Here is a 53,741-nt window from a genome sequence, read left to right as displayed (position 1 = left end):
ACGATCCGGTCGCGGCCAACCTTGTTCGCCAAAAATTCGAGGGCCGGCTGATCGTAGAGAATCGTGTCGAAATAGAACGCCCTGACGATTTCCGCCGGATCGCGCGCAAAAAGACTGTCCAAGGGCGCGCCGATGCCGCGCGCGTGCTTCAGTCGCGGCAATATCCACGGCAATGCGCCGCCGCCATGGCTCAGCATGATGCGGAGGTCCGGGAAGCGCTCCATCACGCCGTGCGTCATCAGAGACACGGCCGCGAGCGCCGTCTCGAGCGGGAAAGCCGCGACGGCCGCGAGTTCCGGGCGGCCTCCCATGCGATCGAGCCCGGCCGGATGCAGCGGATGAACCAGGATCGCAAGGTTCGCCTGCTCCGCCGCGGCGTAGACCTCGTGCAGCCGCTCGTCACCGAGCGCAACGCCGTTGATGTGCGTACCGATCTCGAAACCGCGCAAGCCCAGCGATTTCAACTCGTCCAGCCGCTTCACCGCCAGCCTGGCATCTTGCATCGGCACCATGCCGATGCCGATGAAGCGTCCGGGCTGGGCCGTGCCGAGCGCTGCGATCCCCTCATTGATGTGACGACCGAGGTCGTCGGCATCATCGGCAGGAAACCAGTGTGACAACAGCTCGGGCATCGGTGAGACGACGTGCACATCGACGTCGTCAGCGGCCATGTCGTCGATGCGACGGTTCGCATCCCAGCTCCGGGAATCGATGACCCGAAATACTTTTCCGCCGACCATCACCGCTGCTGCGCCGTCGCCGCCCCGCAACTCGACGGAAGGCCAAAGCGGATTGCGGCCGGTTGCCGCAGGAAAGCTGCGCGGGACGAAATGCGTGTGCGTATCGATCGCCTCGACCAAGGCTCGCTTCCTCTGACCTGTTATGCACTGCAGCGTGACTTGTCCGCGCGAAACGGGACGGCACCTGCAATTCACTTTACAAGCAAGTTGGACTGTTTTTAATATGGAAGCAATCGAAGAATAATTGCGGACAGCCTTTGCGTTCTCGCAAGGCCCGCATCCAGGGAGTGAAGATCGCGTTGCTGGACGCATCCGCACATATCGTGATTGCAGGCGCCGGACAGGCCGGCGGACGCGCGGCCGAAGCACTGCGGGCACGCGGCTTCCAGGGCGCGATCACCATTCTGGGCGAAGAGTCTCATCCGCCTTATGAACGGCCTCAGCTCTCGAAGGACATGCTGGCGGCCGCCGACACGCCGATCACTTACATCAAGCGCGCGCAGGACTGGAGCGATGTGCTCAACGTCCGCCTCGAAACGAACTCACCGGTCACCGATTGCGACGCGGACCGCCGCACCGTGACGACGGGCGACGGCCGCGTCTTTACGTTCGACCGTCTGCTGATCGCGACCGGGACGCGCCCTCGCCGCCTCGAGCGGCTCGAAGGCCGCGGACCCCAGGTGCAATATCTCCGGAACGTCGAAGATGCGCTCCGCTTCCGCAAATCCATCCGCGCCAGATCCCGCATCGTCATCGTCGGCGGTGGCGTGATCGGGCTGGAAGCCGCCTGCGCCGCCGCCAAGCACGGGTGCAGGACCACCGTGATCGAGAGCGAGCCGCGCCTCCTCGCCCGCGCGCTGCCCTCCTTGGTCAGCGACATCGTCGCCGCCAGGCATCGCAGCCACGGCGTCGAATTCATCTTCGGCACGACCGTGACCGACGCCACGCCAGGCGGCGTGCGGCTCGGCAACGGCGCGGAAATCCCCGCAGACCTCCTCCTGATCGGCATCGGGGTCGAACCTGTCGCAACCGTTGCGGAGCGGCTCGGCCTGCCTGTCACGGCAGGCATTGCCGTCGATACCTGCGGGCGCACCGCGGCGCCGGACGTGTTCTGTGCCGGCGATGCCGCCCTGCAATGGAGCCGGTGCCACGGCCGCGACATCCGCGTCGAGACCTGGGCCAACGCGCAGAACCAGGCCATCGCGGTCGCCGGCAACATGCTCGGCGAGCAAAAGGACTATGTCGATCCGCCGTGGTTCTGGACTGACCAGTACGATCTGAACATCCAGGTTGCGGGCGACATGCTCGACAGCGACCACATCGTCCGGGGCGAGCCGTCATCCGGCCGCTTTTCCGTCATCGCGATGCGCGGCGCCGATCTGGTCGGGGCTCTGTCGGTGAATGCCGCCAAGGACATGGCGATGCTGCGCCGGCTGCTCGCGGCGAACAGGCATCCGGCCCGCGCCGATCTGGAATCGCCCGCATTCGATCTGCGGGCCGCACTGAAATGAAGAACAGAACCTTCCGAGGGAGACACCGCCAATGAACGCGTTCGAGCGGATGAATACGGCGCTCATGGTCGACGAGGCCAAGCAGATCTTCAAGGTTTCCCGTCAGGCCTTCGTCGATCCCGACATCCTCGAGGCCGAGCGGAGCCGGATCTTCGACAAATGCTGGCTCTACCTCGGTCACAGCTCCGAGGTCCCCAAGCCCGGCGACTTCGTCACGCGCCAGGTCGGCGGCCGCAACATCCTCTTCGCACGCGATGCCAAGGGCGTACTCCGCGCCATGCTGAACACCTGCCCGCACCGCGGCGCGCAGGTGTGCCGCGAGAAGCACGGCAGCGCAAAATCTTTCCAGTGCTTCTACCATGGCTGGGTGTTCGGCCTGGACGGGGCCCTGCGCAGCCAACCGGGCGAGGCCTCCTACGCGCCCGACTTCAAGGAGCGCAGCACGTCGAACATGCAGCAGGTGGCGCGCTTCGAGGGCTATCGCGACTTCAATTTCGTCTGTTTCGACAGGAATGCCGAGAGCCTCGACAGTTATCTCGGGGCGGTGAAGGAATATCTCGACGTCATTGCCGATCAGGCCGAAGCCGGCATGACCATCGTCGGCGGCACGCAGGAATACTCCATGCGCGCCAACTGGAAGCTGCTGACCGAGAATTCGATCGACGGCTATCACGCGCTCACGACGCATGCGACCTATTTCGACTATCTGAAGGCCACCAATGGCGGCCTCGCTCCCGTTCCGCTTGAAGGCGCGGCGCGCGACCTCGGCAACGGCCACGCCGTGCTGGAATACAAGGCTCCGTGGGGACGTCCGGTCGCGCAATGGATCCCGATGTGGGGCGAAGACGGCAAGAAGGAAGTCGACCGTCTCTATCAGGATCTGGTCAAGCGGCACGGCGAAGAGCGCGCCAAGCGCATCGCGCTCTTCAACCGGAACCTGTTCGTGTTTCCCAATCTCGTCGTGAACGACATCATGGCGGTCACCATCCGGACCTATTACCCGATCGCGCCCGACTTCATGAACATCAGCGCCTGGGCGCTGGCGCCGAAAGAAGAGACCGATTGGGCCCGCAAATACCGCCTCTACAATTTCCTCGAATTCCTGGGGCCCGGCGGCTTCGCCACGCCTGATGACGTCGAGGCGCTGGAGCAGTGCCAGCGCGGCTTCCGCAACTCGGCGGAGGCGCAGTGGAACGATATCTCCAAGGGCATGGGCAAGCCGGTTCCGGCCTACGACGACGAACTGCAGATGCGCGCGTTCTGGTCGAACTGGAACAAGCACGTGTTCCAGGCGTCGATCTGAGGGGCAGAGCTATGCAGAACGTCTCCCGCGCCGACATTGAAGACTTCCTGTTCACCGAGGCCGATCTGCTCGATGAATGGCGCCTACCCGAGTGGCTCGAACTCTTCACCGAGGATGCGATCTACTACGTCCCGTCGACCGACGTTGCCGCGGACTCTTCGCCCGACAAGACCCTCTTCTATGTCGCCGATGACCGTTTCCGCCTGTCGGAGCGCGTCAAGCGGCTGATGAAGCGAACGGCGCACGCCGAGTTTCCGCACTCCCGCACGCGGCACCTCGTCAGCAATGTTCGCATTCGCAATCGCAGCGAGGCCGAGCTCGAGGTCGGCTCCTCCTTCATCACCTATCGCACCAAGGACGGCGTCACCGACACCTATTTCGGTAGCATTCGCTACCGGATCGTCATGGACAATGGCCGTCTGCGGATCAAGGAAAAGCGCTGTCTCCTCGACAGCGAAGGCCTGCGGACGCAAGGGCGCGTCAGCATCATTCTCTAGAGAAACCGGATCAATGAACAAGAAACTTCATGACAACGTCGCCGTCGTGACGGGTGCCGCCAAGGGCATCGGCCTGGCGATCGCAGAGCGGCTGGCGCGCGATGGAGCCAAGCTCGTCATCGCCGACCTCGACGCGGGGGGATTGAAGGAGGCAGCGAGCCGCCTGAAGACGGAATACGGTGCCGAGGTCGCGAGCTGCGCGGGTGATCTGGCGGAGCAGAGCATCGCCGAGAAGACGATCAACCTCGCCGGCGAGGCCTTCGGACGGCTCGACATCCTCGTCAACAATGCGGGCGGCGGCATCATCAAGCCCTTTTCCGAGCATTCCCCCGAGACGCTCAGGACCACGATCGACCGCAATCTATGGACCGTGCTGTGGTGCTCCTGGTACGCCGTGCCGAAAATGCGGGCCCAGCGCTACGGCCGCATCGTCAATCTCGGAGCCGATTCCGTGCGCAACGGCCTCTGGGATCACGCCGCCTACAACGCAGCCAAGGGCGGCGTGCACGGGTTGACCACCGGCATGGCCCGCGAGTTTGCCGCGGACGGCATCACCATCAATACGGTCGCGCCTTGCGCCGTGAACACGCCGCAGATGGTCGCGATCACCAAGAGCGATCCGGCGCTCGCCGCCAAGTTCGTGAGCGTCATTCCCATGGGCCGCCCCGCGGAGATGGAGGAAGTGGCGTCCATGGTTTCATATCTTGCCTCCGCCGAGGCTTCGTTCGTGACCGGGCAGGTCATCAGCGTCAACGGCGGCAGCACGATGCTTTAGGTTCTCGCCATGAGTCAAACAGTCATCCTTTGCGCCGCGGACGACGTCGCCGAAGGCGAAATCAAGCAAGCTCCCCTGCCCGACGGCTCGAACGTCGCCCTCTACCGTGTCGAGGGAGCGATCTACGCAACGGCCGACATGTGCACGCACGGCGAAGCTTCGCTATCGCTCGAAGGTCTCCTGAACGGGAAAACCGTGGAATGCACGTTCCATTTCGGGACCTTCGACGTGACCACCGGCGAGCCGACCGGTATGCCTTGTGAGATTCCGCTGAAGACCTACCCAGTGACGATCGTCGACGGCAAGGTCCAGATCGAGGTTTAAGATGGCACAGCGCCCCGCCCCCCTGACCACACCGCGAAAGACAGCCCGCCGCCCTCTCGGCGCCACGCGGCGGCGGACTCAGGCCGAGCGGACAGAAGCCACGCGCACGCAACTCCTCAAGGCGGCCGCCAATCTCATCCGCCGGCGGGGCTACGCCCGGTTCCGAACCGCGGATGTTGCCGCGGAAGCAGGCATGTCGCGCGGCGCGCAATTGCATCACTTCCCGACCAAGGACTCGCTCGTCGTCGCCACGCTGGAATACGTGTTCGAACAGGCTCAGATCATGAGCCGCCGCCGCGCCGCCGCCGTCAACCGCCCGCGCGACCTGATCGAAGCCGTCATCGAGGACGCCCGCGAATTCTTCTTCAGCGAGCACTTCATGGTCGCCATCGACATCGTGCTGTCGACATCCACGGATGACGCCGTTCGCAAGCAGATCCTGGAGATTTCCCGGAAAGCCCGCCGCCCCGCCGAAACCGCCTGGACCGAGGCCCTCGCGGCCAGCGGCGTGCCGTCGTCGCTGGCGGCCGACATCGTTGCGCTGACGCTCAGCCTCGTCCGCGGCATGGCGCTCCGTACGCTCTGGGACAACGACCCGAAATGGTTCGACGAGCTGTTTTCGGTATGGCGGCGCATGATCAAGATTTTCCTCGAAGCGCAATCCACGAAGGCGCGGACGCGATGAAGAACGGTCACGCCACCCCTCTCGTCACCGCCGTCTGCTACGTCCGTCTCGCGGTCAGCGAGTTACAGGCGAGCGCCCGCTTCGTCTCGGACATCTTCGGCCTGCAGCGCGTCGCGGAGCAGGATGGCGAGATCGCCTTCCGCTCGGACGACCGCTATCGCACCGTCAGCCTCGCCAGCCATTCGAACGAAGCCGCCAGTGTCGGGATCGAGGTCTGGGACGACAAGGCGCTGGACACCATCGCCGAACGTCTCACCGCGCTCGGATTTACGGCGAGGCGCGCCGAGCCGGTCGAATGTCAGCGCCGCCATGTCCAATCCGCGCTGCTGACCGAGGATGCATCGAAGAACCGGATCGATCTCGTCGTGCGCCCCACCCGCAGCGGCCGGCGCTATTTCCCCACACGCGATGCCGGCATCGTCCAGTTCCACGGCATCGGGCTTCGCACCACGGACCACGTCCGCGATCTCGCGTTCTGGAAAGCGGTCGGCGCTGAAGTCAGCGACTGGGTCGGCGACATCGCCTATCTGCGGATCGACGGGATGCATCACCGCATCGCGCTCTATCCTTCGAAGCGCAACGGGCTGCTCTACTCCGCGTTCGAGGTCGAGGCGCTCGATCAGGTCATGCAGAACAGCTATTTCATGCAGGAAAGCCAGATCAAGATCGTGCAGGGGCCAGGCCGGGAGCCCGCCTCGCGCCAGACCTTCCTCCACGTTGCGGGACCGGATGGCCTGATCTTTTCCTACGTCAACGGCATGGCGGAGTGCGGCGACACACCACGGCTGGCGCGGCAGTTTCCCCTGACCGCGACATCGCTGTGTGATTGGGGCAGCGAGAGCAAGGACGTGCCGGAACTGAGCGCGCACGTCTGAACAAGAGAGAGAAGCAGCATGATCCAGCTCAAGGATGTCAGCTATGTCCGTCTCGGCTCCCCCGACCTGGAGTCAGCCGAGTCCTTTGCGACCACCTGTCTCGGCCTGCAGATCGCGGAGCGCGGCAAGAAGGAGCTTTATCTGCGCTCAGACGACCGGGCGCACACCTTGTGCTATTCGGAGGGCGATGCACGCAGCCAGACCGTAGGCTTCGAGGTCGAGGACGAAGCGAGCCTGCAGGACGCTGCGTCCACGCTCGAATCGCTCGGTCACGCCGTCCACGCCGGAACCGCTGAGGAAGCCGAGCAACGCAAGGTAAAGGCGTTCATCGGCTTTCGTGACCCGACGGGCAATCACATCGAACTCGTCGTTCGCCCGGAACGCAGCGGACGGCGCTATTTCGCCAGCCGCGATGCCGGCATCACCGGCTTCAGCCACATCGGCCTGAACTCCACCGACCCGGCCCGCGACGAGCGGTTCTGGACCCAGGTCTGCAATGCTCGCGTCAGCGACCGGATCGGCGATATCCCGCTGATGCGCGTCAACGCCATCCATCACACCATCGCGCTGGTCCGGGCGCCGACCGCCGGAATCCAGCACATCAACCACCAAGTCGAGAGCAGCGACGACGTATTGCGCTCCTATTATTTCCTCAACGACAAGCGGGTGCCGATCGTGTTCGGCCCCGGGCGGCATCCGACCTCGGGCGCGCGCTTCCTCTACTTCAAGGGCCCGGACGGCATGATCTTCGAATACTCCGTCGGCGTCGACGAAATCGAGGATGAAGCAACGCACAGGCCACGGCAGTTCGGCTTCGAGCCGACCAGCTTCTGCATGTGGGGCGCGAAGCCTGCCGGCATGGCACTCCCCAACAAGTAAAAAACAACCGGCGCTGGGATCACGGCGCCAAGCATATCGGCGAGGAAACATGGATCTGGGGTTGAAGGGCCGGAAGGCAATCGTATGCGCGGCAAGCCAGGGACTTGGCCGGGCGAGTGCCGTCGCACTGGCTCGCGAGGGCGTCGCGCTTTTCATCGCGGCGAGGCGCCGCGAGGTGCTGGAGGCGACCGCGGACGACATCGGCAAGCTCACGGGAAACCGGCCGACCCCGGTCGTCGCCGACGTCACCACCAAGGACGGTCGCGACGCGCTGCTGTCGGCATGTCCCGCGCCGGACATTCTGGTCAACAATGCGGGTGGCCCTCCGCCAGGTGATTTCCGCAAATTCGAGCGCGACGACTGGATCAAGGCGCTCGACGGCAACATGCTGGCGCCGATCGCGCTGATCAAGGCGACCCTGGACGGCATGATCGACCGCAAATTCGGTCGCATCGTCAACGTGACGTCGCATGCGGTGAAGGCACCTGTCGCCATGCTCGCACTGTCCAACGGCGCGCGGACCGGGTTGACCGGCTTCATCGCCGGACTGTCCCGTTCGGTTGCCGAGCACAATGTGACCATCAACAATTTGTTGCCCGGCACGTTCGATACCGACCGGCTGAAGTCGAACCTCGCCGCGCTTGCGAAGAACTCCTCGCGCGACGTGGCGGACGTCACGGAGGATGTCAGGTCCGCCAACCCGACGAAGAGGTTCGGCCACCCCGACGAATTCGGGGCGACCTGCGCTTTTCTGTGCTCGGCTCAGGCCGGTTACATCACGGGACAAAACATCCTCATCGACGGCGGCGCCTACCCCGGCACGTTCTGAGCTCTGGGGGAATGCGCGCGGCGTCGACGAGGAATGGGGATGGCATGACGGACGTATTGATCGTAGGCGGCGGCCCGGTGGGCTTGATGACGGCGCTCGGGCTTGCCCAGCGGGGCGTGACGGTGAAGCTGCTGGAGGCCGAGGACGGCATAGTGTATTCGCCCCGCGCGATCTCCTACGCGTGGACGATCTTGCCCGGGCTCGAGTTGCTCGGCGTGCTCGACGACCTGATCGCGGCGGGCCATCCCATCGACGATCGCTGCTGGCGCATCTTCAGGACCGGCGAAACCATCGTCTACAACCACGACGCCGTTCGCGGCATCACCGATCGCCCCTATAATCTGACCTTGGGTCAGGACGTGCTCGCGCAGGTCGTGCTGCAGCATCTCGAACGGTATCCGAACGTCACGATCGACTGGGGCACGAAGTTCACCGGCTTGACCGACACATCGGGAAAGGTCGTCGTCCGGGCCGATAAAGCCGGGACGCCCGTGGAATACGAAGCTCGCTGGGTCGTCGGAGCGGATGGCGGTCGCAGCGCCGTGCGCAAGGCCGTCGGATTGACCATGGACGGCTTCACATGGCCACAGCGCTTCGTGGTGACGAATATCTATTACGACTTCGAAAAATACGGCTGGAATTCGGGCTATCTGGTCGACCCCGTCTACGGCGCGGTCGTCTACAAGATCAATCTCGACGGCCTCTGGCGCTTCACCTTCGCCGAGCAGACCACGCAGCCGCTGGAAACGGTGAGCGGCCGGATCCGGGATTTCATCCAGCACGTCCTTCCCGGCGACAAGAAATACGATCTCGTCCTGCATACCGCCTACAACATGCACCAGCGCACGGCCGCCACCTACCGCGTCGGCCACGTCGTGCTCGCGGGCGATGCCGCTCACATCACCAACCCGACCAGCGGGTTCGGCCTCATGGGCGGATTGTACGATTCCTTCGCATTGAGCGAGGCGCTCGCGGCCGTGGTCCACGGCAGCGCCGGCGACGAGGTGCTCGATCGCTATTCTGAACAACGCTTGAAAATCTATCACGAGGTGACCTCGCCGATCTCAAGCGAAAGCCTCCGGCTGGTCTTCAATTCCGCCGACGAGGAGCGCCTGGAGCGCGACCTCTCGGTCCTGCGAGAACGCAAACGCGATCCCGCGGCAATGCGGAAATTCCTGTCGGCACCGGCGGCACTCGAAACACCATCGCTGATCTCGGGGCGGACGCTGACGCAGCGGGTCGCGGACAGCCGGCCTTAATCGCCGCTCAGCGCCGGTTCGCACGATCCGGCGCCGCTTGCTTGAACACATCGACAAGAGGACGATCATGACCAGTTTCTCGCGCCGTTCCGTTCTTCGCCTTGGTGCGGCCACGGCGGCACTCGCCGGCATCTCCAGACGTGCAGTGGCCGCGACCAGCGCCGGCCCCGGCGTGACGGATTCCGAGGTCAAGCTCGGAACGACCGCCTATTACAGTGGACCGGCCTCAACCGCGGCCGCCTACGGCCAAGCGCAGGTCGCCTATTTCCAGATGGTCAACGATCGCGGCGGGATCAACGGCCGCAAGGTCAATCTGATCTCGCTCGACAATGCGTTCAGCCCTCCCAAGGCGCTGGAGCAGACGCGCAAGCTCGTCGAGTCCGAAGAGGTCTTCGCCATCGCCGGATCGCTGGGAACGCCGACCAATGTTGCGATTCAGAAGTATCTGAACGGCAAAGGCGTGCCCAATCTCTTCCTGACGTCCGGAGCCGAGCGTTTCAACGACCCGAAGAATTTTCCCTGGATCGTTCCGTTCTATCCCATCTACGCCGCCCAGGGCGCCCTGTTTGCCAAGCACATCCTGAAGGAGCGCCCCTCGGCGAAAATTGCCGTCCAGTTCGAGAATGACGACCTCGGCCGGGACTATGTGAAGGGCCTCAAGCAGGGCCTCGGCGAGAAGGCATCGAGCATGATCGTGAAGGAGCTGAGCCACGAGCTCTCGGACCCGACCATCGACGCGCAGATCGTCGACTTCAAGGCGTCCGGGGCTGACGTCCTGATCCAGTTCACGCAGTCCAAGTTCGCAGCACAGGGCATTCGCGCGGCTGCCGGCATGGACTGGCACCCCATGCACATCGTCGCCTCCAATGCGGGCTCGATCAGCACCACGTTCATCCCGGCCGGCGCCGAAGCTTCAAAGGGCGTGATCACCGCGATATGGGAACGCAATCCCGCTGATCCGACCCAGGCCGAGCATCCCGCGGTGAAGGAGTTCAAGGCTTTCGCCGCCAAGTACATGCCGAACCTCGACCTCAACAACGCGGCGGCGCTGCCGGGCTACAACAATGCCTACATGATCGAACAGGCGCTCAGGCGTTGCGGACATGAGCTCAGCCGCGAGAACTTGCTGAAGCAGTCGACGACCCTCAGCGGTGTCACGCCGCCGATGTTCATCGACGGCATCGGCGTTTGGAACTCACCGACGGACTATCGGGCGATCCACCATCTTCAGCTCAGTCGATTTGACGGCACGACACTGGCCTCGATCGGCCAACCCGAGTCGATCGACAATCTCGGTTAGCCGCCTCGCTTGTCCCTGCCCGAGGGGCTGCCGGCTTCGGCTGTCGGGCGGGGCGTCTCTCAATCCGCGAAGGCCCGGTGAGTGCCCAGGCCGGTGACGGAACAACCGTCACGGCCGCTCGCGCGCCTCTCGCCTTGAGACCCATTGCCACGCCCGCGGCTGTGGCAATTTCGCTTCCTCCCCACTATCATCGTCCACGGCAATACCGTGGTCCCCGGCATGAAGCGGCGTGACGTCATCGTTTTGTTGGCTTTGTCCGCAGCCCCGCGGCTGGCGCTGGCGCAACCGAAGACAGCGACGATCGGTGTGCTCGTGACCGGCAATCGCGATCCCGCCCTGTTCCTGAACGCGCTTGCGAGCGAGATGGGCAAGCTCGGCTACAGCGAGGGCAAGAACCTCCGCACCATCGTGCCCTCCAGGCTTCACGACGCGTCCGCACTGCCGGCGCTCGCCGCCGGACTGGTGAATGAGCGCGTCGACGTCATCGTCACCTGGCTCACGCCCGCCGTGCGCGCGGCGAAGCAGGCGACGTCCACCATCCCGATCGTCATGGCCGGCGCCGGCGATCCCGTTGCCACGGGGATCGTGAGCAGCCTTGCCCAGCCGGGCGGCAACATTACGGGCGTCGGCAGCGCCACATCCGAACTCGTCGCCAAGAACATCGAGCTCCTGCGCGAGCTGTTGCCCAAAGCCCGCAAGCTTGCCGCGCTCGCCAACGAGGGCGATCTGTTCACTGCGACCTTCGTCGATCAGTCGAAGCTCGCCGCGTCGCGGCAAGGTTTCGAATTGGCCGTCAAGACGATCCGCGCGTCGGGCGATCTGCCGTCCGCTTTCACCGAATTGAAGGACGGCGGCATCGAGGCGGTGATCGTGCAGCCGAGCCTTCCCGTCAAACGCTGCGCCGAGCTCGCGGCTGCGGCGGGGATGCCATCGACATCGCCGATCGAGAGCTACGTCACCGATGGTGGCCTGCTGGCCTATGCCAATCGCACCGCGGACCATTACCGGCTGGCGGCGACCTATGTCGACAGGATCCTGCGCGGCACCGCGCCCCGGGATCTGCCGATCCAGCTGCCGACCAATTTCGAGCTTCGCTTCAACCTCCGGACGGCCCGCGCGATCGGCCTGACCGTGCAGCCGGCGCTGCTCGCGCGGGCTGACGACGTCATCGAGTGACCGGCCCCACGTCAACACCCTCGCCGTCACAGCGTGTTGATCTGCCCGGACCGCCCGTTCACCGCGGCGCGCCCCGAAGGAGTCTCCCGCCATAATTTCTCCGTCGCGCTCGCGTTGTGTTGGACTGCGGCGAGGACTATCCTCACGACGATATCGGACTGCCGCACTCATTCCGTTGACGCAGGACTGGATGGAGAGCGCATCAGTGCCTCAGACGAACGACCCGAAGCCGGACACACCACGCGCCGATGGCGATCTGACGCGGGCGTATGAACAGATCAAGAGCGCCGAAGAAGACCTTGCGCGGCTCGATCGGCTGGTTTCCGGAATGGAACGCGGCAACGACGGCCCGTCGGCCTCGCCGGCAAGCGCAAGTGCGGAGCCAGCGTCCGCCCCGGCTCCCGCGCAAACCTCATCATCGCCGCAAAGCGAGATTCCCCATCAAGCGCCGAAGGCGAAGCGGACCATGCTGCGGGCCGTGGTCGGATTGTTGCTGGCGGCAGGCCTTCTCGGCGCCGCGTTCGCTTCGCAATACCGCGACCAGGCGAGAGCGATCATGGCGCGATGGGCTCCGCCGGCATCGAACACATCCCGGGACGTGGCCGAGGCTCACGGCGCCGTGACCTCCCCGAAGGTCCAGTTGGCTGCGGCCGATGATCAGGTGCCCGTTCCGGCGCCGCCGGTGCACAAGGACGCGGAAAGCAATTCGCCCGCGGCCGTCACGCCCCCCGATCCGAAATCCGCCGAGCTGGCGCAGTCGCTCAAGGCCGTCACGGACCAGCTCGCGAGCATGAACGACAAGCTCGAGCAACTGAAGAGCCGCCAAGAGCAGACAGTTCGCGAGCAGGCCGAGACCATCCAGCAACTCAGGACCGCACAGGAGAAGGACGCAGCCGACAGCGCGCGCCTCGCCGCGCAGGTGCAAGCGCTGCAGACGCAGCTTACCGCGCTATCGGCGTCCTCCTCATCCTCCAAATCCGCAGCCGTCGCTCCGCCAGCGTCGGCTCCGCCATCCGCGTCCTCGGTACCCCCGCCCCCTGCGCCTGCCAAACCCGTGGCGCGGAGCGTTGTCAGGGAGAGCGAAGCGAATGCGCGCCAGCAGCATGTCCAGGCGGCTCCACCCCGGCGGCTCAGACCGCCGCGAGAACCCTGGATGCCCCCACCCTATGTGATCGACCCTTACGGCGATCCGTATTGGTGAGCGCGGCGACGGGCCTTCTGCGGCGTCAGTTGCCGGCGTGGGCGGATGGCGTCCGCGCGACGCAGCGTCATTCGGCGTCCTCGTTCAGCAGCGCCAGCGCCCGCGGCACTTGCTCGCTTGCCTCGACCAGCACGTACTCCTGACGTTTCAGGCTGGCGCCGCTCGCGACCACGACAGATCGCTTCGGGCACAGGCCGAAGCATCCCGTCATCACGAGTTTCGCCGGCTTCGTGCCCTCGCGCCTCGTCGCCTTCAACTCGGACTTCAGCGCGCGGCGGACGTCGCCGCCGTCGGCACTGCGCTTGAGGCATTTGCGGCAGACCAGAACCGGCGCCAGGCGGCGTGGGCGCACGACCATCGGCGCGGCGGATTTCGAAACCTTCCCGGACATAACGATCCTTCCATGAGCTCGAGCTCATATAGGAATGGAACCACGGCGGATGTAGTCGGTTGCCCTCGCGCGACGCACCTGCACCAGCGTCCGCCGATACAGGCCGATACAGGCTTTGGTGCTATGCTCTCCGGCGATGCGGCAGACAGGCCCACGGCCCGGTCTGTGCGAAACCGGAACGGACATCGGTATGAAGGAGCGAGTGCATGACCAGGCACCTTCCCCGCCTCATGTCAGTCAGTGCGGCCCCCGTGATACTCCTGCTTGCGATCTGCACGGCGAGTGCCGCCGATGATTGCGGTCCCGGCTGTCACAGCACAGCCACCGGCGCGTGCGTCGCCGATGGCTGGAGCACGGGCGCGCGAGTCTGGAACGAATGCCCGGCCACGTCCCGTGCCCGCCCGCCTTGCGGCGGTTCGGATTACGTCTGGAGCCGCAACAAGCGGGCATGCTTCCCGAAAGTGAAGGATTGGACTTGAGGCAACCTGCCTCGTCCCGTCATTTTCGTGGCGACGGTCAGCGGCGGCGTAGCGATCCCTTGTATGCGGCCTGAAGGACGCGCGGGCGCGTTCTGACGGGCGTGCCGTGATGACGAACGAAATTTGGAAGCGTCGGAACGGCCCTACTCCTCCCCGCGCTCCACCAGTGCATCCCTGAAACTCTGCATCTGCTTGTTCAGCGCGATCATCTCCGGCGCCTTGAGGCCGGAATGGGCGAGCAGCGCGTCCGTCAGGCAGGACACATTGCCGCGCAGCTTGCGACCCTTGTCGGTGAGATGGACATGCACCTGCCGCTCGTCGTCGGGATTGCGCTGGCGTGTCACGAAGCGTGCGGCCTCGAGGCGCTTCATCAACGGCGTGATGGTCGATGGCTCCAGCGCGAGCCGCTCGGCGATCTCCGAGATGGTCTGACCGTCCCGCTCCCACAGCGCCGAGAGCACGAGATACTGCGGATACGTCACTCCGAGCTCGTCGAGCATCGGCTTGTACAGGCGGTTGATCGCAATCATCGTCGAATAAACCGAAAAGCAGAGATGCGCGTCGAGCGGCAGCGGGTCACGGGTCTGGGCGGGCATGGCAAAATCTCCTGAAGTCCCAGCTAATTACCACAAAAAACAATATCGTGATAATTATTTTCTCGACAAGGGGCGCGGAACCGCGCTATCAGATGTTTATCGCGACAATCAATATCGCGCAAAACACAAAGGAAACGGACATGACCCGCAAGATTCTCGCCGCTGCCGCCACCTCCCTGGCCCTGGCCGCCGCTCCCGCTCACGCCGCCGCCCCCACCCCCGTGAAGTCCATCGTGCTGGTCCATGGCGGTTTCGTCGATGGCTCGGGCTGGGCCGATGTCTACAAGATCCTGAGCAAGGACGGTTACAAGGTGACGATCGTCCAGAACCCGACCAATTCCCTGGCCGACGACGTGGCCGTGACCAGGCGCGCGATCGCAGCTGCCGACGGCAAGGTGATCCTGGTTGGCCATTCCTATGGCGGGGTCGTGGTGTCGGAAGCCGGCACCGACCCGAAGGTCGCCGGTCTCGTCTATGTCACGGCATTCGCTCCGGACAAGGGTGAGTCCGTCAACTCGCTGATCGCGAACCCGCCCCCGGGCGCACCGGTGCCGCCGATCCTGCCTCCGAAGGACGGCTATCTCTTCCTCGACAGCGCCAAGTTCGCGGCCTCCTTCGCCGCCGACGTGAAGCCGGAAGTGGCCCGGTTCATGGCGGCCTCTCAGGTGCCGTGGGGTGTCGCCGCGCTGCAGGGCGCCGTCACCGAACCCGCCTGGAAGGTGAAGCCCACCTGGTATCTCGTCGCCAAGGACGACAAGATGATCCCGCCGCCCGCCCAGCGCCAGATGGCGGAACGCGCCCACGCCAAGGTCGAGGAAGTGGCCGGCAGCCACGCTGTCTACGTCTCGAAGCCGGCCGCGGTCGCCGCGATCATCGAGAAGGCCGCACGCGGCGCCGCCGAATGATTGCGGCTCGTCCGCCAAAGCCCTCGAAAAAGAAAGGCCCGGCAAACAGCCGGGCCTTTCTTCATGGTCTACTTCTGCTGCTGGCTTTTCGAGTGGGCCTGCTCGCTGTGTTGATGAGCCGACTGTGAATGCTGCTTCGCAGCCTGGGCATGCTCCTTGCCCTTGGCGTGATCGCCGCGGTCGTGGTGCTCGGCCGCCGACCGGTGCGCCTTTGCAGCATTCTCGTGATGTTCAGCGGCCTTGTTGTGCTCGTCGCGTGCCATCTTGATCTCCGTGGTTCGCTCCCAGCAGCGATCAAGCCGCCCCCAAGCCGATCGTTCCTAACAGCCGCCGCACCTTCCGAAAATATTCCGTGTGGCCCTGGCGAAATCGGGTCTAAGCTGCGGGTCAACGGGAAGAGGATACCGACGACCGGACAGTGAGGATTTCGTCAATGTCGAAAGAGCCGTCAGTCGAGCACGAATATCATCCCAAGAAAGATCGCTTCGAGATCACCATCAAGCATTACGCGCTGAAGAAGAAGTCCGACCGGGAAGCGCTGCTGAAGCACATCCTGCACAGGCTCGAACGAAATCCGGTCATCACGAAGGCGACCGAGAAGAAGGCCAGAAAAGGCAAGCTTCCGAAGTCCTCGATCAAGGCAAGCAGGCTCATCGAGGTCGGAGACTGACGTCGACGGATTTGCCGATGGCGCCACACCGAAGGGCGCAAGGACCTGCTGGCAACGATCGCCGACCTGCCCGCGATCCCGTCTCAGAAAAATCCGGGGCTCAAATCCAGCCCGTAAGTCAAGCTCAACACGAACACGAAGAGCACGGCCGCAGCGAACAACGCGACCTGCTTGACGATGAACGCGCGCGGCGAGCTGCTGGCAATGACGGCTTTCTGCGCAACGGGCATGACGGCCTCCGATAACAGATCAAAAATCTGCCGCGACGAGGCGGCGGCCGCATCAAGCATGCGACCTCCGAAGCAAACATTAAAAACAGCGCGCCGTTTTGAACGGCCGTACATGATCGTCTTCGTCGCGGCATCTTTTTGCCGGCAACCTCTCAATCCGCGCATCCGCGGGCGATCTCCGCCGTTGGATCTCGCGGGAAGTACGCGCAAGCTTCACCGCTTTCGTGCGCGCAACGATCGACGGCACCAGCATTGCGCCATCGATCGTCGCAGGCCGGATTGGCTTAGCGGGCGGCGCCCGTCGTCACCGTCGCGGTCTTCAGTTTCCGCGGCGTGAGCACGCTCGCTTGATGCGGGGAGACGGCGGCCGGTGCGGCCGACTGCTGCTCGACATGTGCGGCGCCGAGTACGCGAACCTGCACGGGCGACGCCGGGAAACCATGTGCTTCATAGGTCGGCAACTCGGCCGCCATGCCTGCCGTGCCACTTGCGACAGCAAGGACGGCGGCTGCGATCGAGACTTTCAACGCTTTCATGGGGGTATGCTCCTGAGAAACGGTCCGGAGCACATCTAATCGTGTTTTGCTGCATCGCGATATGTATTGTTGCATTGCAACATTCCACGTCGCGCATGGCAGCACAACTTGCGGTCGTGAGCCCTATTTCAACGCCGTGGCGAGCGATTGGAGTTTGGCGACCAGATTTGTGCCGAGTGCGTAGATGACTTCGATGATGGCGAGTGCAATGCCCGCCGCGATCAGCCCGTATTCGATGGCAGTGGCGCCGGACTCATCGGCGGCAAATTCGGTCAGTATGTTCTTCAATCTCAATGTCACTGTCACTTTCCTTCCCAGGTCTGCCGACATCGCCGGCACGCGAGAAATGCATTGACACAATCCAAGATTGAGTAAATTCGCTTCGTTCAATTTGACGACAATCGGCGGCGGATTCGCCGGATTTTCGGCCGCAAAAGCGCCGGGAACCGCGATGGAACCCGCGTTGCGCTTGCGCAACACTCGTTTGAAAAGCCTTTTCTCGTCGAAATGTGCCATTGCACCGCCACACCATCCTCCGAACAATTGATGCGCCGCGTGCTTGGCTGTGCAAGATCGGTTCGACAGAACCTATTGGAGGCAGGGATCATGAACGATCGGCGGTCTCTTCTGGTGGCAGTGTCGTGTCCCTCGGCCGTGATGGTCGGCTGGCTGGCGCTCTCGCTGTCTGCCTACGCCCCGGCTCTGGTTCAGAACAGTGGTGCTGACCTGGGTGCCGTATCCCGCGCGAAAGATCTCAGCCGCATCGAACTCGCCGACATCCCCCACGCCGCGACCATCGATGATGGCATCGCCCTGACTGCCGATATCGCGGCCGCCGTGGCAGCGACGCCGGGGCCTGCGGCGACTGAGGCGACCAATCCCGATACACCTGTTCCCGCCGTCAAGCTCGCCTCGGCCGACCCGGCAGAACTGCTGCCGGCCGAAGCGCCGACGATCGACGCGCCGCAAGCGGCGATCACGCCCGAGGCGGCGCCCGCCAGCGCCGACGCGACGCCGGCTGAAGAGCCCTCGGTCAAGCTCGCATCCGCCGATCCCGGCGATGTCGTGCCATCGGAGATGCTGCCGTCACCCGCGGCCATCGCGAGCGGGCCGGTCGCCGGCGAGAGCAAGGCCTCGCCGCCCGCGGACACCGTCGCCGTGCTCGACGAATGCTTTTCCATGGACGCCTGCATCGACCGTTACCTCTGGACGCTCTATCAGCGCACCCCGAAGGAAGACTCGATCAGGGTCGAGGAACGCCGCGCCGTCACAGTCAAGCGAAGGGGCAAGACGGTCACCGTGATGCGCAGCTTCACGAAGCTCGTCGACGAGGATTTCGGCTGGAAGGATCCGAAGGCCGCCGAGCACGCCCGCATGCCTCTGATGGACTACGTCATCGGCGGCATGGACCGCACCTTCAAGCAGAAGCTGTTTCGGACACTGCTCGCGGCCGAAGCCGCCGGCCTGTCTCCGGGCATCACCAGTGCGTTCCGAGACGACTATCGCCAGACGATCGCGAGCGGCCTCAAGGCCGCGTCCGATCGCTCATATCACGGCGGCAGCTTCCGCGGCGGCTACGGTCACGGCCTCGCCGCAGACATCGTGAGCACCAAGGGCGACAACCGCGCGCAGCGCTGGGTCTCGACCGAAGCGCTGTGGAAGTGGGTCGACGCCAACGGCAAGTCGCTCGGCATCGGGCGGCCCTATCTCGGCCGCGATCCGCCGCATGTCGGGCCGGTCGACGGGCAGGAATACATTTCGCGCCGCGGCGTCGCGAGCGATCGCAAGGAAGCCGCCAACGTCAAGCCGAAGAAGGCGCAGACGGCCTCGAAGAAGTCGCAGAAGGTGCACGCCGCGCGCGCGCCGGCGAAACCGCAGAAATCGGCACGGACCACCACGATGCGGACGACCTGAGCCGCTACGCGCTGTGATCCGGCGCGGGCAGCGGCACGAGACGCATCTCGTCCGATCCCGCCTGCTGCGTGCGGACCAGCACGGCGAAAATGGTCTCGACGGCAAGTCGCACCGCCGCCTCGATCGCCGAACCCTTGGCAAGATGCGCCGCGATCAGGCCCGTCAGGAGATCGCCGGTGCCATAGGGGCGGATCGGAAGGCGCTGCGTCGCAAATCGCGACAGCGCGCCGTCCGCGCACAGGATCGTCTCCACCTGCCCGGCCGGTGTGTCGGCGAGCGTGCAGCCGGTGGCGACGATATCGGTCCGGCCTTGCCCCGCGAGCGCCGCGCACGCCGCGCGCAAGCCGTCAGCATCCGCAATGCAGCTGCCGGACAGCAGCACGAGTTCGAACTGGTTCGGCGTGATCAGGCGGGCGGCCGGCAGCAACCGGTGCCGAACCACGTCCAGGATACCGTCCGCGACATAGACGCGACCGTCGTCCCCGATCACGGGATCGCAGAGATAGACCAGCTTCGCATTCCGCCGCAGCGCGCGTTCGACGAAATCGGCGATCGCCACCGCGTTGCCGGGCGAGCCGAGATAACCGGTCACGATCACGGCGGCCTCGTCGACAAGGCCCCGCTCCTCGACGCCTCGCAGCAGGTCCGCCACGAGTTCGGTCTCCAGCACGCGCCCGCGCAGCGTCGGATAGCGCGGATGGTTCGACAGCAGCGTCGTCGGCACCTGGGCGACGTTCACGCCCTCCGCCTGCATGGCATAGGCGGCCGCGCTGTTGCCGACATGGCCGTGGACGACCTGGCTTTGAATGGAGATGACGAGCATGGCGTGGTCCGTAGGATCAATCGTGGCGCAAGGCAAGCGCAGCCGGGATGGCGCGAAGCGAAATCGGAGGTCCCGGCCCGCGGCATCTATCCGGACCACGTGACATCAGAGCTACGGGATCTCGTATCCCAGCCCCGGCCTCAGCGCCCGCATGGCCCGCGCCAGCCGCTGATGTCCGCTCTCGTCCGACCGCGCCAGTCGGTCGGCCACCGCGACATGGTCCGCATCGCTCTTGTGCTGGTTGAGCTTGGCCTGTCCTTCGATGGTATCGACGACGAGATCGACGACGCGGATCGCGGCCAGCATGGTCTCGCGTTTCCCGGGCTCCATCTGCCGGAGATCCCAGGGCTGCTTCGGCAACCGCGCCTCGGCGACCGCGAGCAGCGCGTCGCCATGCGGACGGCTCTCGTCCTGGCCGCGCAGATGCGCCACGCCGGACAGATGCACGGCCTCGTAGAGCCAGGTCGAGACGTTGTCGCGCGAAGCGTACCAGTCGTTCGAGACGTAGGCATCGTCGCCCGGGACGATCAGCAGGAAGCGTCTGCTCCCGTCGGCGAGCTCGACCAGCGGATTCCTGGCCGTGAAGTGGACCTGCACGATGGCGCGGCCGTCGTGCCGTTCCAGCACGAACGGCACATGCGAGGCGCGCGGGCCGCGACCATCCGCCGCCACGATCATGCCGAAACCGCGTTGGCTCGCGAAATCCAGCGCACGCTGCTCCTCGATACGAAACTGGGGACGGAGGACATGCATGGCGCGGCGCTCGACGGCTGGACGAAGGGCTGAGCGAGGCTATCCCATGATCCGGCGAAATCCGAACCGATATTGAGCTGCAAATCCAGATTTCAGGGACGATTTCGGCATATCGATTTCCCAGACAGGTGCGGAACGTGGCGGCCGGCCCGTCCATATCGCGCATGATTTCGCCCTCGGCCCGCCATGTCGCCGAGACCCGCTTGCCGACTTCGCACAACGCCATCGTGGCTCGGCGGAGAGTGTGCCGTCGCATCCGATGCCATCGCCAACGCCTCCGGCATGAACAGCAACGACGCCCTCGCCGCCTGCCCGCGTCGCCTGCGCTTCGGGCACGGAACGAGCTGCCTCGTCTGCTCACATCGGGGCCGACAACCTGTCGCAGGCTCGTCACTCACACGTGATACTGCCTGCTGGCAAAGGCCGTGCTTCGCGTGCTAAACATACCTACCGCGCGGTATCTTTCTCGCGTGACTTTTCCGGGTTGATCATGACGTCCGCCTTCAATGCCTACGCGGCGCTTGCCCTCGCCATCGTTCTCGAGGTCACGGCGTCTGCCTTCCTGCAGCAATCCGCGCAATTCACCCGCCCGTGGCCGACGCTGGCGATGGTGCTGTTCTATGTCGCCTCGTTCTACGCGCTCTCGGTGGCGATCCGTGTCATTCCGCTGAGCATCGCCTATGCGATCTGGGGCGGCGTGGGCATCATCCTGACCGCCACGGTCTCCTTCGTGCTGTTCCGCCAGGTGCTGGATGCCGCGGCCTTCGTCGGCATTGGGCTGATCGTGTCCGGCGTCGTGATCATCAACCTGTTCTCGGAGACGACGGTGCACTGATGCCGGGCAGCGCCTACACCCGTGCCAAGCGGCCCGAACAGGTGCGGCGCGCCCTGCTCGACTGCACGGCCGCGATCGCAATGGACCATGGCGTATCCGGCGTCACGGTGCAGGCCGTCGCGGCGGCGGCCGGCGTCACCAAGGGCGGGCTGTTCCACCATTTTGCGAGCAAGCAGGCGCTGATCGAAGGCCTGTTCGTCGACCTGCTCGCCCGCGTCGACGCCGAGATCGACGCCGCCATGGAGGCGGACCCGAAGCCGCGTGGCAGCTTCACGCGCGCCTACGTCAACGCCGTCTTCACCGGCAGGGCCTTCGGCTTCGCCACGCCCTGGGCCGCGCTGAGCATGGTCGTCGTCACCGATCCGCCGCTACGCCGGCTCTGGAACGGCTGGATGAAGGCTCGCCTGAAGCGCCATCACGCAACCGATGGCACGCCCGATCTCCATGTCGTGCGGCTCGCCGCCGACGGCGCCTGGCTGTCCTACGTCACGACCGGACAGACCCGCATGAATGCCGATCTCCGCGCCGTGCACGATCGGCTGATTGCGCAGACCCGCCGGCGCGGCTAGCGAACCTTGTTCGTCATTGGTAGCTCGGAAGACCGCGAAACCCGCTCGATAGGCCGGCATCGCTGGGCTATCTAGTTGCCCTGCTCCGGCTTGGGCGGACGCGGCGCGGACCTGGACGATTTCGCCCCGGGCTTTGCGGCCGCGCGCGGGGCCGGTCCATCGACCGACTCCAGATACGCGGCCAACGCCTTGGCCGAGTCGGAACTGGTGGCGTAATGGTCTTTCAGGAACCAGGCGAGCGTCACGCTGAAACGCCCCTTGGCCAGGCCCCGCGGGCTGCGGTGGCAGGTCGCGCAGCCGTCCGCGAAGAGTTTCGCAGGCGGCTTGCCGGCGTCGAGATTTTGCGCGGACGCGACAGTCGCCGTCAGCATGGCGGCGCCTGCGAGAGTCATCAAGGGCGCGATCACGTCGCGCCCCGGTCGAAACAGCGGTCTCAAATGTCGTCCCCTGAACCCGTCGCGCGGTCAGGCCGCCAGCAACTGATCGAATTCGGGCGGGGTATAGGCCTTGCCGTCCTGGTCGGTGATGACGACGCGCCACCCCTCGCTCGCCCACACCTTTGCTTTCGCCACGATGAGCAGCCGGCTTTCGCGGGCGAAACTGCACTTCTCATTATCGCGTTCTGCGATCATCTTGTAGGCCAATGCGCATCCCCTTGCGTTGTCCTGCACCCGCTTCCCTCGTGGCAGCGGGCTTTGGCGGCAATTCGCCAGGACCGTGGCAATTTGGTGCCATCCACGGCAGCATCGCGCCCGGGTTCCATGCGCGCGACGGAGTACGCTGATGTCGGCTAGCTTGAAGGAACTTTTGCTTGCCGCGGGCTTGTTCGGGGCCATGCCCGCGGCCGCGCAGACCTACGATCCGCGCTATCCCGTCTGCATCGAGGTCTACACCATCGACGGGAGTTCCATCGATTGCAGTTTCACCTCGATCGCGCAATGCGCGGCGACAGCCTCCGGGCAGTCCGCCCAGTGCTACGCCAATCCCTATGCTGTGCAGATCCGCCGGCCGAACGGTGACCCGTCGCCGCCGCGACGGAACCGATAGCGCTGAAATCCGCTAGTGGACGCGGATGGCGTGCGGGCGGCCGAGATCGATCAGCCCCTGTACCGCCGACAGGCGGTCGTCCAATGCTGCAATGGTGAGCAGCAGGTTGTTGCGGCGCTCGTCGAGCAGGCCCATCTCGGCGCCGGACAGTTTCTTGTTCGATCGCTCCTTGTGGATGCCGTCGAGCGATTTTCGTAATCCGGCGATCAGGCCGGTCAGTTGCTTGGCCTCCTTGGTCATCGAACGCTTCGCGACGTTTTGGCGGCGCGTCTCCGCCTGACTCTGTCTCATCACATCCTCCCGTGCCCCGCTGCCCCGAGTGGATACGCGCACCTTTGAGTAGACATGTTACGATCGATGAAATCTGCCCGCGCAGAACTGCCTTAAATTGTACGCGGAGGGAACTCGGTCCACTCGAACGAAAAGCCCGGCGCGAAGGCCGGGCTTTTGCAGCAACGTTAGTGTCTCGGATGACCGGCACCACCGGCCGGTGCGCCGCCACCATGCGGCGGAGTAGCGTTGATGCGCGGAGCACCGCCACCACCGGGATGCGGCATCACGGGCGCTGCGGCGCGCGGCGCCGGCATTTGCGCATGCGCGTTCATCGGCGCGCCACGACTCACATTCGGCTGCGCCACATGCGGCATCGCAGGACGCGCCGCAGGCGCTGCCGACATGCGCGGCGCCTCATGCATCCGCGCCATCGGTTGCGCACGAACAGCGGCGCGACCGGCAGCCTGCTCGTGCATCATGCGCGCCTGCGCATCGCGCGCATTGCGGCTCTGTGTATTGGCTCGCTCGTGCGCGAATCGATCGTTGCGTCCGGCAGCGGCACGTTGACCGGCAAGAGCGGCGTCGCGTTTCGCGATCGCGGCGTCGCGTCCCGAGATTGCGGCATTGCCTCTGGCGCCTGTGTCCTTGTGCCCGAGCGCGATCGCGGCATCGCGCGTCGCGGCACGACCGATGCGGGCGGCGCGCGGATCGATCGTCATCCGGTTCGCGAAGTGCTGATGCGAGGTCCAGTGATTGTTCCAGTAGGCGTGGCGGCGATACCAGGGCCGCCCCTCGTAATAGTTAGACCAGTACGAGGTAAGCACGAAGGGAACGACCGGCACGTCGATCTCGTCGACATAATCGGGAAGATAGACGTAGTGATTGCGGTAGAGATATTCGAGATATTGCGACGACACCCAGCCGCGATCGTCCGAGAAGCTGACATCGCACCACGCGTTGCCCTGCAGGCAACCATGGATGTTGACCCGGGTGCCCTCCGGGACGCGATCGACCAGGGGAAAGCCCGAACCCGGTCCGGCACGCAAGCCGGTGGAGACGGTGACGATGCCCGGCGCGGCCAATGCGGCCGTTGGTGCGAGCAGCAACGCGGCAACCAGAACGCTTCTGAGTCTCATGACGTGTTCCTCCTTTGCCAATCGGAACGCGCCAGCGGAACGAGCGTTCCGCGCGCAGTGGTCGCTTCAGTCGAAAGATCGAGACAGACGCCGCGCGCGGTTCGATATTCATTCGCCGTTCATCGGCGCGGCGCGCGGCCGCGCAATGACCGTCAATTCATCTGCAGCATGAATTCCGCGAAATACGCGGCAAGCCCGGCAAAATCATCGAGTGGAAGCACCTGCGCGACATACTGATCCGGCCGCACCACGACCATGCAGCCGGCCGTCCGGTCGATGCCTCGCATCGCGAAAACGTCGTGGCCGCCCTTGAGGTCCGGACAGAACACCTTCTCGTAGTCGCGCAGACCGTAGCGGCCCTTGCGCGGAAGCAGCAGTGACGGCATCGCCTCGAGGGCGAGCTCGCGGTGATCCTGTTGAAACACCGCGCGCAGATCGATCACGGCGTCGATCTCGGCGCCAGCGGGCGTATACCGCCGGACCGGCGATTCTCTTGCCTCGGTCAGGAAGTTGCAGAGCGCGCGGATCCTGGACCCGGCCGCCGCCGGATCTTCCGCGGGGGCAAACGCGTAGATGCGGAAACGGCCGTCGGCCTGCCCGGCATGGCCCAGATGCACCGGCTTGGCATCCGCCAGGCGGATCACCGGCGCGGAATGGAAGCGCTTGCCGATGACGAGGCCTTCCGCGAGATGCTGGTGCGACGTCGCGCCGGTCAGGATCGACGGCCGGTAATGCGTCGCCGTCCCCGCGGTGTAGCGGCCGTGCCTGACGAAATAGTCCTGCGTCCTCGTCGCGTCTGCACCGCCCGCCTTGGCGGCGGACGCGAGGATCGACGCCCATTCGCGATCGAAGTCGATCAATTCCTTCGCCACCGCCTGGCGCTCCGCCGAATAGGAATGCAGCAGGCCGGGCGCGCACTGCTTTCGCAGCACGGCAGCGAGCTTCCAGCCGAGATTGAAAGCGTCCTGCATCGAGACGTTCATGCCCTGCCCCGCCTTCGGGCTGTGAGTGTGACAGGCATCGCCGGCTATGAAGATGCGCGGCAGGCGCGCCGCGATCTCGGTCTCGGGCACGTCGTCGAACTTGTCCGTCAGGCGCTGGCCGATCTCGTAGACCGACCACCACGCGATCTCCTTCACATCGAGGATGTGTGGCTTCAGGATCCGCTGCGCCTTGGCGATGACGTCCTCGGCGGTGATGTTGCGGTTGGCGACGCGCTCGCCGACATCGAGCTTGGCGAGCTCGACATAGAGGCGGATCATGTAGCCGCCCTCGCGCGGGATGATGAGCAGACTGCCGTCCTTCGCGGACTGGATCAGGACCTTGAAACGGACGTCCGGAAAATCGGTCACCGCCAGGATGTCCATCACGCCCCAGGCGTGGTTGGCGGAATCGCCATGCAATTCGCGGCCGATCGACTTGCGCACCGTGCTGCGGGCGCCGTCGCAGCCGACGACGTAGCGCGCCTTGATGGTCTCGACCTTGCCTTCGTTTCCTGCGTCGACCCGTTCGAGCCGCACGGTCACCGCGTGATCGTCGGGTGCTGCGGCGGAATCCACCTCCACATCGAGCAGACGTCGGCCGTAGTGAGGCTCGAGCTTGGCGGGAGCTTTGCGCATGACGTCGAGAAAGCCGTCGTGAATGCGGGCCTGGTTGAGGATGACGTGCGGGAATTCGGACAGTCCGTCCTCGACGTCCTGCACGCGGCCGCTGCGCACGATCCTGTCCGGCGCCTGCTCGTTCGGCTTCCAGAACGTCGTCTCGTTGACCCAATAGGCCTCCTTCAGCACGCGCTCGCTGAAGCCGTAGGCGTGAAACATCTCCATGGTGCGGCAGGCCACACCGTCGGCCTGGCCGACCAGCAGGCGGCCCGGCTTCTGTTCGACGATGCAGGTCTTGATGTCGGCGAATTGCGCGAGCTGGGCGGCGAGCGTCAGGCCGGCCGGGCCGCAACCGACGATGAGCACGTCCACCTCTTCAGGCACCGCACCGGCGGCCCCCGAAGGCTGAATGCGCTCGGCGGGATCGGAGATCTCGGGGTCGCCCGGCTGGAATCCATTGAGATGGAATTGCATGAGCACCTCTCCCGGCAACGTTCTGTTTGGATATTGCTCAGTATGCTGACTATCAGTATACTTGTCAATGATCCCCGCCCCTCCCGGCATCGAGGAGAATTCGGTGAAAGACAACAACGACATGCCCGGGCATCTCGCCCGCCGGTTCCAGCAGATCGCCGTGGCGGTGTTCCTCGCCGAGGTGGGCGACGCCGGCTTCGATCTCACGCCCGTGCAGTACGCCGCGCTTGCGACGATCAAGGCCAATCCCGGGCTCGACCAGGTCACGCTCGCCGGACTGATCGCCTACGACCGCACCACCATCACCGGCGTGGTCGATCGTCTCGTGCAGAAGGGTCTTGCGATCCGCAGCGCCTCGAGCCGCGACCGCCGCGCCCGCGAGCTCGACATCACCGACGAGGGTCGCCGCACCTTGCGCAAGATCACGCCGGCCGTCGAATCCGCTCAGCGCCTGATGTTGCGCGGCCTGAGCCAGAAGGAAGGCGATGACCTGATGCGGCTGTTGCGCAAGGCCATCGCCGCGGGCAACGAGCTCAGCCGCGCGCCGCTGCGCGATGTGCAGGCGTAGCCTGGTGCCCGTGTACGTAATTGTCGCAGTTCTGCGAAACCCGGAGCTAACTTTCGGCTGCTAGCGTCACGCCCGTTCGGCGTTTAATGCGCGATTAACTTTGCCGCTCGGGAGTTTCGGATGTTCAGGGTCGTCATCACAGCCGCGGTCATCGCGCTTTCGACCGGCCACGCGCTCGCGAACGGGCATGGCGGCGGCGATGCGCCACCGCCGCCGAAGCCCGAGGCCACGACCGCGCCGGCAAAGGTGGTCCTGACCAAGCAGGGCCCGAAGCTCGTCGATCTCAAGGGCATGACGCTCTATTATTACGAACGCGACACCAGCGGCAAAACGTCGAACTGCAACGACAAATGCGCCGAGAGCTGGGTCCCGCTGGCCGCGACGACCGATGCGAAGGCCATCGGCGATTTCACCGTGATCAACCGCAACGACGGCAGCAAGATGTGGGCCTACCGCTATCGCCCGCTCTACACGTCGCCCGCCGACAAGGCGCCCGGAGAAGTCAACGGCCTTGCCACCACGATGCAATGGCGTGTGGCGCGGCCCGAAGACTAGTGTGAAACCGGCGTGCGTGCATGCACGGCCGGCGGGCTGACCATCTTCGCGTGAGCCGTGGGCTCCACCGAGGCATAATCGACCTCCTGCCCCCAGTGCAGCGCTGCGTAGAGCAGCGTTCCCGCCAGGATCGATCCATAGAAACACAGGGCCCCAAGCCGCCACATCCGAACAATGCGGCGGTCGCGTTCGTTCAATGGATAAGAGATCTTTTGCATGATGCCTCCGACGGCAACGAGCCATCGAGGCATAGCGCAATCGCGATAAAACGCCTGTGAAGCAGTTCACCTTTTGCTGCTTCGGGATCGGTCGACCGCCCTGACCTATTCCCCGCGTCCGTCCGGCAGCGAAGGCCTGAACGTCGGCACACCCGCGCCCGCCTGGAGCGCCTTATATCCTGCTTCACCACGACGGGACCGGTCGCGAAATGGAGCGCGGCGACCGGCGCGATCAGTAGCCCGCGCCGAGCGCCGCGAACTCTTTCATCGTCCCGTTCCCGGCGTCAGTTGCCGAGGATGACGCCGTGCTGATGGCGCGACGCATGATCGGCCCCGACCAGTGCATTGGGATCGCTGGCGATCACCATCTCCGGCAACGGGACCGGCTCGATGCCGGCGAAGCGACGGTAAAGCGCGCCCATCATGGCGCCACAGAATGTCGCCGGAACCAGCAGGAGAGAGAGCAGCGGCACGACCAATCCGAGCAGCATGACGCAGCCGAAGGCCGCGACGCCTGCGATCAGCGCATATTCCAGCGCGCTCCGCCTGCCCATGGCCCGTGCGATGTGGTGGATACAGAGCATGAAGATGCTCGAGGGCACGACCGAAATCGCCAGCATGGTCAGGAACGTCTGCACCGGGATGAGCGTCGCGAAAATATGCGCCGTGCTCTTGTCCTCAAAACCGTGCATCAACACCGGCAACAACGTGTAAGGCAGCAACGTCGCCAGCACCGCCGGCATGACGGCCGCGATTGCGATGCCCGCAAGCGACGTGCGAACCCGGACCGGTCCGTCGAACACGAGCGGCGGCGCCGACTTGTCAGCCGCATTTGCCGGGGCCGTTCCGCCAGCCACAGCCGCAACCGGGCTCAGGCCGGCGAACTGGCCGTAGAGAAATCCGCTGATCATCCCCGCGATCGTCGGCAGCAGGCCGATCGTCACCACTGTGCCGTCGCCGGGCGACACCAGCTGAATATGGTTGCGGATCGCGATGCCGTAACTCACTGCGGCCATGACGCCGCCCATGAAACCATAGGCAAGACGGCTGGAGACCGCCCATTGCCGCAAGACGAGATGGCCGGCAAACAGCAGGGCCGCATTCATCGCCATGCGGCCGGCATACAACACGAGGATCTGATCCGGGGCCGGCACGCCAACGGGATCGGTCACCTGCCCGCCCGCGACAGCGAGCGCCATCAATACCGCTTCCACCACGGCCAGCGGAATCAGCGCGGCGAGCAGCGCGCGCGGCGAGTTCTTGACGAGATACATGCGTGCAACCCCTTGCTGGCCGCACGCTAGGCGCGAAGCATTACGGAGCGCGCAAGACAATGGATAAAATTGTCCGCAAGCGGCGCTTCCCGGGGCTCAGGCCCGCAACGCTCGCTTCATCCGCGCCAGCTGGCGCGCGTCTCGGCATTCGCGCTCTGACCGGGCGGCAGCACCACGACCGTCGCATTGAGCTTCACCCGGTCGAACAGATCGATCACGTCCTCGTTGCGCATGCGGATGCAGCCCGACGAGATCGCCTGCCCGATATATTCGGGCTGGTTGGTGCCGTGGATGCGGTAGAGCGTGTCCTTGTTGCCGGCGTAGAGATAGATGCCCCGCGCGCCGAGCGGATTGGCGGGACCACCCGCCACGCGTGCGGGATACGGCCCGAGCCGGGCCTGGATTTCCGGCGTCGGAACCCAGTCCGGCCACTCCGCCAGACGCCCGACCCGCGCCACGCCGGAGAAAGCCATCGCTTCTTCGCCGACTGCGACGCCGTAGCGGATCGCCTTGCCCTCGGGCAGCACGTAATAGAGATAGCGCGCATCGGTATCGACCAGGATCGTACCCGGCTGCTCCTTGCGCGAATAATCGACGATGTGACGGAGATATTGCTCGGGCACGTTCGCTTGCGCGTAAGGGGCGTGCGCCAGCAATTGCCGATCGCGCGGCGTCATGCTCGCGTCGGTCGACGGCGAAAGCGTTGTCTGCATGCAACCGCCGAGCGGCAGCAACGCAGCAACGAGAACAGCGAAATGAGATCTTGGCACCGCCGGCCCCCGATAGCGGATGAGGAACACCCCCAGCGGAGCCACATGCTGCCCAAATCGTGCTGAAAACAAGGCAGCATCGAACACGGGAGCGTGTTCATGGAACGGTTCCATCGCCACAGACGGCAGAAGACGGTCGCACAGTCTCCACCCCCTCGCCTTGCTTTGGTCAAACCCGACTGGACTCGTGCGGCATCGGGTTCGGGATGGGCCCATTCAATCGATCGGCTCGCGCCAATGCGGACGACCAAGGCTTCAAAACCAAGGCTTCAAAGGAGCTGCGATGCTCGCGACGCTGAACAGCAAGCAAATCGTCGATGAGATCGTGAAGGACACGGTCAAGGACAACGATCCGCACGACGCGGTCCAGATCTCGCCTGAGATCGTGCTGGCCTCGCGCGCCGGCGCCGATACGCCGACGCTGGCGCCGGAGATCGCAAGCCGCCCCGAGCCGCGCATCAGCGTCATCGAGGCGCCCGTGACGGCTTCTTCGGTCGATACCGCCGTGCGTGCGGCCGCCAGCGATGTTCATGGGCGCCGGCAGCGATCACCGCTCGGCAAGCTGCTGCGCGGCGCGTTCGTCACGATGCTGTTCGCCGGCGGCGGCGTCGCGGCGACCTTCGCCTGGGAGAAGCATGGCGACACGGCCAAGCAGACGCTTGCCGAGTTGATGCCGGCGGTGACGTCGCTCCTGCCCTCGACGTCGCAGACGACGCCCGTGGCGGCCGCGCAAGCAGCCCCGCAGGCTGCGGCAGACGCAACCACCGCACAGCCGGCAACGGCAGCGGCGCCGGCGGCACCGCCGCCTCAGGATGTTGCCACCGCGTCACCCGCAACGGCCCCCGACGCAACGCAATCGCTGCAATCCATGACGCAGGATCTCGCGGCGATGGCGCAGCAGATCGAACAGCTCAAGGCCAACATCGCCGAACTCAAGGCCGGCCAGGAGCAGATGGCGCGCGAGATGGCAAAGCCGCCCGCGCCGAGGGCGGAAGCGCGGCCGGTCGATCCGCGTGCGCGAGTCTCCGCGCTGCCGCCGCGGCCACCGGTTCGCAAACCGAAGCCGACCGCGTCGCAAGCCTATGTGCCGAGCTATCCACCAGCGCAAACTTATGCTCCGCCGCCGATTGCCGCGGCTCCGCAGACCTCGCAGACTGTCGCCGTCCCGCCGCCCGCCGCGGTGACGTCGCAAGCCGTCGCCGATGACGACGGACCTGTCGTGCGTCCGCCGATGCCGGTGCGCTGACCGTCATCGCAGGACGGCACGAACCTGCGATCGCCGACGCCGCGACGCGCAAGCTGACCGAGTCGATGTGATGGCGTTGAGACCGGACGATTACGGTGGCCGCGACGTCGACCGCCTCGTATCGGGAAACTCGCGACAAGAGAAAAGGCCGTCGGGATCTATGCCGCCGGCCTTCTCTTGCAACTGCCGGTTCCCGGAGCCCGGTTCTGTTGCAATTCGATGCCTGAGGATCGCGCCGACATATTTAATAGAATCCTAACGCGCTCGCTGGCTGCACATGATTTTTGCGCCATAAGCTCAGAGATTGCGCGGCCCGTTCATTCGAGAAAGATCGACTCAGTGATACCATCAGGCACACGTTGAGACTTCCTTTGAAGACTTTGTCCGTTGAAGACTTGGTCGTCACACCGGGGAATTCTGATGCCTTACTACTACTTCGATCTCGTGGTCGGTGAAGAGTTCAAGAACCAGGGCGGCATCATCCTCGAGGATCTCGAGGTCGCCTCCGATCGCGCCGATCAACTGGCGAACGAACTGTCGCAGGTCAAGCCGGAGCTGCAGAGCAAAGGTTGCGCGGTGCGCGTCACCGACCGCGATCACAACGAGCTCTATCGCACGCCGCTCGATCCCGTGCCGGCCTGGCAACGCTAGCCGCCGGCCGTATCCGAGCCGCGATGCGTCATGGCGGATTGCGAAACATCCGCAACGTCCGACCGGCAATCATCTGCCGATACGCGCATCGTGCGCCTTGTGGATGAACGGCCATCACCCCGCCTACCATTGCGGAGCCGCCCACCGGGCGCTAGCCTCCTGAAAAATCCGGGAGGTGCCAAGGATGCGCTACGGTTTGCTGACGGCCGGCCTGTTGCTGCTTGCCGCTCCCACCCCCGCGGCAGAGCCGCGATCGACCTACGTGACGTTGGTTCTGCAAGCCTTCGCCGCCAAGGTCGAATGCCCCAACACGGATGTCGTCTATCAGGATCTCCTGGAGAAGGCGCAGCAGATGCATCTGCCGGACGGCACCACCGAGAAGGTGCGCAAGGCGATCGCCTATATGCACACTGGCGGGAAGATGGGTAAGAAACAGGACGATGACCTCATGATGGAGGTTGCGGTTGCGACGCAGTCGACCGATCTCGACCAGCGTCGCCTCGGCATGCCCGCCTGGTGCGAAAGCCAGAAGACCAATCTCGCCGGCCTGATCCGCAGCACGGGCGGCTAGATCGCGGTGTTAAGCACACCGTGATGGAACCGCTGCATCGGCCAATAATCGTCACATTCCTCGCGAGCATACGGGCGTTTTCGAACTAGGAGACCCCGATGCGGATCACGCACTTCATCCTCGCCGCAACGCTCGCAGCCGGCCCGTTTCTGGCCGCCCCTGCCATGGCGAGGAACCCCGATGTCCAAAAGGGCGAGGACAAATCGACCTCGTCCTCCTGCAGCGCCTATCAGCAGGCGCCGGACGGATCGTGGGAGCCGCTTCCCTGCAAGGAAACGGGCGAACGCTCTCAGAGCCAGACGCAGAACAAGCCCGCTATTCAGCACGCCGACCAGGACGAGCGCTGAGCGGAGCGTCCACGCAAAGGGAACCGCACCGAACCGACGGTGATCAGCCCTGATGCGGCCCGCGCATGATCTTCATGGCGTCCGCGATGTGACGCCATTCCTTGGCGTCCTCGGACTCGCCTCGGCCTTCGCAGGCCTGCGCCTGTTCGGCAGCCTTCGCAATCGCAGCAAAACCATGCTGTTCCAGCATCTGCCGCGCGACAGTATGCACCTGCACCTCGGACATCATGAGCGCTCTCCCGTTTGAAAGAATCGCGGCGCATGGATCGGCTGCGGCCGCGGTCTGACTTAACGGCCTGAACGCAGATCCCGTTCCGTCCAGCGCCGATCACATCGGCAGGCCCAGGAATTTGAATGGTTCGGCGTCACGAAAATTCGCGGTCGCATCGCCGGCGAAGGTGTGATCCTGATCGGGGCCGAGATCGAGCTTCTTCACCTTGCCGCCTTGCGGCGAGAAGTCGATCTTCTTGAGATCGACCCAGAACGTGTTCGGCGTCAGCACGGATTCGAAGAAATAGAGCTTCCGCTTGTGATCGGCGACCGTGCGCCAGCGGGTCGACGAGATGTTCGGCTCGTCCGGCGTGTTGATGCCGAACGGCACCGACGCATTTCGGATCACGCTGAACACGCTGGCGAGCGCGCGGTCGGGATTCTCGTCCTTCGGGATCGCGTTGACGTAGAACGACGCACGGGCAAATCGATCGGATGCACGGTTGGTCCCCGGCAGGAAGACGGTGCCGCCGATCTGTTTCCAATAGGAATTGAGCGCGAGCTGCTCGTCGAAGGTCGGCGAGTTCGTCATCACCTGATACTGGCGGCCGTGATGGATGACCTGCTTGCCCCCGATGTACTCGATGATCGCGCTGTCGCCGCTCGCATCCGACAACGACAGATGCAGCGTCGCCAGCCGCTTCTCGCCGGGCACGTTGTCGGTGACGATCGTGAACGGCTCCTTCGCGAGCGTGTCGACGGCCTCCTGCACGGTCGCGAAACTGTCGAGCACGTATTGCGCCCAGGCGGCAATGGTCAGGCCCGGCTTGGTCTGGTCGAACTTTGGATACTCCGACTCCACAAGCCACAGCACGTTGGCCATCAACCCGGCTTCGTTGAGCCCGTCGGTCGTCGAGATGTCGTAGCCCGACGCGATCACGCTGCCGTATTTCGACGTCCATTTCAGCGAATTCGGCCCGACCTCGCCCGTGCGCGCCATCCCCCGCGGGAAGATCCAGAGATTGGTCGCGACGTCACTCTTCCAGTCCATCGAGCGCGCCGTGATCACCTGGCCGTTGACACCGTGGTAGACGAGTCGCGTGCAAGCCATTGAGATGGAAGGCGCTGCGGCGATCGTGGCAGCCAGAAGCGCGGCCGTCACACGTTGATGAATCGACTCTCCCGACGGCATGACGGCATTCCCTTCGCTGACCAGCAACACGCGTATCGTCTTTCGATGACAATCCAGCGTCGAGACGAAATCGGGCGAAAGCGTGATTTGGCGCGCCGCCAATACGACGAAGGCGGCCCGCTATGCCCCGCGGACCGCCTTCTCACCCACCCCAAACCGGATGTCGTCGACCGGATCTACCCGGCCGCCGCGCGCTTGCGTTCGAAATCGTTGGGCACCTCGATGTCGACCTCCAGGGTCGAGACCTCGTCGCCGCGCTCGAGCCGGACGATGACCTTGGTCGGATCCAGCATCACATGCTTGGAGACGACGGCGAGAATTTCCTCGCGCAGCACGCCGAGCAGATCGGGCTGTCCACGCAGTCCACGTTCATGGGCAAGCAGGATCTGCAGCCGTTCGCGCGCGACCGGTGCAGACGCCTTGTTGCCGCGGAGAAGCCGAAGCAGACCCATGCTCATGCAGCCCTCCGTCGCAGCAGACGATCCATGAACCCCTTGCGTTCGGTCGGCACCTGCATCGGCACGGTATCGCCGCACAGCCGCCGCGCCGCGTCGCTATAGGCCCGCGCCGGTGCGCCGTCCGCATTCGACAGCGTCACGGGCGTGCCGACGTTGGAGGCGCGCAGCACGTCCTGGCTCTCGGGAATGATGCCCAGCAAGGGCGTTGCCAGGATTTCGAGGATGTCGTCGATGGTCAGCATCTCGCCGCGCGCCGCGCGGGAGGGATCGTAACGGGTGATGAGGATGTGCTTCTCGACCCGCTCGCCCTTCTCGGCGCGCACCGTTTTCGAATCCAGCATGCCGATGATGCGGTCGGAATCGCGCACCGACGACACTTCCGGATTGGTGACGATCACGGCCTCGTCGGCAAAGCGCATCGCCATGGAGGCGCCGCGCTCGATCCCGGCGGGACTGTCGCAGATGACCCAGTCGAAGCGGCTGCGCAGGTCGGCGATGACCTTGCCAACGCCCTCTTCCGTGAGCGCGTCCTTGTCGCGGGTCTGGGATGCCGGCAGCAGCCAGAGGTTCTCCAGCCGCTTGTCGCGGATCAGGGCCTGCGGCAGCTTGGCGACGCCCTGCACCACGTTGATCAGGTCGAACACCACGCGGCGTTCGGCCCCCATGACGAGGTCGAGGTTGCGCAGGCCGACGTCGAAATCGACGACCACGACCTTGTCGCCGCGCTGCGCGAGGGCGGCCCCCAGCGCGGCGGTCGTCGTCGTCTTGCCGACACCGCCCTTCCCTGATGTCACGACCAGTACCTTGGCCATTTCTGAAATCTCCTTCTGGTCAGTTCAGCGCTGTAATTCGCATGGTGTTGCCTTGCAGCCAGGCCTGAGCCGGCCGGCCGCGCAAGGCTTCGTCGATATCGTCCGCGGTCTGGTAAAATCCATCGATTGCAAGCAGTTCGGCTTCGATCTTCTGGCAATAGATGCGAGCGCTCGTGTGCCCGTTCACGCCCGCCATGGCGCGGCCGCGCAGCGCGCCGTAGATGTGGATGGAGCCGCCGGCGACGACCTCGGCGCCGGAGCCGACCGATCCGAGAATGGTCACATCACCGTCGGGGAAGATCACCGTCTGTCCCGAGCGCACGGGGCTTTCGAGCAGGAGCGAGGTCGGCGGCTTGGTCGCGGTCTTCGCTTCAGCCTTCTTGGGCGCGCTGGGCTCGACCACGCAGCTGCGTCCGCCGGACAGCAGCGGCGGCATCATCGGGGTCAACCGCGCCTCCTCCACGCCCTCGATCCCGAGCACGCGGATGTTGCGATCCTGAAGACTGGTGAGCAGATGGCCGATGCCGGATTGGCTGAGATCGACCGACGAGAGGTCGATGACGACAGGCCTGCCGACGAAGAAGCCGGGCGAGCGCGCGATGGTGGCATCGATCTCCTGAAGCCAGTCCTGGATCGGAACCGTCGGCACAAACACGAACGCGACGTAGGACCGGCCGCGGAGCCGCACCATCTGGCGTTGAGGTTTTACTGCTGCCTCCATGGCGGCCGACTCGTCCCTGTTATTGAATGGTTAACGATGCGGCGGATATGGTTAACGGCGGGTTAACTCCCTCTTGAGGCCGTATAGGCTGCTCCGGGCGGACGGCGCCCTGGTTGCGCCCTGCCCCGCACGCGGCAGCACGCGCGGCGTGCCCGGATGGACGAACCGTCGTTTCGGCTCAGGCGCGTGGCGCCCAATGGATCGGAAAACGTTACTGCGCGAGCCGCTCGAGCGGATTGGCCGGCGTGCGCTCGTCGCTGAGCACCTGCCCCTTCGCCATCCGCTCCCGGATCATGCCCACCACCGAAGTGACCTGCTCGAAGGCGCGATCGTGCGCGTCGTCCCCGGGCACGGCCAGCCGGGTCAGGTCGAAGACGTCGATGCGGTCGCGCGCCAGTTCCTCGCGGTAAGGCGCCGCGTTCGGATCGATATCACCCAGCCGGGGCACGTCGCCCCAGATCGTCTTCGACAAGGCGAGCGCGCCGTCGTCCCGCGACACGAACAGCGAAATCGGCGGCCTGGCCGGGCCCATGCGCTGAAGCTGCGACCTGAACACGTCGACATCGACGTCGGGCGCAACCAGCATCACGTTCCTGAGCTTGCTGCGCTTCGACAGCGCGGTGCCCGCACGAATGGCGCGGCTGCGAAGCGCTTCCAGCGCGATCCAGTTGCCCATGGAGTGCGCGAGCACATAAACCTCGCTGACCGAGGGGTAGCCGTCCAGCGCGTTCAGCAGGTTTTCCAGCGCATCACGTGAGAAATTGGCGCTCTCGCGGTCATAGGTGTAGGCGCGCAGCCGCAATTCGCCGCGCGAGGGCCAGGTGAACAGCACGGGGATCACCGGGACGCCGGAATCGTGCACGATCTGGGCGAACCGGTACACCGCATCGTCGAAGCGGTTGTTGAAGCCGTGCACGAACACCAGCACCTTGCCGTGCCCGGATTGCTTGGCCGCCGCGGCGATCGAGGCCGCCAGGCGAGACTGGTCGATATAGTCGGCGGCCGCCGTCGTGAAATCCTTCTGCGGATCGCCGGGCAGGCTCGTCGGCCACTGCACCTCTCCGGCTTTTCGCGTCGCATCGGGTGGAATGGAAACGGTGATGGCGGCATAGGAGAGCGCGTCGGATCGCTCTCCGCTGAACATCTCGCCGGGATCCGTCGTCGATCGCTGTCGGTTCGTCACCGCGTAGATCGGGACGAGCGAGGCACCCGCGACGGGGGCGGCCTGCGCGGTCGGCACCAGCACGCCCTGCGACGGCCGGCCCGCACAACTGCTCAGCAGGGGCGCGACGAGGACCGCCAGCAGGATCGCTTTCCCGGGATAGTTTGTCCTGATCACCCGACGCCTACGCTTTTACCAGCCGCCGAGGAAACGGCGACACACCCCACGACGTCCGCGGCGAGCCGAAACGGCCTCGCCCCGCGCCCCTCGAAATCCAGGCTTGTTCAGCTTAACGGTTGCTGCCTAAGATTGAGTTGCTCGTCTTCATAGGGGAGAACCAAGTGTCAAACTTGTGGCAAAACTTTGGACGGCTGGCGATTGCGGCTGCGATGGCAACAGCCCTCACCGGGGGCCTATCGACCAAGGCCGATGCGGGGACAGGCACCGTTCGCCTGTCCGTCTTCAAGGCCGGCTTCATCATCGGCGGCGGCGGCGGCAAGGGCGTCCTGAATTACGCGGGACACAGCTATCCCTTCGACGTCGGCGGTATCGGGCTCGGCACGATCGGCATCGCCGAGGCGAAGTACAACGGCGTCGTCTACAATCTGCGCAGCCCCTCGGATATCGAAGGGGCCTATCAGGCGGCCGGCGCGGGCATCGCGATCGTGGGCGGCGTCAAGGTCGCACGGCTGCAGAATGCGCGCGGCGTCGTCCTGGAACTGCGCGGCGTTCAGGCCGGTTTCGAAGCCTCGCTTGGGCTCGGCGGCATCACGATCAATCTGCGCTGAACCGCCCCCGCGGTCACAGACCTTCCGTGAGGGACCGGCTCGCCGCCTCTCTCTCACGGCGTAGCGGCGCCCTACTTCTTGACCTTGCTCGCATCCATCTTGATGGCGGGGTCGAGCATCTTGGTCGTGAACGCCGTGGTGACGTCGAACGGCTTCTCCATGCCGAGATAGGTCTGGACCAGGTCGTAGTCCTTCTTCATCCGCTCGCCGTCGATCCAGCCGAGCGACTTGGTGGTCGTGAACTCGTCCGTCATCAGATATTTGATGCGCTCCCACTGGCGCTCCTGGTTCTCCTTGTCGAGGCCGGAGACCTGCTCGAGCAGCGCCTTCAGGCATGGCGCCGCATCGGCGACGCAGGCCGCGAACGCCTTCTGCGTGACGCGCACGAAATCCTCGACGAGCTTCGGGTTCTTCTGGAGATACGCCCCGTTGACGATCAGCGAATTGCCGTAAGGATTGAGCCCGATATCCTTCCAGTTGACGTAGCCGAGGTCGGCGCCGAACTCGATCGCCTTGAGGTCGTGCTCGTTGTAGAAATCGCTGATGATGTCGACGGTATGGCTCTTGAGCGCCGCGATCTTCGCGGTCGGTCCGATGTTGACGAAGCTGACGGAGTCCGGGCCGATGCCGGCGGCCTTGGCGAAGGCCGGCCACATCACGCGCGAGGCGTCGCCCGGCGGATTGCCGATCTTGTGGCCCGGAAAATCCTTCACGCCGTTCACGCCGTAGCTCTTCAGCCAATAGAAGGTCTGGCCGGTATTCGCGTAGATGCTCATCAACGCGACGTCGTCGGCGCCCTTGCTCTTCGCCACCAGCATGGTGGCGAGATCGGCGATGCCGAAGGGCGAACCGCCGGAGCCGACCTTGGCGGCGGAGACGCCGGAGCCCTTGCCGACCTCGATGGTGAGATCGATGCCCGCCTTCTCGTACCAGCCTTGCGCCTTGGCGTAGTAGAACGGCGAATGATCGGCCGTGGGCGTCCAGTTCAGGATCAGGTTGACCGCCTCGCCGGCGCGCGCAGGTGCTGCCGGCAGGCCGAACGTCGCGGCCAGGACCAGCGCCGAGCCGAGGGCCGAGCCGACAGCCGACCCGAGAGCTGAACCAAGTGCCGAGCCTGTCGCCTGCAAACGCTTCATCGTTTCTCTCCTGATTCCAGCGACCCGGCTTGTCGCTCTTCCCTTGTGAGGATACCAATGCAACAAGCCCGTCCTGCAATTGTCAACTGTTTGGTTGGAAATGCCCGCAAAACGTTCAGGTGACACCGCGCCGCAGCGCCGTGACCCCGTCGCCACCCGCAAGAAACTGCTGACCGCGGCACGCCTGGAGTTTGCCAGGCACGGCTTCGCCGGTGCCCGCGTCGACGAGATCGCCGAGCGCGCGGGCGTCAACAAGCAGCTCGTCTACCATTACTTCGGCGACAAGGACGCACTCTACCTGGCCGTGCTCGAATGGGTCTATGAGGACATCCGCGAGCAGGAGCGCGGGCTCAACCTCGAAGGCCTTCCGCCGGAGAAGGCGATCCGGAAACTGATCGAGGCGTCCTTCGATCACCTTGCGGCAAACCCCGATTTCATCGTGCTTCTGAACGACGAGAACCGCGGCGGCGCCCGCCACGTCCGCGGCTCGACGCGGCTCGAGGCGATGCACTCGCCCCTGGTCCGGAGCCTCTCCCACATCCTCAACGAGGGCGTGCGGTCGGGGATCTTCCGCAGGGGCGTCGATCCGGTCCAGCTCTATATCTCCATCGCCGGCCTCAGCTATTTCTTCTTCTCCAACACGCCGACGCTCTCGGCGATCTTCGGCAAGGACCTGTCGGCCCAGGCCCAGCGGCGCATCCGCCGCAGGCACGTCACCGACCTCGTGCTGCATTCGCTCCGGCCTAATCAACCAACTGGTTGAAACTTTCCGCAAGGCCGGTTAGGCTGACCGCGGCGGCAAGGGTGCCGCCCGCAACAGGGAGCAACCGGTGGCAGGAGACGGCGCACGCACCTCGCGCAGCTTTGCGATCATCCTGATCGTTCATCTCGCCGTGCTCGTGCTCTGGCAGGTCGCGGTCGATGCCTTCCACGTGCCGAAGTTCATCCTGCCCTCTCCGCTCGCAACGGTGCAGACGCTCGGAACCGCCGGCTATGCCTGGGGCGTGAACACGCTGGTGACCGCGGTCGAGATCGCCGGCGGCTTCGCGCTCGGCGCCGTCGTCGGCGTGGCGCTCGCCGTGATCTTCAGCTGGGCGCCGCTGCTCAGCCTCGTCCTGCTGCCGCTGTTCGTGACGCTGAACATGATCCCGAAGGTCGCGCTCGGCCCGCTCTTCATCGTCTGGTTCTCCTACGGGATCGTGCCGAACATCCTGATCGCGTTCAGCATCTGCTTCTTCCCGATCCTGCTCACGACCGCGCGCGGCCTGCGCGAGGTCGAGCCCGACCTGCTCGATCTCGTCAAATCGCTGCGCGGCTCGCGCTGGACGCTGTTCCGCAAGATCCAACTGCCGGGATCGCTGCCCTACGTGTTCTCCGGCATGAAGGTCGGCGCCATCCTCGCGGTGGCCGGCGCCATCGTCGGCGAGTTCATCGCCTCCGAACGCGGCCTCGGCTACCTCATGATCCAGGTGCAGTCGTCGCTCGACACGCCCGCGATGGTGATGGCCGTCGTGCTGCTGACCTTGCTTGGCGTTGCTCTTTACGGCCTCGTCCTCGTCCTCGAACGCATGTTCGTGGTCGGCGATGCCAGACAATCCTGAAAACGGCAGACCCAACGACAAGGAACGCCCCATGTTGCTCACCCGCCAGACACTGCCGAAGACGATCCCGGACATCGCAGCCCTCGACGATCTCCTGTGCCGGCCGAGCCAGGCGCTGATCGACGACCTCAAGAAGACCGACGGCGACATCATGATCCTCGGCGTCGCCGGCAAGATGGGTCCGACGCTAGCCGGACTTGCCAAGGCGGCGGTGCCGGACCGGCGCGTCATCGGCGTGGCGCGCTTCAGCGACCCCGAGGTCAAGGACTGGCTGCACGCGCGCGGCGTCGAGACCATCAGCTGCGACCTGATGGACGACCGCGCGATCCAGGCGCTGCCAAAAGCCCCCAACATCGTCTTCATGGCCGGCCGCAAGTTCGGCGCCGAAGGCGATCTGTCGTTGACCTGGGCGATGAACGCCCATGTCCCGGCGCTGATCGCGCAAGCTTTCCCCTCGTCCCGGATCGTGGCGTTCTCGACCGGCTGCGTCTATCCGTTCGTGCCGGTCGACGGCAAAGGCTCGACCGAGGACATGGCGCCGAACCCGCCCGGCGAATACGCCCAGTCGTGCGTCGGCCGCGAGCGCATGTTCGAATATTTCTCGCGCAAGCTCGGAACGCCGGGACGTCTGTTCCGGCTGAACTATGCCATCGACATGCGCTACGGCGTGGCGCACGACATTGCGACCAAGGTGCTCACCGGGGCGCCGATCGACGTCAGCATCGGCCACGTCAATTTCATCTGGCAGGGCGATGCGGCATCGCAGGCGCTGCGTTGCCTCGCGCATTGCACGACACCGACATCGCCGATCAATGTCAGCGGCCACGAGATCCTCGCGGTGCGCGATCTCGCGGCGAAGTTCGGCGCAAGGTTCGGCCGCGCGCCGGTGCTGGTCGGCCAGGAGCAGACGACGGCGTGGCTGACCGACACCTCGCTGGCGGTCGGCCTGTTCGGCGAGCCCGTCATCGACACCGAGCAGTTGATCGCCTGGACTGCGGACTGGGTTTCCCGCGCCATGCCGAGCTTCGGCAAGCCCACCAAATACGAGGTGCGCGATGGTCGATACTGACGGCGCGCGCATCATCCAGCTCGGCGCCGAGGATGCCGCGGCCGGCCTGCTGCTGTCGACCGAAGCCCACTGGAATCAGACCGGGGCCGACTGGCTGGTCTTCCTGCGCGAGGGCACCGTGCTCGGCATTCGCGACGGCAGGGTGCTGGTCGCGACGGCGGCGCTGTTGCCCTATCCCGGCAACAATGCCTGGATCAGCATGGTGCTGGTGACGGCGAGCCATCGACGCCGTGGCCTCGCGACGCAACTCGTCGATGCCTGCCTGGAAGTGGCCAGGAAACGTGGCCTGACGAGCTGGCTCGACGCGACCCCCGCCGGTGCCGCCGTCTACGGGCCGCTCGGCTTCACCCCGACGCTGCAATTGCGCCGGCTGAAGCTGGTGACATCCACCCCGGCCGCGACACCCGCGCCTTCGTCCGCCCCCGTTGAGGCCCTCTGCGCGCGCGACCGGCGGGCGACGGGCCTCGATCGAACGGTGCTCCTCACCGCCTTCGCCGAACGGCCCGGCTCACGCATCGTCTCCGAAGGCGGCGCCATCGCGCTCGTCCGCGATGGCCGAACCGCCCGCCACGTCGGTCCGCTGTTCGCAGACGACAGCGCCGGCGCACTCACCATGATCAATACGATCGTACGATCGGAGAACGGACCGCTGTTGATCGACGCCGTCGCATCGCAAGGCGCGTTCCTGGAAGGATTGACCGCATCGGGCTGGACGATCGAGCGACCGTTCCAGCGCATGCGGTTCGGCCCCGCCTCAGCCACCGGCGGGGAGTTGCCGTTCGCCGTCGCCGGCCCTGAATTCGGATAGGACATCATGCACCACAGCCAGATCAACAGCGACGTCCGCAAGCTGATCGCCGACGGCACGGTGATGCCCGCGCATCCCCTCGCCCTGACCGCCGAGCGCCGGCTTGACAAGACGCACCAGCGCGCGCTGACGCGTTACTACATCGACGCGGGCTCGGGCGGCCTTGCGGTCGGCGTGCACACCACGCAATTCGCGATCCGCGACGTCGGCCTCTACCGCCCCGTGCTGGAGCTCGCCGCCGAGACCGCCGCAAGCTGGACCAGGCGTCCGCTGGCGATGGTTGCAGGCCTTGCCGGTCCGACCGCGCAGGCGACCGCCGAAGCGCGCACCGCGCGCGACATCGGCTATCACGCCGGCCTGCTCAGCCTCGCCGCGATGAAGACCGCCTCCGAGGACGAGATCATCGCGCACTGCACCTCCGTCGCCGCCGAAATTCCGCTGGTCGGATTCTATCTTCAGCCGGCCGTCGGCGGGGTCAACCTGTCCAGCCGGTTCTGGCAGCGCTTCGCCGCGATCGACAATGTGATCGCGATCAAGATCGCGCCGTTCAACCGCTACCGGACGCTCGACGTGCTGCGCGGTGTCGCCGCGGCCGGTGCGCTCGACCGCGTCGCGCTCTACACCGGCAATGACGATCACATCCTGCTCGACCTCACCTTGCCGTTCGACCTGCGCGACAAGGGCGTCACCACCCGCACCTATTTCAAGGGCGGCCTGCTCGGCCACTGGTCGGTCTGGACCGCGAGCGCGATCAAGCAGTTCGAGCGCTGCAAGGCCGCGCGCCACAAGGACAGCGTGCCCGCCGACCTGCTCGCGCTCGATGCCCGCGTCACCGACTGCAACAGCGCGTTCTTCGACGTCGCCAACAATTTCCACGGCTGCATCGCCGGTTGCCACGAAGTGCTGCGGCGTCAGGGCCTGATGAAGGGTCTGTGGTGCCTCGATCCGAACGAAGGGCTCAGCCCCGGCCAGAAGGACGAGATCGACCGCGTCTGCCGCGAGCATGCCGACCTCGGCGACGATGCCTTCGTGGCCGCCAATCTGGACAAATGGCTGGCATGACGGCAGAGCCCTTCATCAGCCTGCGCGGCGTCCGCAAGGTCTATCGCTCCGGCGGCGCCGAGTTTCTCGCGGTCTCCGACGTCACCATAGACGTGCAGGAAGGCGAGCTCGTCTCGCTGGTCGGCCCGTCCGGCTGCGGCAAGACGACCGTGATGAAGATCCTGGCGGGCCTGCACGGCGCCGACGGCGGCAGCGTGAAGATCGGCAATGCGCAAAGCCCGTTCGATCCGACCCGCGACATCGGCATGGTGTTCCAGCAGGCGCTGCTGCTGAAATGGCGCACCATCCTCGACAACGTGCTGTTGCCCGCCGAAATCGTCGGCCTGCCGATGAAGGCCGCGCGCGAGCGGGCACGCGACCTGCTCAATCTCGTCGGGCTGGCCGGCTACGAGCAGAAATATCCGCAGCAGCTCTCCGGCGGCATGCAGCAGCGCACCGCGATCGCACGCGCTTTCGTCCACGACCCCAAACTGATCCTGATGGACGAGCCGTTCGGCGCGCTGGATGCGCTGACACGTGAGCAGATGAATCTTGAGATGCTGCGCATCTGGCGCGAGAGCGGCAAGACCATCATCTTCGTCACGCACTCGATCCAGGAGGCCGTGTTCCTGTCCTCGCATTGCGCGGTGCTGACCGCAGGGCCCGCAAGGATGGCCGACTATTTCCCGATCGAGCTGCCCTTCCCGCGCGACCTGCCGCTGAAGACGACGGACACGTTCGGCGCCTATGCACGGCGCATCTATGCGAAGCTGGGGCTGGGCGCGGCCTAGGCGGCTTGCCGAGACCCCGTAGGGTTGGGCAAAGCGAAGCGTGCCCACTACACGGGAAGATGGTGGGCACATCACGAATGCGCCTCTGGCCCACCCTAAGAGAGCTTCATCCGCTCCGTCATTCCGGGGCGCGACGACGTCGCAAACCCGGAATCCATCAGGCGGCAGGATGCGCGGCGAAATCAATTCCGGGGTCGCGCCAGGAGACGCGACCCGGAATGACGTCCGTCAGCTCTTATTGCGCATCTTGCTGAGCAGGTAGTTGTCGTAGAAGTTTTCCGCGATCTGCGTGTAGAAGAGCAGCTCCTTCATATACGCGTCGTGGCTTTCCTTGGTCCGCTTGAACAGGTCGCTCTTGGCGGCGAGCTCGTTCAGGTGCTCCTGGGTCGCGTTGTAGCAAGCCTCCAGCACCGGCTGCGGGAACGCCTTCAGCTCCGCACCGTTGGCGATCAGCCGCTTCAGGGCGCCGGGATTCACGCTGTCGTATTTTTCGAGCATCCAGGCGCCCGCCGCCGAGGCGGCCTGATTGACGATGGCCTGGTACTGCTTCGGCAGCGAAGCCCACTTCTCGTCATTGACGATCATGTGCAGCATCGCGCCGCCCTCCCACCAGCCGGGGAAGTAGTAGTACTTGGCGACCTTCTGGAAGCCGAGCTTCTCGTCGTCATAGGGGCCGACGAATTCGACCGCGTCGAGCGAGCCCTTCTCCAGCGCCGCATAGATGTCGCCGCCCGCGAGCTGCTGCGGCACCACGCCGAGCCGCGCCAGCACATGGCCGCCCATGCCGGCGATGCGGAATTTCAGGCCCTTGAGATCGTCGACCGACTTGATCTCCTTGCGGAACCAGCCGCCCATCTGAGTGCCGGAATTGCCGCAGAGGATGGCGTGCGTCTTGAACGGCTTCAGCGCCTCGTTGGTGAGATCGGCGCCGCCGCCGAAATACCACCAGGACTCCTGATGGCGGTGGTTCATGCCGAAGGGTGCGCCGGTGGCGTAGGCCAGCGCCGGCTCCTTGCCGATGTAGAAATACAGCGGCGTCTGCGCCATCTCGACGGTGGAGACGCTGACGGCATCGAGCGCCTGCAGCCCGGGCACGATCTCGCCGGCGGCGAAGGTCTGGATCTGGAATTTGTTGTCGGTGGCTTCGGCGACGTATTTCGCGAAGGTCTGCGCCGTCCCGTAGATGGTGTCGAGCGACTTCGGGAAGCTCGAGGTCAGGCGCCATTTGAGCTCCGGCATCGACTGGGCGATCGCGGGAGCCGCAACCAGCGTCGTCGCGCCGGCCACGGCGCCACCCTTGAGGAATGTACGGCGTTTCATGATGGGCTCTCTCCCTTGGGTGGTTGCGAGGCTTGTTGACGCCGGGCTTCGGTCTTCGAGAACCGCCTGCCCGTCCGATAACGAAGCCGGCGCGGGAGCGCCAGCCTGCCCGTGGCCTTGCCCAAGTTCGATCAGAAATTCAAGCTAAACCTGCCCTTGATGGCATGGTCGGTGGCGTGGCCGGCAAGTTCGCCGAAGTAGGAGACGCCGATCCTGGCGTTCGGCTTCAGCTGCCAGTCAAATCCGGCCTCGACGACTGCGGCATCCTGCCCCAGCGGTACGCCGGCGACGGAAAATGCGCTGCCGGTGCTGAGGAAGCTCAACGACGCCGTGGGTATCGTGTTGCCATAGGCGTGCTGCCAATAGGCGGACAGCCGCGGGACGAACGCCGTTCCGTTGAAGAGCGCAAAGCTCTGGGCGAGCCGCACGCCGAGAGAGGAATAGCCGACGTCTTCGGTCGAGCGCGCGACGGCAAGCGCAGCCGCCCCACCCGTCTCGCTGAAGCTGCCGGTATCGAGGTGAACGTAAGCGAGCCCGGCAAAGGGTTCGATCGCGAGTTTGCCGACCGCGAAGCCGTAACCGACCTCACCGAAAACCTGGCTGGTGCTGGCATGGTAGTGCGCGGTCACGCTGTCGAAGAAGCCGGGGAAGAGGACCGAGCGGCTGGTCCCGACCTCGCTCCACGCGAACGCAGTGCCCGCGCGGAAGTTCAGAGGTCCCCTGCTCGTGCCGGCGTAGGCCGCCACATGGGCGGTATCGATGTTGGCCGAGCTCGCGCGGGCACTCAGCCCCACCGACGAATTGCTGTAGCCGGCCGCGATGCCGGCACGCCAGTCGTCGCCGAAGCGGCGGTCGAGGCCGGTAAAGACGCCGCCGAGACTGCGGGTGACGCCCGCGGCGTTGCCGTCGCCGTCGAAGCTGCCCCAGGCGCCGATGCCCTGCGTCCACCATGTCAAATCGGCTGCCGGCTGCGCCGGTACGGCCTTGACCGGAAACGCCGGCCGGCCCGCCGAGGCATAGGCGTTCGCCGGACCGGCATAGGCGATCGGCCCGCCGAGCCCGAGCGCCGCCATGGCTCCGCTCCCACCGGCATAGGTCGCCTGCCGCAGCCGGCTCTGCACCGCGTCGCGAACGAACAAACTGTCGTCGATCAGGACGGACTGCACGCTGGCGTGGATCTCACCCGAGAGGCTGTCGAGCGTCGCGGGGATCGCGGCGGCACCGACATTCGCCGCTGCGGCGAACAGCGGATTGCCGACCGGGAAACGATCGAGCGCGACGCCCACCGCACGCTGGTTCGGCGTCAGCCCGGCGTCCTGGAAGAAGGTCTGGTTGCGGACGAGATTGAGGAAGACGTCGTTGGCGTCGTAGACCAGCGTTGCCCGGAGATAAGGAATATTGGTGGTGACACCGGAGAACGTGCCCGTCCTGCCGTCGTCAGCGGTGAGGATCGTGTAAGTGATCGCGGACGAATAAGCGCCGCTCTGCGCGATGACCTGAACCGTGCCGCCCGACAGCGTGGCCGCGCCGGTCGCGGCGATCTTGTCGGACTGCCCGGCGAGATTGGTCTCGACCTGATAGATGCCGCCGGTGAAGCTCACCGGGCCCGCCACGTTGAGCGTGCCGATCGAATGGCCGGGCGCGACGGTGCCCCCGTTCACGGTCAGGCTACCGAGCGTTCCGGTGCCGGACAGGATGCCGCCATTGACCGTGGTCGCGCCGACCGTGCCGTCGACGGACAGCACGCCGCCCTGCACCGTGAATGGCGAGTTGGCCAGAGTGCCCGTGACATTGAGCGTTCCCTGCAGCACCGTCCACGGCAGCACCGCAGCGTTGGTGCCGGTCAGAGTCCACGTCGCGTTATCGACCTTGTTGAAGCTGGCGAAGCCTTGATATTGCGCCGCGGCGCCGATCAGGGCCGCATCGAAGCTGCCGTTCCCGGATGCACCACCGAGCTGGAAAGTGTCGGTGCCGACGCCGACCGCATTGCCGGTGATGACGCTGGTCGGCGCGATCGTCAGCGTATTGCCGGCCCCCGCGAACCGGATCGCGGTGCCGCCGGTGCCGGTGATCGAGCCGGCGTTGAACACGCTGGTCGCGCCGGCCGAGGTCACGATGCCGGTCGCGGCGCTGATGCTGCCGGTGTTGCTGATCGCGTTGCCCGTGCCGCCGGTCAAATTCAGGCCGACATCCGAACCGACGACGGTTCCGGCATTGTTGACCACGATCCGGCCGGTGGTTGCGGTGACATCGACGGCGTGGGCACCGCCGCCCAGCGACTCGACCGTACCGCCCTTGATATTGACAGTGCTGATGCCGCTGGTCGCCGTCGCCGAGATCGCGGTACCGGACGCCGTGACGTCATTGCTGGTCGTCACCGTGACATTGCCGCTGCCCGCAGTGGTCGCGATGATGCCGGTGCTGCCGCTGATGCTGCCGGTCGGGGCGACCACGATGTTCGCGCCGTTCGCCGCGTCGGTGATTTCGGCTCTGATGGCGGTGCTGGCGCTGATGCCGCCGGTGGGGTTGATGGTGATGTCGCCGCTGGTCGAACTCGCCGTGTTGGACACCGTGATGCCGGTCCCGAGCACGACGGTGAGGCTGCCGCTGCCGCCGACGCTCATGCTCCCCGTGCTGCTCGACGTTGCGCTGATGCCACCGCTATTGGCATTCAACGCCGCATTGTAGGTGATCGACGTGTTGCCGGTTCCCCCGACGATGCTGGTGAGGATGTCGACGTCGTTGGTGGCGCTGATCGCGCCGTTGGCGACGATCGTGATACCGCCGCTGCCGCCCGACGTGACCTGCGCGCTGATGCCGGTGTTGGCCGCGAAAATCGTCGTCGCGTTGATATTAATGGCGCCGCTCGCCGTCGTCGCTGCCAGGCCGTTCTCGACGCGCACGCTGCTGGTGCCGATCGTACCGCCGCTCGCATTGACCAGGATGTTGCCGCTCGTCGTGGTCGCTTCCACGCCGCCGCCGTTTCCGAGTGCGCTCTGAAGCGTGCCGCCGCTCATGTTGAAGACGGCATCGCCGGTGGTCGCCGTCACGCTGACATTGGCGCCGGCTTCCGCCTGATGAAGACCGCCGGTGACGTTGACCGTGCTGGTGCCGCTGGTTGAAGCCGCCGCGAGCGCGGCAGCGCCGAGGGTCGTCATGGTATCGTTGGACGACGTCACGGTGACATTTCCGCCGCCCACCGTGGATGCCGCGATCGCGGCGCCGCCGCTGATCGTTCCCACCTGCGTCACCACGATATTGGCGTTGTTGGCGGCATTGGTGATTTGCGCGACGATCGCGGCCGAGCTTGCGCTGCCCACGATATTGCCGGTCGGATTGATGGTGATGTTGCCGCTGGTCGAGGTCGCGTTGTTCGTCACGACCAGCGCGGAGCCCGACAACTGCGCATTGATGCTGCCGCTGCCTCCGACGGTCATGCTGCCGGTGCTGCTGGACGTCGCGCTGATGGCACCGCCGTCGGCATTCAGCACGCCGTTGTAGGTGATCGACGTGTTGCCGCTCCCTCCGGTGATGCTGGAGAGGATGGCCACATTGTTGGCGGCGCTGATGTTGCCGTTGGCGACGATCGTGATGCCGCCGCTGCCGCCGGAGGTGACCTGGGCGTTGATGCCGATGTCGTTCGCGAAGATGGTCGTCGTGGTCACGTTGATCGCGCCGCTCGCCGTCGTCGCCACCACGCCGCTGCTCACGCGCACCGCGCTGGTGCCGATCGTGCCGCCGCTGGCGTTGACGGTGATGTTGCCGCTGGTCGTGGTCGCCTGCACGTCGCCGCCGGTCCCCAATCCGCTCTGGAGCGTGCCCGCCGTCATGTTGATGAAGACGTTGCCGGTGGTCGCGGTCGCGCTCACGTTGGCGGGGCCAGACGTCTGATGGACACCGCCGTTGATGTTGACCGTGTTGGTGCCGCTGGTGGTGGCCGTGACGATACCGCTGGCACTGCCGCCCGTGACGAAATCGCCGGACGTCGTCACCGTGACATTGCCAGTGCCCAGCGTCGTCGCCGAGACGCCGCTTCCGCCGGTGATCGTGCCGGACAGCGTCACCTCGGTATTGGCGCTGTTGGCGGCATTGGTGATCGCCGTCACGACCGCGGGCGAGAATGCCCCGGCCGTGATGTTGCCGGACGAATCGACGGTGATGTTGCCGCCCGTCGAACTCGAATTGTTCACCGTGAGGGCAGAACTGGCGGCCGACTGGATGCTGCCGCTCCCGGTGTAGCTCACGGCCCCGCCGGCGCCGTCCAGTTGCAAGGCGCTCGAACCCGAGAACACGTTGACCGTGCCGTTGTTGATGAAGGTGATCCCACCGCCCGGCTTCGTCGTGACGATGTCGAGTCCTTCGCCGCCGATGGTCACGCCCGAATTGATCTGGCCGATCAGATTCGCGTTGAACTGCTGCGTCCTGTCGCTGGTCGCCCCGTTGGGGCTGGTCGTGTTCGTGGTCGAGGTCGTCGCCGTACTGACCGCGCAGGTCAGCGTCACCGGATCGGTACCGGTGGTTGCGCATTGGGCGTGAGCGTCCCGGGTATCGAGAACAGTCAGCGTGGCCAGTATCGCAAGCGCACCGAAGAACCAACGAAGCGCGCCGCCGAGACTTTGTCGCGCTCGACCGTCGCCCATACCGCCCGTATGCATTCCAATTCCAATTCCAGCCGCCGCCTCAAATCGAGTCCATCGTAACAAATCATTGCTGCGTGGTGAGAGGATGAGTGCTGGAACCGCTATTTTGCGGCGTCCCGTTACCGCTCAGCAACATCAACCGAACGGTTGAGGTGATGCGGACACAAAGTGACGCGTTCTGTCTGACTTCGATGGCGAAGGGCCGGCGGCTCCGGGCGCCGGACCGTCAGAGCAGTTTTGCGCTGACGAACAGCGCGCGCACGGCGTTGGTCGCCTGCACTGCGAGCATCGCATTGTCCGCCGCGCCTTCCAGGGCGGCGACGGCGTCCTCATGCAAGGAGCGGAATTCCATCCATTCGACGGAGTTGTAGTTGGTGAGGAACTGATAGGCCTGACCGACGCTCGCAATTGCCAGCGTGTTGCCGTTCAGGCGAATCTTGAACGTCGTGCGCAGCGGGGTGTCGGAGCTGGATGGGTCACTCATGGGCTGCTTCTGGACGACAACGGCTTAAGGAAGGGGAAACGGCAGCCCCGCCGTCCCGCAAATTCAGGAGTCGGAGGTCGCGCGCTGCGAGGCGGTCGCCGACCCACCGAGGTTCGGCACGACGATCAGGCGATTGAACTCACCGTTGTCGTAGGCCTTCAGGAAGCGATCATAGTCCTTGATCGAGACGCAGCCGTTGGAATCGCCGCGCGGCCCGAGCATGTAGCTGTGGGTGAGCAGGCCGACGCGGCCGAGCGCGCTGGTGCCTTCGGTCGGGGTCAGGCGCAGCGCCCGGACACCGTGGAACAGCTTCTCGCGCGGCTTCAGATCATAGGTTGCCGGCGGGGTCGCACCCACCATGCGCTGATCGACATGTTCGGGATCGTCCATCAGCGCGCCCATGCCCGAATGCGCTTCCAGCGCGACTCCGCTCGGCAGATAGAGCGCCTTGGCCGAGATGTCGTACACCGCCGTCCGCGAATCGTAGCCGAGCGCCGCGAGGTCTGGCCCCTTGCGGAACAGGCCGCTATCGGGCGTCAACGAGGCCAGCTTGATCTTGTCGGTGAATTTCTCGAAGAAATTGCGGTTGTCGATCCGGGGGCCGGTGTCCGCATAAGCCTGGCTGGAGGCGATCTGGGCGGACAGGTCCGCCTGGACCGGCCGCGAGCGAGGCATCGGGACGGCATCGGCGCGCTGCGAGGACCTGGTCTCCTCGACCGCCGACTTGTCGTCCTCCGTCAGGGTCGAACGCCAGTCGTCGCCTTGAAGCTTTTGCGCGAGCATCGCCTTGGCGTCGCGGAGCTTGAGCTGGACCGCGCTCACGGCGGAACGCTCGAGCTGGCGGAAGCCGCTGTCACGGATGGGCTGGCTGCCGGAGAGCGAGGCGAACCGGTCGTCGAAGGAAGGATTGTTGGCCGGCGGCGGCAGCGCCGCGGTGACCAGAGCGGTCGAATCGTCGTTGTCGGCGACCCAGGCGGCGGCACCGAGCGACAGCGCAATGGCGGCCAAAGACAGCAATATTGCCTCGGCTCGCCCGATACGGCGGCGCGACAACAGCCTCTCGGCTCGTGCGGCGTCGGAAACCATTAGATCCCCAAATCGACCCCGGGGTACCCACCCCACCCGGAGACTCTCTATACCAGCTACCACATTGGGAGCCAAAAGTTAGGCATAATCGCGGCCGGGAAGCCATCCATGACCGATCCTTTCGACCTAAACCGGTTCATCCAGGCCCAAAATGTGGTCTATTCCGACGTTTTGGGGGAGTTGACCAGGGGCCGGAAGCAGAGCCACTGGATGTGGTACATTTTCCCGCAGGTCGCCGGCCTCGGCCTCAGCGCCATGTCCCGGCGCTACGCCATCGGCTCGCGCGAGGAGGCCGGCGCCTATCTCGCCCACCCCCTGCTCGGCTCCCGCCTGGTCGAATGCACCCGCCTCGTCCTCGCCGTCGAGGGACGGACCATCAACGCGATCCTCGGCGCGCCGGATGATGCCAAATTCCGTTCATCGATGACTCTGTTCGGCGCGGTGTCCGACGAGCCGCTGTTCGGCCAGGCGCTCGCCCGATACTTCGCAGGCGAGCCCGACGACGCAACGCTGCAGATCCTCGCCGCGCTCGATCGAAAGGCGTAGCTGCGACAGCGAGCGCCTGCAAACAGCCGCTGGTTCAACACCGACCTAGCACAGGCTCTCGAGCAATCTCGCAACAGCCTCCGCCCCGGGGTCGGCGTGCCCCTGCAACTGTTGTGCGCTGATGTAGGAGGCTCGTCCTGCGCGCGCCTTGGACATGGAGGCCGTCAGGTTCGCTCCCTCTCTTGCTGCACGGGCTGCGTAGGTCAGCCCTTGCGGCAAGGCATCCAGGGCGGGCAACAGCGCGTCTATCATGGTTCTGTCACCCGGTTGCGCGCCCCCCACCTCCTGCATCCTCGCCAGTCCAACCTTGAGCGCGCCCAGGAGGCCATGCCCGTTCGATACCGCATCCCCCGCGGCAGCGAAGAAGATCGCGAGCAGGACGCCCGAAGAGCCCCCCATGGTCTGGCTGAGTTCCTGCCCCAGCGCACGATAAAGCTGCGTGTGGTCCGACAGCGGAAGCTGACCTACGTTCTGGATCAAGGCGCTCGCCGCGCCGGCAAGGGTCGTTCCGGTATCGCCGTCTCCTGCTCTGGCATCGAGCGCATTCAGATCGGCCTCGGCGGCGATCAGCGCCTTGCAGCACCGGATGAGGAATTCTTCGGTTGCGGGATCGGCGGAAGGCGTTGGCCGCAGGCGAGCTAGCCCATCTGGCAAGGGCACGATGCGGGGCGCCACGAAAGGTTTAAGCCCCGGCCAGGTCCGCAATGGCGTCTCGGCGGCCAGCAGCTTTTCATCCTCGGTGTTCAGCGCATAGAGCGTGAGCGAAAAGCCATGCATGTCGAGCGCCGTCATCATCGAGGCCGGGCCAACGATATGCGAGACCGCAGGGCCGATGGCGGACTGCCGCAGTTCTTCCGCAAGGACCAACATTTCGAGGGCCGTCGTGGAGCCGAGATTGTTCAGAAGCGCCGCATAGCTATTCCCATTCATTCGCGGGAGAAGTCTTGCGACGGCATCAGCCATGGCCTGTCGTGCGCCGAGATAGGGAAACTTCGCAGCACCGGCTTCGCCGTGAATGCCGAGCCCCAGCTCGATCTCGCCCGACCGGATTCGGTTTTCCTTGGGCGAACCGGGCACGGTGCAGGTGTCC

The 53,741-nt window shown here is 65.2% G+C and carries 63 protein-coding genes (2 of these 63 cut by a window edge); 34 read left to right on the top strand and 29 right to left on the bottom strand.

Going from position 1 to position 53,741, the window contains the following annotated elements; all coding sequences use genetic code 11:
* Window positions 1-1,052 carry the 5' portion of an amidohydrolase family protein gene (locus tag QM712_RS10465; RefSeq protein ID WP_415023068.1) on the bottom strand. It extends 127 nt beyond the left edge of the window, so the window shows 1,052 of its 1,179 coding nt (coding positions 1-1,052); the start codon lies at window positions 1,050-1,052; its stop codon lies off the left edge, out of view.
* Here QM712_RS10465 and QM712_RS10460 point away from each other — a divergent pair.
* The 13 genes from QM712_RS10460 to QM712_RS10400 all read left to right on the top strand — a co-directional run bounded on the left by QM712_RS10460 (window position 1,040) and on the right by QM712_RS10400 (window position 13,354).
* The gene (locus tag QM712_RS10460; RefSeq protein WP_415023013.1) at window positions 1,040-2,251 is read left to right on the top strand and encodes an NAD(P)/FAD-dependent oxidoreductase; all 1,212 of its coding nucleotides are present in this window, start codon (window positions 1,040-1,042) and stop codon (window positions 2,249-2,251) included. The genes QM712_RS10465 and QM712_RS10460 overlap by 13 nt on opposite strands.
* Before the next feature lie 31 nt (window positions 2,252-2,282).
* Entirely contained in the window at window positions 2,283-3,554 is a 1,272-nt protein-coding gene (locus QM712_RS10455; protein WP_415023012.1) for an aromatic ring-hydroxylating oxygenase subunit alpha, read from the top strand.
* An 11-nt stretch (window positions 3,555-3,565) separates the two neighbouring features.
* Window positions 3,566-4,051: an aromatic-ring-hydroxylating dioxygenase subunit beta gene (locus QM712_RS10450; protein WP_415023011.1), complete on the top strand. Its 486-nt coding sequence runs from the start codon at window positions 3,566-3,568 to the stop codon at window positions 4,049-4,051.
* A gap of 13 nt (window positions 4,052-4,064) precedes the next feature.
* Window positions 4,065-4,826 (top strand): SDR family NAD(P)-dependent oxidoreductase, encoded by a 762-nt coding sequence (locus QM712_RS10445; protein ID WP_415023010.1) that lies wholly within the window; start codon window positions 4,065-4,067, stop codon window positions 4,824-4,826.
* A gap of 9 nt (window positions 4,827-4,835) precedes the next feature.
* A complete protein-coding gene (locus tag QM712_RS10440; protein ID WP_415023009.1) occupies window positions 4,836-5,150 on the top strand; it encodes a non-heme iron oxygenase ferredoxin subunit in 315 nt (104 codons plus the stop codon).
* A 1-nt stretch (window position 5,151) separates the two neighbouring features.
* Window positions 5,152-5,835 (top strand): TetR/AcrR family transcriptional regulator, encoded by a 684-nt coding sequence (locus QM712_RS10435; RefSeq protein WP_415023008.1) that lies wholly within the window; start codon window positions 5,152-5,154, stop codon window positions 5,833-5,835.
* Complete coding sequence (locus QM712_RS10430; RefSeq protein WP_415023007.1) at window positions 5,832-6,710, top strand: oxidoreductase; 879 nt, start codon at window positions 5,832-5,834, stop codon at window positions 6,708-6,710. The genes QM712_RS10435 and QM712_RS10430 overlap by 4 nt, the downstream gene beginning before the upstream one ends.
* An 18-nt stretch (window positions 6,711-6,728) precedes the next feature.
* Window positions 6,729-7,589 carry a VOC family protein gene (locus QM712_RS10425; protein ID WP_415023006.1) on the top strand — a complete coding sequence of 287 codons (861 nt, stop codon included), beginning with the start codon at window positions 6,729-6,731 and terminating at the stop codon, window positions 7,587-7,589.
* Between the two features lie 49 nt (window positions 7,590-7,638).
* Window positions 7,639-8,418 (top strand): SDR family oxidoreductase, encoded by a 780-nt coding sequence (locus tag QM712_RS10420; protein ID WP_415023005.1) that lies wholly within the window; start codon window positions 7,639-7,641, stop codon window positions 8,416-8,418.
* A 44-nt stretch (window positions 8,419-8,462) separates the two neighbouring features.
* Window positions 8,463-9,677 (top strand): FAD-dependent oxidoreductase, encoded by a 1,215-nt coding sequence (locus QM712_RS10415; protein WP_415023004.1) that lies wholly within the window; start codon window positions 8,463-8,465, stop codon window positions 9,675-9,677.
* 67 nt (window positions 9,678-9,744) lie between these two features.
* Entirely contained in the window at window positions 9,745-10,977 is a 1,233-nt protein-coding gene (locus QM712_RS10410; RefSeq protein WP_415023003.1) for an ABC transporter substrate-binding protein, read from the top strand.
* Between the two features lie 219 nt (window positions 10,978-11,196).
* Window positions 11,197-12,153 (top strand): ABC transporter substrate-binding protein, encoded by a 957-nt coding sequence (locus QM712_RS10405; protein ID WP_415023002.1) that lies wholly within the window; start codon window positions 11,197-11,199, stop codon window positions 12,151-12,153.
* A gap of 205 nt (window positions 12,154-12,358) precedes the next feature.
* Window positions 12,359-13,354: a hypothetical protein gene (locus tag QM712_RS10400; RefSeq protein WP_415023001.1), complete on the top strand. Its 996-nt coding sequence runs from the start codon at window positions 12,359-12,361 to the stop codon at window positions 13,352-13,354.
* A gap of 67 nt (window positions 13,355-13,421) precedes the next feature.
* On the opposite strand, the gene QM712_RS10395 is transcribed toward QM712_RS10400, so the two are convergent.
* Window positions 13,422-13,745 (bottom strand): hypothetical protein, encoded by a 324-nt coding sequence (locus QM712_RS10395; RefSeq protein ID WP_415023000.1) that lies wholly within the window; start codon window positions 13,743-13,745, stop codon window positions 13,422-13,424.
* Window positions 13,746-13,975: 230 nt separating this feature from the next.
* Here QM712_RS10395 and QM712_RS10390 point away from each other — a divergent pair, with 230 nt between their 5' ends.
* Window positions 13,976-14,224 (top strand): GCG_CRPN prefix-to-repeats domain-containing protein, encoded by a 249-nt coding sequence (locus tag QM712_RS10390; protein WP_415023067.1) that lies wholly within the window; start codon window positions 13,976-13,978, stop codon window positions 14,222-14,224.
* Window positions 14,225-14,367: 143 nt separating this feature from the next.
* Here QM712_RS10390 and QM712_RS10385 read toward each other — a convergent pair whose 3' ends face one another.
* On the bottom strand, window positions 14,368-14,820 hold the full coding sequence (locus tag QM712_RS10385) for a MarR family winged helix-turn-helix transcriptional regulator (RefSeq protein WP_415022999.1): 453 nt from the start codon (window positions 14,818-14,820) through the stop codon (window positions 14,368-14,370).
* 140 nt (window positions 14,821-14,960) lie between these two features.
* Between QM712_RS10385 and QM712_RS10380 the strand changes: the two genes are divergently transcribed.
* Window positions 14,961-15,725: an alpha/beta fold hydrolase gene (locus tag QM712_RS10380; RefSeq protein ID WP_415022998.1), complete on the top strand. Its 765-nt coding sequence runs from the start codon at window positions 14,961-14,963 to the stop codon at window positions 15,723-15,725.
* A 68-nt stretch (window positions 15,726-15,793) separates the two neighbouring features.
* Here the strand turns inward: QM712_RS10380 and QM712_RS10375 are convergent, their stop codons facing one another.
* Window positions 15,794-15,988, bottom strand: a complete 195-nt coding sequence (locus QM712_RS10375) for a hypothetical protein (protein WP_415022997.1) — start codon at window positions 15,986-15,988, stop codon at window positions 15,794-15,796.
* Between the two features lie 170 nt (window positions 15,989-16,158).
* Here QM712_RS10375 and QM712_RS10370 point away from each other — a divergent pair, with 170 nt between their 5' ends.
* A complete protein-coding gene (locus QM712_RS10370) occupies window positions 16,159-16,395 on the top strand; it encodes a hypothetical protein (protein ID WP_415022996.1) in 237 nt (78 codons plus the stop codon).
* 83 nt (window positions 16,396-16,478) lie between these two features.
* On the opposite strand, the gene QM712_RS10365 is transcribed toward QM712_RS10370, so the two are convergent.
* From QM712_RS10365 to QM712_RS10355, 3 genes are all read right to left on the bottom strand, one after another.
* Window positions 16,479-16,685, bottom strand: a complete 207-nt coding sequence (locus tag QM712_RS10365; protein ID WP_415023070.1) for a hypothetical protein — start codon at window positions 16,683-16,685, stop codon at window positions 16,479-16,481.
* A 224-nt stretch (window positions 16,686-16,909) separates the two neighbouring features.
* Window positions 16,910-17,161 carry a hypothetical protein gene (locus QM712_RS10360; protein ID WP_415022995.1) on the bottom strand — a complete coding sequence of 84 codons (252 nt, stop codon included), beginning with the start codon at window positions 17,159-17,161 and terminating at the stop codon, window positions 16,910-16,912.
* Window positions 17,162-17,284: 123 nt separating this feature from the next.
* On the bottom strand, window positions 17,285-17,449 hold the full coding sequence (locus QM712_RS10355; protein WP_415023066.1) for a Flp family type IVb pilin: 165 nt from the start codon (window positions 17,447-17,449) through the stop codon (window positions 17,285-17,287).
* Between the two features lie 318 nt (window positions 17,450-17,767).
* Between QM712_RS10355 and QM712_RS10350 the strand changes: the two genes are divergently transcribed.
* On the top strand, window positions 17,768-19,075 hold the full coding sequence (locus QM712_RS10350; protein ID WP_415022994.1) for a hypothetical protein: 1,308 nt from the start codon (window positions 17,768-17,770) through the stop codon (window positions 19,073-19,075).
* Between the two features lie 4 nt (window positions 19,076-19,079).
* On the opposite strand, the gene pdxY is transcribed toward QM712_RS10350, so the two are convergent.
* Both pdxY and QM712_RS10340 read right to left on the bottom strand, forming a co-directional pair.
* Window positions 19,080-19,898: a pyridoxal kinase gene (gene pdxY / locus QM712_RS10345; RefSeq protein ID WP_415022993.1), complete on the bottom strand. Its 819-nt coding sequence runs from the start codon at window positions 19,896-19,898 to the stop codon at window positions 19,080-19,082.
* Window positions 19,899-20,009: 111 nt separating this feature from the next.
* A complete protein-coding gene (locus QM712_RS10340) occupies window positions 20,010-20,651 on the bottom strand; it encodes an FMN-binding negative transcriptional regulator (RefSeq protein WP_415022992.1) in 642 nt (213 codons plus the stop codon).
* 490 nt (window positions 20,652-21,141) lie between these two features.
* Here QM712_RS10340 and QM712_RS10335 point away from each other — a divergent pair, with 490 nt between their 5' ends.
* Together QM712_RS10335 and QM712_RS10330 are read left to right on the top strand one after the other, a co-directional pair.
* On the top strand, window positions 21,142-21,486 hold the full coding sequence (locus QM712_RS10335; RefSeq protein ID WP_415022991.1) for a DMT family transporter: 345 nt from the start codon (window positions 21,142-21,144) through the stop codon (window positions 21,484-21,486).
* A complete protein-coding gene (locus tag QM712_RS10330; protein ID WP_415022990.1) occupies window positions 21,486-22,055 on the top strand; it encodes a TetR family transcriptional regulator in 570 nt (189 codons plus the stop codon). Before QM712_RS10335 ends, QM712_RS10330 begins: the two co-directional genes overlap by 1 nt.
* A gap of 71 nt (window positions 22,056-22,126) precedes the next feature.
* Here QM712_RS10330 and QM712_RS10325 read toward each other — a convergent pair whose 3' ends face one another.
* Window positions 22,127-22,447 (bottom strand): hypothetical protein, encoded by a 321-nt coding sequence (locus tag QM712_RS10325; RefSeq protein ID WP_415022989.1) that lies wholly within the window; start codon window positions 22,445-22,447, stop codon window positions 22,127-22,129.
* A 72-nt stretch (window positions 22,448-22,519) separates the two neighbouring features.
* On the bottom strand, window positions 22,520-22,726 hold the full coding sequence (locus QM712_RS10320) for a hypothetical protein (protein ID WP_415022988.1): 207 nt from the start codon (window positions 22,724-22,726) through the stop codon (window positions 22,520-22,522).
* 109 nt (window positions 22,727-22,835) lie between these two features.
* Between QM712_RS10320 and QM712_RS10315 the strand changes: the two genes are divergently transcribed.
* A complete protein-coding gene (locus tag QM712_RS10315) occupies window positions 22,836-23,102 on the top strand; it encodes a DUF3551 domain-containing protein (protein WP_415023065.1) in 267 nt (88 codons plus the stop codon).
* A gap of 12 nt (window positions 23,103-23,114) precedes the next feature.
* On the opposite strand, the gene QM712_RS10310 is transcribed toward QM712_RS10315, so the two are convergent.
* From QM712_RS10310 to QM712_RS10300, 3 genes are all read right to left on the bottom strand, one after another.
* Window positions 23,115-23,393: a hypothetical protein gene (locus QM712_RS10310; protein WP_415022987.1), complete on the bottom strand. Its 279-nt coding sequence runs from the start codon at window positions 23,391-23,393 to the stop codon at window positions 23,115-23,117.
* 167 nt (window positions 23,394-23,560) lie between these two features.
* Window positions 23,561-24,511 carry an SH3 domain-containing protein gene (locus QM712_RS10305; protein ID WP_415022986.1) on the bottom strand — a complete coding sequence of 317 codons (951 nt, stop codon included), beginning with the start codon at window positions 24,509-24,511 and terminating at the stop codon, window positions 23,561-23,563.
* Window positions 24,512-24,663: 152 nt separating this feature from the next.
* The gene (locus QM712_RS10300; protein ID WP_415022985.1) at window positions 24,664-26,586 is read right to left on the bottom strand and encodes an FAD-binding monooxygenase; all 1,923 of its coding nucleotides are present in this window, start codon (window positions 26,584-26,586) and stop codon (window positions 24,664-24,666) included.
* Window positions 26,587-26,689: 103 nt separating this feature from the next.
* On the opposite strand from QM712_RS10300, the gene QM712_RS10295 reads away from it, so the two are divergent.
* Together QM712_RS10295 and QM712_RS10290 are read left to right on the top strand one after the other, a co-directional pair.
* A complete protein-coding gene (locus tag QM712_RS10295) occupies window positions 26,690-27,154 on the top strand; it encodes a MarR family winged helix-turn-helix transcriptional regulator (protein WP_415022984.1) in 465 nt (154 codons plus the stop codon).
* A 120-nt stretch (window positions 27,155-27,274) separates the two neighbouring features.
* Window positions 27,275-27,709, top strand: coding sequence for a hypothetical protein (locus tag QM712_RS10290; protein ID WP_415022983.1), 435 nt, complete (start codon window positions 27,275-27,277; stop codon window positions 27,707-27,709).
* Here QM712_RS10290 and QM712_RS10285 read toward each other — a convergent pair.
* From QM712_RS10285 to QM712_RS10275, 3 genes are all read right to left on the bottom strand, one after another.
* Window positions 27,706-27,927, bottom strand: a complete 222-nt coding sequence (locus QM712_RS10285; RefSeq protein WP_415022982.1) for a hypothetical protein — start codon at window positions 27,925-27,927, stop codon at window positions 27,706-27,708. The two genes, QM712_RS10290 and QM712_RS10285, sit on opposite strands and share 4 nt — an antisense overlap.
* A 284-nt stretch (window positions 27,928-28,211) precedes the next feature.
* Window positions 28,212-29,201 carry a hypothetical protein gene (locus tag QM712_RS10280; protein ID WP_415022981.1) on the bottom strand — a complete coding sequence of 330 codons (990 nt, stop codon included), beginning with the start codon at window positions 29,199-29,201 and terminating at the stop codon, window positions 28,212-28,214.
* A 116-nt stretch (window positions 29,202-29,317) separates the two neighbouring features.
* Window positions 29,318-29,914, bottom strand: coding sequence for a L,D-transpeptidase (locus QM712_RS10275; RefSeq protein WP_415022980.1), 597 nt, complete (start codon window positions 29,912-29,914; stop codon window positions 29,318-29,320).
* 340 nt (window positions 29,915-30,254) lie between these two features.
* On the opposite strand from QM712_RS10275, the gene QM712_RS10270 reads away from it, so the two are divergent.
* The 4 genes from QM712_RS10270 to QM712_RS10255 all read left to right on the top strand — a co-directional run bounded on the left by QM712_RS10270 (window position 30,255) and on the right by QM712_RS10255 (window position 32,786).
* Entirely contained in the window at window positions 30,255-31,217 is a 963-nt protein-coding gene (locus QM712_RS10270; RefSeq protein WP_415022979.1) for a hypothetical protein, read from the top strand.
* A gap of 420 nt (window positions 31,218-31,637) precedes the next feature.
* Entirely contained in the window at window positions 31,638-31,868 is a 231-nt protein-coding gene (locus QM712_RS10265; protein WP_415022978.1) for a DUF6894 family protein, read from the top strand.
* A gap of 184 nt (window positions 31,869-32,052) precedes the next feature.
* Window positions 32,053-32,439, top strand: coding sequence for a hypothetical protein (locus tag QM712_RS10260; RefSeq protein ID WP_415022977.1), 387 nt, complete (start codon window positions 32,053-32,055; stop codon window positions 32,437-32,439).
* A 98-nt stretch (window positions 32,440-32,537) separates the two neighbouring features.
* Window positions 32,538-32,786 carry a hypothetical protein gene (locus QM712_RS10255; protein WP_415022976.1) on the top strand — a complete coding sequence of 83 codons (249 nt, stop codon included), beginning with the start codon at window positions 32,538-32,540 and terminating at the stop codon, window positions 32,784-32,786.
* Between the two features lie 43 nt (window positions 32,787-32,829).
* On the opposite strand, the gene QM712_RS10250 is transcribed toward QM712_RS10255, so the two are convergent.
* The 6 genes from QM712_RS10250 to QM712_RS10225 form a co-directional block, all read right to left on the bottom strand.
* Window positions 32,830-33,015, bottom strand: coding sequence for a hypothetical protein (locus QM712_RS10250; RefSeq protein ID WP_415022975.1), 186 nt, complete (start codon window positions 33,013-33,015; stop codon window positions 32,830-32,832).
* 99 nt (window positions 33,016-33,114) lie between these two features.
* A complete protein-coding gene (locus QM712_RS10245; RefSeq protein ID WP_415022974.1) occupies window positions 33,115-34,188 on the bottom strand; it encodes a linear amide C-N hydrolase in 1,074 nt (357 codons plus the stop codon).
* A 176-nt stretch (window positions 34,189-34,364) separates the two neighbouring features.
* Window positions 34,365-34,646 (bottom strand): cell division topological specificity factor MinE, encoded by a 282-nt coding sequence (gene minE, locus QM712_RS10240; protein ID WP_415022973.1) that lies wholly within the window; start codon window positions 34,644-34,646, stop codon window positions 34,365-34,367.
* Window positions 34,643-35,458 (bottom strand): septum site-determining protein MinD, encoded by an 816-nt coding sequence (gene minD / locus QM712_RS10235; protein ID WP_415022972.1) that lies wholly within the window; start codon window positions 35,456-35,458, stop codon window positions 34,643-34,645. The genes minE and minD overlap by 4 nt, the downstream gene beginning before the upstream one ends.
* 19 nt (window positions 35,459-35,477) lie before the next feature.
* Window positions 35,478-36,179 carry a septum site-determining protein MinC gene (gene minC, locus QM712_RS10230; RefSeq protein WP_415022971.1) on the bottom strand — a complete coding sequence of 234 codons (702 nt, stop codon included), beginning with the start codon at window positions 36,177-36,179 and terminating at the stop codon, window positions 35,478-35,480.
* A 211-nt stretch (window positions 36,180-36,390) separates the two neighbouring features.
* On the bottom strand, window positions 36,391-37,518 hold the full coding sequence (locus QM712_RS10225) for an alpha/beta hydrolase (protein ID WP_415022970.1): 1,128 nt from the start codon (window positions 37,516-37,518) through the stop codon (window positions 36,391-36,393).
* A 212-nt stretch (window positions 37,519-37,730) separates the two neighbouring features.
* Between QM712_RS10225 and QM712_RS10220 the strand changes: the two genes are divergently transcribed.
* On the top strand, window positions 37,731-38,129 hold the full coding sequence (locus QM712_RS10220; RefSeq protein ID WP_415022969.1) for a hypothetical protein: 399 nt from the start codon (window positions 37,731-37,733) through the stop codon (window positions 38,127-38,129).
* A gap of 71 nt (window positions 38,130-38,200) precedes the next feature.
* Here QM712_RS10220 and QM712_RS10215 read toward each other — a convergent pair whose 3' ends face one another.
* Window positions 38,201-39,265 (bottom strand): ABC transporter substrate-binding protein, encoded by a 1,065-nt coding sequence (locus tag QM712_RS10215; protein ID WP_415022968.1) that lies wholly within the window; start codon window positions 39,263-39,265, stop codon window positions 38,201-38,203.
* A gap of 100 nt (window positions 39,266-39,365) precedes the next feature.
* On the opposite strand from QM712_RS10215, the gene QM712_RS10210 reads away from it, so the two are divergent.
* From QM712_RS10210 to QM712_RS10185, 6 genes are all read left to right on the top strand, one after another.
* Entirely contained in the window at window positions 39,366-40,028 is a 663-nt protein-coding gene (locus tag QM712_RS10210; protein ID WP_415022967.1) for a TetR/AcrR family transcriptional regulator, read from the top strand.
* Between the two features lie 67 nt (window positions 40,029-40,095).
* Window positions 40,096-40,866: an ABC transporter permease gene (locus QM712_RS10205; RefSeq protein WP_415022966.1), complete on the top strand. Its 771-nt coding sequence runs from the start codon at window positions 40,096-40,098 to the stop codon at window positions 40,864-40,866.
* Between the two features lie 31 nt (window positions 40,867-40,897).
* Window positions 40,898-41,935, top strand: a complete 1,038-nt coding sequence (locus QM712_RS10200) for an NAD-dependent epimerase/dehydratase family protein (protein ID WP_415022965.1) — start codon at window positions 40,898-40,900, stop codon at window positions 41,933-41,935.
* Window positions 41,922-42,743, top strand: coding sequence for a GNAT family N-acetyltransferase (locus tag QM712_RS10195; protein ID WP_415022964.1), 822 nt, complete (start codon window positions 41,922-41,924; stop codon window positions 42,741-42,743). Before QM712_RS10200 ends, QM712_RS10195 begins: the two co-directional genes overlap by 14 nt.
* A 6-nt stretch (window positions 42,744-42,749) precedes the next feature.
* Window positions 42,750-43,805, top strand: a complete 1,056-nt coding sequence (locus QM712_RS10190) for a dihydrodipicolinate synthase family protein (RefSeq protein WP_415022963.1) — start codon at window positions 42,750-42,752, stop codon at window positions 43,803-43,805.
* A complete protein-coding gene (locus QM712_RS10185; protein WP_415022962.1) occupies window positions 43,793-44,575 on the top strand; it encodes an ABC transporter ATP-binding protein in 783 nt (260 codons plus the stop codon). Before QM712_RS10190 ends, QM712_RS10185 begins: the two co-directional genes overlap by 13 nt.
* Before the next feature lie 228 nt (window positions 44,576-44,803).
* On the opposite strand, the gene QM712_RS10180 is transcribed toward QM712_RS10185, so the two are convergent.
* The 4 genes from QM712_RS10180 to QM712_RS10165 all read right to left on the bottom strand — a co-directional run bounded on the left by QM712_RS10180 (window position 44,804) and on the right by QM712_RS10165 (window position 52,036).
* Window positions 44,804-45,895 (bottom strand): TRAP transporter substrate-binding protein, encoded by a 1,092-nt coding sequence (locus QM712_RS10180; RefSeq protein ID WP_415022961.1) that lies wholly within the window; start codon window positions 45,893-45,895, stop codon window positions 44,804-44,806.
* Between the two features lie 131 nt (window positions 45,896-46,026).
* Entirely contained in the window at window positions 46,027-50,550 is a 4,524-nt protein-coding gene (locus tag QM712_RS10175; RefSeq protein WP_415022960.1) for an autotransporter domain-containing protein, read from the bottom strand.
* A gap of 211 nt (window positions 50,551-50,761) precedes the next feature.
* Window positions 50,762-51,019 (bottom strand): hypothetical protein, encoded by a 258-nt coding sequence (locus QM712_RS10170; RefSeq protein WP_415022959.1) that lies wholly within the window; start codon window positions 51,017-51,019, stop codon window positions 50,762-50,764.
* A 63-nt stretch (window positions 51,020-51,082) separates the two neighbouring features.
* A complete protein-coding gene (locus QM712_RS10165) occupies window positions 51,083-52,036 on the bottom strand; it encodes a DUF2778 domain-containing protein (RefSeq protein ID WP_415022958.1) in 954 nt (317 codons plus the stop codon).
* Between the two features lie 177 nt (window positions 52,037-52,213).
* Here QM712_RS10165 and QM712_RS10160 point away from each other — a divergent pair, with 177 nt between their 5' ends.
* Entirely contained in the window at window positions 52,214-52,651 is a 438-nt protein-coding gene (locus tag QM712_RS10160) for a DUF1810 domain-containing protein (protein WP_415022957.1), read from the top strand.
* Window positions 52,652-52,696: 45 nt separating this feature from the next.
* Here the strand turns inward: QM712_RS10160 and QM712_RS10155 are convergent, their stop codons facing one another.
* Window positions 52,697-53,741: the 3' portion of a dihydroxyacetone kinase subunit DhaK gene (locus QM712_RS10155; RefSeq protein ID WP_415022956.1), read on the bottom strand. The gene runs 572 nt beyond the window's last position; the window shows 1,045 of its 1,617 coding nt (coding positions 573-1,617); its start codon lies beyond the right edge, outside the window; it ends in the stop codon at window positions 52,697-52,699.

Source organism: Bradyrhizobium sp. (genome assembly GCF_047605465.1).
Lineage (GTDB): Bacteria > Pseudomonadota > Alphaproteobacteria > Rhizobiales > Xanthobacteraceae > Bradyrhizobium.
Note: the sequence above shows the minus strand (reverse complement) of the source record. Positions and strands in the feature narration are given on the sequence as shown.

Bases quoted from the DNA above. Each gene is read 5' to 3' on its own strand.
- QM712_RS10455 (WP_415023012.1), top strand. From the start codon at position 2,283: ATGAACGCGTTCGAGCGGATGAATACGGCGCTCATGGTCGACGAGGCC.
- QM712_RS10450 (WP_415023011.1), top strand. From the start codon at position 3,566: ATGCAGAACGTCTCCCGCGCCGACATTGAAGACTTCCTGTTCACCGAG.
- QM712_RS10445 (WP_415023010.1), top strand. From the start codon at position 4,065: ATGAACAAGAAACTTCATGACAACGTCGCCGTCGTGACGGGTGCCGCC.
- QM712_RS10440 (WP_415023009.1), top strand. From the start codon at position 4,836: ATGAGTCAAACAGTCATCCTTTGCGCCGCGGACGACGTCGCCGAAGGC.
- QM712_RS10435 (WP_415023008.1), top strand. From the start codon at position 5,152: ATGGCACAGCGCCCCGCCCCCCTGACCACACCGCGAAAGACAGCCCGC.
- QM712_RS10430 (WP_415023007.1), top strand. From the start codon at position 5,832: ATGAAGAACGGTCACGCCACCCCTCTCGTCACCGCCGTCTGCTACGTC.
- QM712_RS10425 (WP_415023006.1), top strand. From the start codon at position 6,729: ATGATCCAGCTCAAGGATGTCAGCTATGTCCGTCTCGGCTCCCCCGAC.
- QM712_RS10420 (WP_415023005.1), top strand. From the start codon at position 7,639: ATGGATCTGGGGTTGAAGGGCCGGAAGGCAATCGTATGCGCGGCAAGC.
- QM712_RS10415 (WP_415023004.1), top strand. From the start codon at position 8,463: ATGACGGACGTATTGATCGTAGGCGGCGGCCCGGTGGGCTTGATGACG.
- QM712_RS10410 (WP_415023003.1), top strand. From the start codon at position 9,745: ATGACCAGTTTCTCGCGCCGTTCCGTTCTTCGCCTTGGTGCGGCCACG.
- QM712_RS10405 (WP_415023002.1), top strand. From the start codon at position 11,197: ATGAAGCGGCGTGACGTCATCGTTTTGTTGGCTTTGTCCGCAGCCCCG.
- QM712_RS10395 (WP_415023000.1), bottom strand. From the start codon at position 13,745: ATGTCCGGGAAGGTTTCGAAATCCGCCGCGCCGATGGTCGTGCGCCCA.
- QM712_RS10390 (WP_415023067.1), top strand. From the start codon at position 13,976: ATGTCAGTCAGTGCGGCCCCCGTGATACTCCTGCTTGCGATCTGCACG.
- QM712_RS10385 (WP_415022999.1), bottom strand. From the start codon at position 14,820: ATGCCCGCCCAGACCCGTGACCCGCTGCCGCTCGACGCGCATCTCTGC.
- QM712_RS10380 (WP_415022998.1), top strand. From the start codon at position 14,961: ATGACCCGCAAGATTCTCGCCGCTGCCGCCACCTCCCTGGCCCTGGCC.
- QM712_RS10375 (WP_415022997.1), bottom strand. From the start codon at position 15,988: ATGGCACGCGACGAGCACAACAAGGCCGCTGAACATCACGAGAATGCT.
- QM712_RS10370 (WP_415022996.1), top strand. From the start codon at position 16,159: ATGTCGAAAGAGCCGTCAGTCGAGCACGAATATCATCCCAAGAAAGAT.
- QM712_RS10365 (WP_415023070.1), bottom strand. From the start codon at position 16,685: ATGCTTGATGCGGCCGCCGCCTCGTCGCGGCAGATTTTTGATCTGTTA.
- QM712_RS10360 (WP_415022995.1), bottom strand. From the start codon at position 17,161: ATGAAAGCGTTGAAAGTCTCGATCGCAGCCGCCGTCCTTGCTGTCGCA.
- QM712_RS10350 (WP_415022994.1), top strand. From the start codon at position 17,768: ATGAACGATCGGCGGTCTCTTCTGGTGGCAGTGTCGTGTCCCTCGGCC.
- pdxY (WP_415022993.1), bottom strand. From the start codon at position 19,898: ATGCTCGTCATCTCCATTCAAAGCCAGGTCGTCCACGGCCATGTCGGC.
- QM712_RS10340 (WP_415022992.1), bottom strand. From the start codon at position 20,651: ATGCATGTCCTCCGTCCCCAGTTTCGTATCGAGGAGCAGCGTGCGCTG.
- QM712_RS10335 (WP_415022991.1), top strand. From the start codon at position 21,142: ATGACGTCCGCCTTCAATGCCTACGCGGCGCTTGCCCTCGCCATCGTT.
- QM712_RS10330 (WP_415022990.1), top strand. From the start codon at position 21,486: ATGCCGGGCAGCGCCTACACCCGTGCCAAGCGGCCCGAACAGGTGCGG.
- QM712_RS10325 (WP_415022989.1), bottom strand. From the start codon at position 22,447: ATGACTCTCGCAGGCGCCGCCATGCTGACGGCGACTGTCGCGTCCGCG.
- QM712_RS10310 (WP_415022987.1), bottom strand. From the start codon at position 23,393: ATGAGACAGAGTCAGGCGGAGACGCGCCGCCAAAACGTCGCGAAGCGT.
- QM712_RS10305 (WP_415022986.1), bottom strand. From the start codon at position 24,511: ATGAGACTCAGAAGCGTTCTGGTTGCCGCGTTGCTGCTCGCACCAACG.
- QM712_RS10300 (WP_415022985.1), bottom strand. From the start codon at position 26,586: ATGCAATTCCATCTCAATGGATTCCAGCCGGGCGACCCCGAGATCTCC.
- QM712_RS10290 (WP_415022983.1), top strand. From the start codon at position 27,275: ATGTTCAGGGTCGTCATCACAGCCGCGGTCATCGCGCTTTCGACCGGC.
- QM712_RS10285 (WP_415022982.1), bottom strand. From the start codon at position 27,927: ATGCAAAAGATCTCTTATCCATTGAACGAACGCGACCGCCGCATTGTT.
- QM712_RS10280 (WP_415022981.1), bottom strand. From the start codon at position 29,201: ATGTATCTCGTCAAGAACTCGCCGCGCGCGCTGCTCGCCGCGCTGATT.
- QM712_RS10275 (WP_415022980.1), bottom strand. From the start codon at position 29,914: ATGCAGACAACGCTTTCGCCGTCGACCGACGCGAGCATGACGCCGCGC.
- QM712_RS10270 (WP_415022979.1), top strand. From the start codon at position 30,255: ATGCTCGCGACGCTGAACAGCAAGCAAATCGTCGATGAGATCGTGAAG.
- QM712_RS10265 (WP_415022978.1), top strand. From the start codon at position 31,638: ATGCCTTACTACTACTTCGATCTCGTGGTCGGTGAAGAGTTCAAGAAC.
- QM712_RS10260 (WP_415022977.1), top strand. From the start codon at position 32,053: ATGCGCTACGGTTTGCTGACGGCCGGCCTGTTGCTGCTTGCCGCTCCC.
- QM712_RS10255 (WP_415022976.1), top strand. From the start codon at position 32,538: ATGCGGATCACGCACTTCATCCTCGCCGCAACGCTCGCAGCCGGCCCG.
- QM712_RS10250 (WP_415022975.1), bottom strand. From the start codon at position 33,015: ATGATGTCCGAGGTGCAGGTGCATACTGTCGCGCGGCAGATGCTGGAA.
- QM712_RS10245 (WP_415022974.1), bottom strand. From the start codon at position 34,188: ATGCCGTCGGGAGAGTCGATTCATCAACGTGTGACGGCCGCGCTTCTG.
- minE (WP_415022973.1), bottom strand. From the start codon at position 34,646: ATGAGCATGGGTCTGCTTCGGCTTCTCCGCGGCAACAAGGCGTCTGCA.
- minD (WP_415022972.1), bottom strand. From the start codon at position 35,458: ATGGCCAAGGTACTGGTCGTGACATCAGGGAAGGGCGGTGTCGGCAAG.
- minC (WP_415022971.1), bottom strand. From the start codon at position 36,179: ATGGAGGCAGCAGTAAAACCTCAACGCCAGATGGTGCGGCTCCGCGGC.
- QM712_RS10220 (WP_415022969.1), top strand. From the start codon at position 37,731: ATGGCAACAGCCCTCACCGGGGGCCTATCGACCAAGGCCGATGCGGGG.
- QM712_RS10215 (WP_415022968.1), bottom strand. From the start codon at position 39,265: ATGAAGCGTTTGCAGGCGACAGGCTCGGCACTTGGTTCAGCTCTCGGG.
- QM712_RS10210 (WP_415022967.1), top strand. From the start codon at position 39,366: ATGCCCGCAAAACGTTCAGGTGACACCGCGCCGCAGCGCCGTGACCCC.
- QM712_RS10200 (WP_415022965.1), top strand. From the start codon at position 40,898: ATGTTGCTCACCCGCCAGACACTGCCGAAGACGATCCCGGACATCGCA.
- QM712_RS10195 (WP_415022964.1), top strand. From the start codon at position 41,922: ATGGTCGATACTGACGGCGCGCGCATCATCCAGCTCGGCGCCGAGGAT.
- QM712_RS10190 (WP_415022963.1), top strand. From the start codon at position 42,750: ATGCACCACAGCCAGATCAACAGCGACGTCCGCAAGCTGATCGCCGAC.
- QM712_RS10185 (WP_415022962.1), top strand. From the start codon at position 43,793: ATGGCTGGCATGACGGCAGAGCCCTTCATCAGCCTGCGCGGCGTCCGC.
- QM712_RS10180 (WP_415022961.1), bottom strand. From the start codon at position 45,895: ATGAAACGCCGTACATTCCTCAAGGGTGGCGCCGTGGCCGGCGCGACG.
- QM712_RS10175 (WP_415022960.1), bottom strand. From the start codon at position 50,550: ATGCATACGGGCGGTATGGGCGACGGTCGAGCGCGACAAAGTCTCGGC.
- QM712_RS10170 (WP_415022959.1), bottom strand. From the start codon at position 51,019: ATGAGTGACCCATCCAGCTCCGACACCCCGCTGCGCACGACGTTCAAG.
- QM712_RS10160 (WP_415022957.1), top strand. From the start codon at position 52,214: ATGACCGATCCTTTCGACCTAAACCGGTTCATCCAGGCCCAAAATGTG.